Source organism: Enterococcus sp. ZQ21, assembly GCF_030053755.1.
In the GTDB taxonomy this organism is placed as follows: Bacteria; Bacillota; Bacilli; order Lactobacillales; family Enterococcaceae; genus Enterococcus_B; species Enterococcus_B lactis.
The window spans coordinates 1,449,902-1,507,572 of sequence record NZ_CP125658.1; the positions used below are offsets into that span (position 1 = coordinate 1,449,902).

Here is a 57,671-nt window from a genome sequence, read left to right on the forward strand (position 1 = left end):
TCGATAACGTACCCATTTGCATATCAATTTTGTCGCTTAATCCAAAATGTTTGACGGTTCCTGCACCTTTTCCAGTTACACCTGAGCCGTGCGCATCATCTACATAGGTGATGAGTCCATATTTTTCGGCGATCGGGATGATTTCCGGCAATCGCGCAATGTCTCCATCCATGGAGAAAACCCCATCTGTGATATACATGATTTTTTTATATTTCTTACTTTCTACGGCTTCCTTCGCTTTATTCTCAAGGTCTTCCATATCTTGATGTTTGACTCGGATGATTGTTGCTCCGGATAAACGGTAGCCATCAATGATAGATGCATGGTTTAATTCATCCGATAAGATAGCATCTTCTTTGGTCATTACTGCAGAGATAGCGCCCATATTACAGTTGAATCCAGATTGAAAGGCGATTGCAGCTTCTGTCCCTTTGAATTCTGCGATTTTTTCTTCTAATTGTTGATGGATCTTCAGCGAGCCATTGATTGTTCGGACTGCACCTGCTCCTACGCCATAAGTTTCAGTTGCTTCAATACATGCTTTTTTCAATTCTTTGCGATTGGCAAACCCGAGGTAATTGTTGGATGCCAGATTGATCATCTTTTTTCCGTCTACGATGATACAAGCACCATTTTCACTTTCTAGTATATCGATCGTGTTGTACAATCCCTTTTCTTTCAGTTGCTCCAATTCTTTCTCCAAATACATCGTTAACTCTTTGGAAGACATGGCCTCCACCTCCATATTCATCTGTCTTGCAGAACATACCAAACATATATCGTGTCATTCATCTACGAAGCAAGTATGCCACACGATTGGTAACGCTTACATTAATTATGAGAGTTATTTAACCATATTTTTTATTTACTGCATCTTTTTACTTTCCAAGAACTTGTATAGTATGAAAAGTTAACTTTTATATAATAGTGGTATTTTGATTTACCTAGAAAGAAAACACAACAAAACCATTGATAGAAGCTAGCTAGATAAAGTCTAGTATATTCTGAATTTTTAAACTATTTCTCGCATAGACCAATAAAAAATAAAAAAATAAGCAAAAAGCTTTCATCTTTATTTATCAGCAATTTTTAATCTTATTATCTGATCATTTTTTCACAAAATATTTATATTGAATTTGAAAAAAAGACTGTGATAAATGTCTTATCACAATCCCTTCTTCCGAATAAACGGTGTTCTCCTGCCAACTCCTCGGACACAATCTCCATCATTTTTTGTTATTTTTAATCCAATTATCTGGTGTGAAAGATGGATCGTCAATAGACCACTCTAGAAAAAATTCTTCTAAAAATTCACGCATAAAGCCTTCTCTACGTTTGGCTTCTTTGTATCCGTAATCAGTGTTCATTTTATCAGGCAGCAAGAACAGTTTTTCATAAAAATGATTGATCACTGTCGTGCCTTTTCGGTAATTTTTTTTATCCTTGAATGTTTGTGGATACAGTTCAGAATCAAAAATCGGGTGTCCATGTCCTCCACCGAAATAAGCAGTTCGCAAAATGCCGATTGCTCCTAACGCTTCGATACGATCAGCATCTTGAACGATCTTCCCTTCCAAAGATAGTTCGACTGCTTCAGAGAGATTTTTAGAAAAGGACATATTTTCGATAATGGCAAAAATCATTGAAATCTGTTCCTCTGTGATTGGCAAAGAGCGAAGAAATACACGAAGTTGTTGCTTTGCTTCGTTCTCATCTTTAACGACTTTATCATCAATCGTATCATGCAAGTAAGCTGCTGCAAGCGTCACAAAACGGTCTGCCTGCGGTTCCGTATCCAAAATTCTCTCTGCTAGCTTGACGACTCTTTTGGTATGGTCGCTTCCATGTCCCGTTTGATCATGTGCTAATTGTTCCATGCTATAATCAGCGATTACTTGTAATTTATCCATCCAGTCCACTTCTTTCTTAAGTAAATAGCTGAAAACATCTAATCGATTAGATGAATTCCAGCTATCTTTATAAATAGGTTTTATTTTACCTGATATACATTGAAATATAGCTCTCTCATGTAATCGATCAGATATTGCGGATTAAGTGGTTCATGCGTTGCATCCATAATCAATTGATTTGGCTTTCTAGATGCACCATATTGATGGATATGCTCTGACATCCAATTTTTGATTGGAGAGTAATCATCTGACGCTAGAACATTTTCCACATCTATTTCTTGCTGCAAAGAATGAAGTAATTGTGCCGCATACATGTACCCCAATGCATAAGATGGAAAATAACCAAAGCTTGCACCTGACCAATGAACGTCTTGTAGGATACCTTCCACATCATTTGTTGGTCGTATTCCCAGATACTCTTCATATTTTTGATTCCATATTTCAGGTAATTCAGCAACACCTACGCCTTCATTGAAAATCATTTTTTCGATTTCATAACGAATGATGATATGGAGAGGGTAAGTCAAACTGTCTGCCTCGATACGAACCAAACTTGATTGTGTATGTTTCAATGAACGATAAAACTTGTCAAAAGGAATATCATCGAATGTTCCTTCTGCACATTCCTGGAAGAAAGGATATTGCTTTTTCCAGAAGCTGCGACTACTTCCCACAATGATCTCATTAAACAACGATTGTGATTCATGAATACCCATTGATGTACCTTGATAAATTGGTGTATAAGCATATTTATCATCGATGTCTTGTTCATACATTCCATGACCAGCCTCGTGGATCACTCCAAAAACAGCCATTTTGAAATCTGTTTCGTTCCAGCGTGTCGTGATCCGTGCATCATTTGGATTGATTCCAGTCATAAATGGGTGGACAGTATCATCTAGACGACCACGACTAAAATCATAACCAAGTTGTTCGATCACTTTTACTACAAATCTCTTCTGTTGTTCCTTTGTCATTCTCCGATTTAAGAAGTCTGTTTCAGGTTCCGTCCCTTTTTCTTGGAGCGTACGGCGGATCGTAAGAATTCCTTCTTTGAGTTGATCAAATACCTTATCGAGGATTTCAACAGTCATCCCAGGTTCATATTGGTTCAGCAAAACATCATAATCTGTCTTTTCTTCTTTTTTCCAATAAGGTATCAATTGTTTTGTCAATTCGATATTTTGGTTCAATGCTTCTTGAAAATCAGAAAACTGTTGTGTTTCTCTAGCTTTTTGCCATTGACCATGAGCGGAAGAAACAGCAGCTGTATATTTTCTCATGAGATCTTCCGGTACGCGATGTTCTAAATCATACTCTTCTTTTACTTTGTCAAAAACGGACGTTCCGACTTCCGATAATTCTTCCGGATGTTCAGAAAAATAGCGAATGGCTTCTTTAATTTTTGGACCGATCTTTTTTGAAAAATAAATACTGTAAAGATAGCTATCTACTTCACTCCGGTATGCACTAGCTTTTTCTGGCATACCTGTTTGTGTATCCCAATCGAGGATTCCTAAAGCTTGTTGTAGAAGATTGATTTCTTTTACTTCTTGTAAAAACTCTTTTTCTTTCATTCCCTATTCCTCCAAACATCCAATTGAATGAATCAATTAGTCATATTATTCGTCTTTCTCTTTTTTTCTGGGCGGACGAGTTCCCCAATACTGGAACAGATCCGTACGCAAAGCGCCATTATACAATTTTCTTTTTTTGGTTGCTTTTTGTCCGTAAAATTCCTCAAACGCTAAGTCGCTAGTCAAGATATATTTACTCCATGTTTTTAATGGACGGAATACATCGCCCATTTCTTTATATAATTTTCGAACGGTTTCTTCTTCTCCTAGTCGTTCTCCGTATGGCGGATTAGCAACGATGACCCCATATTCTTTATCTGTCTTGAAGTCTTTAACTGCTTGTTGTTTAAAGACAATCGAAGAGCCTAGTCCGATTTCTTCTGCATTGGCTTTGGCAATTTCAATCATTCGTCCATTGATATCTGAACCAGTAATATCTAATTCAATATCATAATCTGCTTTTTCTTCTGCTGCTGATCGAACCTCTTCCATGATTTCCTGACTGAACCAGTCCCAAGATTCGCAAGCAAACTCGCGATTGAATCCTGGTGCGATATTATGGCCTATTAAGGCTGCTTCAATACAAAGCGTACCTGAACCACATACAGGATCATAAAATGGACGATCTTTCCGCCAATTTGTCAGCATCACAAGCGCGGCCGCCATGTTTTCTTTCAATGGTGCACCACCTTTTTCTAAGCGATAACCGCGTTTGAATAAACTTGGTCCTGTCGTATCCAAAGTTACCATCACATGGTCTTTCAGCAAAGCTACTTCCAATTGGAAATGTGCGCCTGTTTCCGTCAATGGAACAGAAGCTGGACGATGGTAATACGTACGAAGACGTTCAACGATTGCTTTTTTTGTGATCGCCTGACAATCAGGTGTACTATACAGTTTCGACTTGATCGATTTTCCAGCTACAGGGAAAGCTGCATCTAGTGGAAGAAAATCTTCCCAAGGCAATGCTTTTACGTTTTCAAACAATTCATCAAACGTATACGCATCGAATTCCCCAACCACGATTTTCACTCGATCTGCTGTACGTAACCATAAATTAGCTGTAGCGATCGTTTCCATTGTTCCTTCAAATCGTGCACGTCCGTTCTCAACTTGGCATTCGATTCCAAGATCTCTTAATTCTTTACCAACCAGCGCTTCGAGACCGCTTGCCGCAGTTGCGACGAGGTTGAACTTCCTGTTTTTTTCCATACATAATCTCCTTATTTATAAAAAAAGGGGGGTGGGACATCAGTCAGTCCTACCCCACGCTTTTACTCAAACTCCGAATAACCGGTGACACAAAAGCCTGTTTTGCAATAAGAACAACATACTTTTGTCACGACCTTATTCCCTGATGTTTGCGGTTTTCTATAAGCCATGTTCTGTACTTTGCTTTTCCAGGGAGAAAAAGCAAAGCGGTAACCATCTATCTGCAGTTGTACTGCCTTTTTGTCTTGTTCTTCTTCCAGACAAAAAGCGCCCCTACCATTGTTTGGGTTGCTCGCTCGAGGGGTTTACCGCGTTCCACCGGATGGGTTTCCCCAGCCGCTTCGTCACTGTGGCACTTTCAAGGATACTTAAGCATAGCCGAAGCCTTAGCTTGTTTTCCTGCCGTTACTCCAAAGAGTACCTTAGCTTATGGTTTCGCTAAGCACGAACACTACAGGCATCACAGCCTGTGCGAGCATGGACTTTCCTCAGCCTGATCAAGTCAGACCGCGATTACCCGAAAACCGCAAATTCATTAGTCAAAAATTAAAATTGACGTGTTTTTTCATTATCATCTAAGCTTGTATCTGCATTTGTGTAGTTATTTGGATTAGGTTGTGCTGGTTTGACTGCACTTGCTTGTTGATCAAGCTTTTTACCGAATACTTCACGTTCAAGGTTTGACAAGCGTTTTAAGATATCGAAATTGGTTACTGCTGCGCTCTTCGGTGCTTCTGTTTGCTGCACACGTGTTTGAGCTGCTCCTTGAGTTTTAGATAATTGAGCTACTTTTGCACTCAATCGATCGTTTTCTTCTTGTAAAGCAAGGAGTTCTTTGCTGTAAGTTTCATAATCTTTGATGATATTGTCTAAGAATTCATCAACTTCAACGGGATCATAGCCGCGCATTTTTGTTTTGAATTCTTGTTGTAAAATGTCTTTAGGACTATAAACCAAATTCGCCATATTTACACCTCTAGTTTTCATTTACGTAATAACATTTCTACCTTTTTCATTGTATAGGAAAAAAGTTGATAAATCAAACACAATATCGATTATTCACTAAAATTTTGAAGATCGTCCATACTGATCAGCCGAATTTCGTAGGGATGATCTGCTTGGTAATTCTGTGCATCTTCAAAAAAATACTTCGTTTTCCCAGAGAATTCTTCATCATAGATCAGCAGACAGCCTACTGTATGTTCAAGTATAAAACGAGTATGATTCTTTAGCTGGCTAGGTGATTGGTAGGGTTGATGGCTAACAGCTTCGACATAATCTGCTAATTGTTCTGCTAATTGTTTCTTCTCTTGGTTCCCTTCATTCCAGTTATTACCAAAATCAGCAAAAGGATACAAAATACCAAGGGAAAGTTCCGGATATTCTTCTTTCAATTCCGCTACTGTTTGCACGGTCCATAGTTCAACGCCCAAATTCCCACTGACAAGTATCCATTCCACCCCTTCTTCTGCTAATTGACGGAGTTCCCTTTTTAAAACATTTTTAACAACTTGTATTTTAGGGTCATTTTCTTTAAAAACACCGAGTTCGAAACTTCGATACCCAGACACATAGATTACTTTTGACTTATCCATCTCAGATTCCTTTTCTTTCTATCTGCTTTTTTGCTATAATGTGGCCTAGGAGTGTGATTAAAGATGGTATTGCGCTATCCAAACGGCCAACCTTATTATAAGAATGCCTCTCCCGTCGAAAAAATTCAAGAAAAAAGAAAACAAATCACCGAATTCGGCAATCGGGGGATGCGCTTTGAAGAAGCAATCAATGAAAGTAATGAGTATTATCTTTCCCGCGGGTTGGCAGTTATCCATAAAAAGCCTACCCCTATCCAAATCGTGAAAGTAGACTATCCTAAGAGAAGCGCTGCTGTAATCAAAGAAGCCTACTTTACCCAAGCCTCAACCACAGACTATAATGGCGTCTATCGAGGCTTTTACTTGGACTTTGAAGCAAAAGAAACCAAGAACAAAACATCGTTTCCCTTTAAAAACTTCCATGCCCATCAAATCGAACACATGAAAGCATGCCTCGAACAAAAAGGAGTCTGCTTTGTCTTATTATGGTTTTCGACATTGAAACGCTGTTTTTATTTGAATAGTGTTAATTTGATTGCTTACTGGGATGCCCAAAAGGAAAAAGGACGCAAATCACTGCCTTTATCATTGATCGAAGAACTAGGAATAGAGATCAAAACTGGTATTTCTCCGCGGATTCCTTATTTGGACGCGGTTGATTTCTATTTATCAACATTATCTATTGAAGGAGAAAGCAAGAATGGCAAATGAACAAACTAGAAGCTCTAGACGACAGAAACAGCCTACTCCTAAAAAGAGTGTGAAGAAGAATTCTGGCAAAGGTTCTGGGAAGACTTCTGGACCACATAAAAAAGGATTGTTTATCAAGATTCTTTTAGGCATCCTCTCGTTTTTCTGTATCCTCTTTTTAGCAGGTGTAGGACTGTTCTGGTATTACGCAAAAGATGCGCCCGAATTGACAGATAAAAAATTGGACGCTACCGTATCTTCCAAATTATATACACAAGATGGCGAATTATTCGAAGATCTAGGTGCGGAAAAGCGAGAAAAGATTTCTGCAAATGAATTACCGAAAACATTGGAAGATGCGATCGTGTCAGTAGAGGATCGGCGTTTTTATAAACATATCGGGGTTGACCCTATTCGGATCATCGGTTCTGCCCTTTCTAATTTCACCTCTGGCGGTCTACAAGGCGGAAGTACTTTGACACAACAATTGATCAAACTGTCCTTCTTCTCTACCAGCGCCGAGGATCAGACTCTGAAACGGAAGGCTCAAGAAGCGTGGATGGCTGTAAGATTGGAACAGAAAAAATCGAAACAAGAAATTTTGACCTACTACGTAAATAAAGTGTACATGTCAAATGGTTTGTACGGGATGGAGACAGCTTCTGAGATGTACTTTGGTAAGAAACTATCAGAACTTTCTTTACCACAAACAGCATTGCTTGCTGGAATGCCTCAAGCCCCTTCTGCCTATGATCCTTATGTTTATCCAGATCAGGCGAAGAAAAGACGAGATACTGTTTTGTATACGATGCTTCAAAACGAAAAAATCTCTCAAACAGAATATGATCAAGCTGTCAATGTACCGGTAACGGATGGTTTGCAAGAGCTGACTCAATCTGATGACAACACTAAGATCGTCGATAATTATGTCAAAGAAGTCATCAATGAAGTACAAGAAAAAACAGATAAGAATGTCTACACAGACGGTTTAGAGATCTATACGAATTTGGATCTGGATGCTCAAAAGAAACTATATGATATCGTCAATACGGATCAGTATGTCTCTTATCCAGACGACGAGATGCAAGTTGCCTCCACGCTTATCGACACAAATACCGGGAAAGTCAAAGCCCAGATTGGCGGGCGTCACATCGCAGAAGACGTGACTTTAGGCAACAACTTAGCAGTGAATACTTCCCGTGATTTTGGTTCTACGATGAAACCTGTCACAGATTACGGACCAGCTTTTGAATATTTGAAATATTCTACTGGAAAAACTATCACTGACGCACCGTATAACTATGAAGGCACTTCTACTCCTGTAGGAAACTGGGATAATCAATATATGGGCACCATTACTTTACGCCAAGCACTTTACTTATCCCGTAATGTTCCAGCAGTCAAATTATTCAATGAAGTCGGTTCAGATAAAGTGGCTTCTTTCTTAAAAAATCTTGGGATCGAATACAGTACGATCCATCAATCGAATGCGATCTCTAGTAATACGGAAGAACAAGATGGGACAAAATACGGAGCTTCTTCCTTAAAAATGGCAGCAGCCTATGCGGCTTTCGCCAATGGAGGAACCTATTACAAACCTCAATATGTTAATAAAATCGTCTTCCAAGACGGTACAGAAGAAACTTATGAACCTGATGGAAAAACAGCCATGTCTCCAGAAACAGCTTATATGATCACAGACATTTTAAAAGATACAATCACTGAAGGTACTGGTACGAATGCGCAAATCGCTGGGTTATATCAAGCCGGTAAGACCGGAACATCAAATTATACAGATGACGAGTATGCGAAACTTGGTATTTCTTCTGGTGTATATCCAGATATCCTATTTGCGGGCTATACACCAAATTATTCGATTTCCGTGTGGACAGGTTACAACAATAAAATGACACCTGTCACTTCAGAATCGTCACACGTGGCCTCTGATGTTTATCGCGAGCTTATGCAGTATGTTTCAGCTAACGTGACAAATACAGACTGGGAGATGCCAAGTGGCTTGATTCGTGTGGGCGGTGAACTGTACTATAAGGATCAATATACAGTGAGATCAAATACAGTTGCGCCATCAACAACTATTCCTTCTTCCAGCTATGTCCAGACTCCTGGAAGTTCAACAACAGAGACGACGACTCAAACTAGCTCTACTAGTCAAAGTGAATCAACCGCTGAGTCCTCAACAGAAAGCACGACAGCAGAGACAAGTGAGCCAGCGTCATCAACGACGGTTCCTACTTCTTCATCTGAAGAAAGCTCGACGCCGTCTTCATCTGCTCCTCCTGCTTCTTCCAGTGAACCAGCAACTAGCGAAGCGGATGCTGCAAATGACCATACACCATCCAGTAGCACCTCAGCTTCTGGAAACAGATAGAAAAAAGAAACCACGTCTACAGGCGTGGTTTCTTTTTTAGCGTCTTTTCTTTTAGGCGCATCCGATTTTTCCCATCTTGACATATTGATAGCAAAGGACACACCTCACACTTAGGATTTCTTGCTGTACAATGATATCTACCGAAAAAAATCAGTGTATGATGTGTCTTTACCCATAATTCTTGTGGCACTTTCCGCATCAGTGTTTCTTCTACTTCCATGACCGAGGCATCTAGTTTGCAGATCCTCAGTCGTTTTGAAACACGCTCAACATGGGTATCTACTGCGATTGCTGGTATCCCGAATGCATCTCCTAATACGACATTTGCCGTTTTTCTGCCCACGCCAGGAAGAGACATCAATTCTTCTCTTGTCGTTGGTACTTGTCCGTCGAAACGTTCAATCAGCTGCTGTGCACACGATTTGATATTTTTTGCTTTGTTACGATACAAACCAATCGTTTTTATTTTGAGGATGATTTCATCGATTGAAGCATCTGCTAATGCATCAGGTGTTGGGAAGGAGGCAAACAAATCTGGCGTTGCTTTATTTACTGATACATCTGTCGCTTGGGCACTTAAGATCACTGCAATCAATAACTCAAATGGATTATTGTGTTTCAGTTCTCCGTGTGCTTCTGGGAACATTTCATACATCGTTTCTAGAGCTTCCATTGTCTTTTGTTTGCTTAACATATCCTGCTACTCCTCCAACCAATTTCTCAGCGAAACTTTTGGCAATTCTTCTTGTTGAGTCGGCTGCTCTACTTCTCTTTGAAGAAGTTGCTGTTTCCTTCGTTTTTGGTCTTCTTCTACTTGCTGTTTTGTACGTAGATTTTTTCTTTCCCACGATAGCAAAATGCGGTCAACATAATTAAAACTATAAGCCTGATTCAATACGGCTTCCCGTAGTGCTAGCTTCAAAATTTCCGGCTGATAATGGTCTTCTTCTAGCCATTGACCAATCCGCTGGAACTCGATCGAAGAAAGCGGGCGTCCAAATTCTTGTTCAAATAATTGATACACTGACTGGATTTCTTTTTCTTGTGTTTTTTCTTCGTATTTTTTTTCTTGTGTTTTTAAATACTCACCTAATTGATTATAAATAGGGTAAAGATTATATCGATCTGCTTTTTTACCGTTGACAATCGTCGTTTCTATCTTGATAAATCCATTTGTTACGAGACGATCCAGTATTTGAAAAATCTGATCTTGTTTGATTCCCATATCCATAGCAATCATCTGCAAATCAGGGAAAGTATCTCCTTCAAGCTGTGCCATGTGCAACTGTAGAACAAATAAAAATTCTTCAGATTGCAGACCGATCCTATGATAATTTTTAAGTAAAAGATTAGATATGACTGTTTGTCCAGCGCTTAAGTAATTTTCTAAATTCAACATGATTTCTCCTCCGCTCAATCACAGTATACGTAAAAAAAACATGGGAAGCAAGAACAGGTTTCTTTTCTATTGCTTCACTGATCGGTCAGATTTATAGTGTCGTCTACTTGATTTTTGTTTGTTTATGTTTTTGATGCGCATCTTCACTTTTCGGAATAAATAAATTAAGTAGATTTTGCTATTTCTTATAATGTTGACAAGGAAACAAAATTGCTATACACTATTTTTGTTTCCAAGTTAACATTATTTCATAAAGGAGTTTTTTAAATGTTCAGTTTCACAAATAAACATTCTAAAGTTTTTGGATATATTTCTGTCTTATTCACTGGATTAGGATTTACTATCGTCAGTCCTGTACTTCCTTTTTTAGCGCTGCCTTATTCCCACTCCGCACATCAGCAAGCTTTCTATATCACTTTGCTCATGTCTGTTTATGCTCTAGCTGCCTTCTTATCTGCCCCCATTCTCGGTAGCTTAAGTGATCATTTTGGGCGTCGTCCGATCCTTATTATCAGTTTATTAGGATCAAGTATTGGATATTTGATTTTTGGTTTAGGAAATTCGATATGGATGTTGTTCCTTGGTCGTATCATTGAAGGATTGACAGCAGGAGAAATCTCCACCTTATACGCTTACTTTGCCGACATCACGGAACCTAATGAAAGAACCAAAGTTTTTGGATGGATGGGTGCTTTAGTCGGTATAGGAACAACGCTTGGTCCTATTATAGGTGGTCTATTAGCTGAGTTGGGGAATTCTGTTCCTATATTTATTGGAGCACTCTTTACTTTCTTAAATGCCGTTTATGGCTACACATTTATGCAAGAAAGCCTTCCAATGAAAAAACGTTCAGTAGATTTAAGTTTCTCCCATGTAAGACCTTTTCACCAATTAAAACAATTATTCAAGATTTCATCCGTTATTCCTTTATTGACAGCCGGTTTTGCTGTTTGGTTAGCGGCTGGCTCTCTTCAATCTATCTTTTCTCAATTTTCGATTGACACCTTTCAGTGGAAAGCGGGGTTGGTTGGTTTAAGCTTCTCTTTGATTAGAATCTTGGATATTGTCTCGCAATTGTTCATTATGCCTCGATTGCTCAAAAAAATTTCAGAACAGCAGATCACAAGAATAGGAATGTACAGTGAAATCCTCGCCTATTTATTCATCACATTATCTGGAATTCTTCTACTGCCGATTTTGTTTTTATTTGGGATTATCTGTTATGGTTTTGGCGATTCTATTTTTACTCCTGTATTCAATGGCCAACTATCCAATTCTGTCTCAGAAAACCAGCAAGGTCTTGTAATGGGCGGTACCCAAAGCATACAATCTTTATCGCGCGTCATCGGCCCGCTAATCGCAGGACAGCTTTATCCCGTAGCACCATTTCTTCCGACGATATTCGGGTTTTTGCTTATGATTTTTGCCTATTATTATTACAATATAAAACATTAGTTTCATTTGCTACTTCGTATAAATTCTCTGTATCGACCGATAAAACGAAATACTGTGTCAAATTCTTCTTTTGACATATTTTCAAATACAGCAGCATCTCGCTGGACCCATTTTTGATGGAGCTGCTCGTGTCTATTCCTTATTTTTTGTCCGATTGGCGTCAATTGAAAATAGATTTCTTTTTTATTCTCTTCGCTTTGATAAGTGTTTATGATCCCTCTGGCTATCAGCTTTTTTGTTAACTTACTGATGGCTCCTCTAGTCATATAACTAGCATTCGCTAATTTTGTCACGTTAGGATCAGGGATTTTCCCGATATGTTCAATCACTTCTAGTTCATTTAGCGTAAATCCTGCAAATTCTTTTTCCATTTCTGGTTTATTACGATGAATAATCTCATTAGCTAAATCCAGATATTCTTCTATTAGCAGCTGTCTTTTATCCATTTCTACACCTTCTTTTTCTTTCATTATATTATTTTTTTGTTTCCTAAACAACAAAGTTAAAAGGATTTTGTAGTAAAAAAGAGAATGAAATCAAGAAAAAAGGGGTTTGACAAAAATGTCATAACCCTTTTTTCCGAATAAACGGTGTTTAAACATCATCTTCTGTTTCTAGTTCATACGGCTGTCCTTCATATGTGTACTCCGTATTCAATGTGCCGTCATTTTCATCTGAGTAGATGCGCCGACTGAAAGGAAAACGATGAGAAGCATTATCTTTCGCATCTTCTGCTGGCATCGTATAATATTCCTCTTGTGTTTCATTCAATTGAGAGAGCACTTGCTCCGCCAACTCATCTATATTGATCGTCGACTCTTTCGCAACATTTTTATAATCTTCTAAAAATGCATCTTGTTGGACAAAATATTCTTTATTCATCTTCTTTCTCACCTTTCTTTTCAAGTTCAAGTAAAACTGCTTGTTCTTTTATGTAACAGCTTTATCTTTGTTGCTTATTGTGACAAAAAATGCGAAGAAAGACAACTAATTGTACTTTCACAAAAAGACAGAGGGTCGTGACAAAAAATGCGTCACAACCCTTTTTCCAAAATAAACGGTAATCAGTCAAAACTAAACAGCTCTTTCATAACCGCTCCCGTCTGTCTTTCTTTATTGTGCTGTTTCGATTTCGCCTAGCGCTGCTTGTGCAAGTAGGTTCAAGTAATTCCAAGGACGGTCAAAATGTGGTTGGAAGAAGAAGTCTGAAAGAGCAAGATCTTCTACAGTCATTTTATTTTGAACAGCTAAAGACATAGTATTTGCTGATTGCGTAATGTCGTATTTAGACATGAACTGAGCACCAACGATACGATTTGTGCCTTTTTCATAAACTAACTCCATCATTACTTTTTCGGTAGTCGGCATGAACTCTGGACGATAATTATCTTCAAATACCGTTGCTTGGACTTCTAAATCGTTCAATGTTGCGCTTTCTTTAGTTACTCCTGTCGAGCCAATCGTCCAGCCAAATAGATAAAGTCCTGAAGTTCCTTGAGTCCCACGATACGCCATTTTATGCTCTGTCAAGTTATTTCCTACAAGCAAGCCTTGGCGCACGGCATTTGTTGCCAGAGGAATATAGTTTTGTGTACCACTTGGATTGTAGTTGACTACTGCTGAATCTCCAGCGGCAAAAATGTCTGGATCACTTGTTTGCATGTATTCATTTACTTTGATTGCCCCATTCGGCAGTGTCTCTACTTTTCCTTCGATCAGTTTTGTATTTGGACGGAAGCCCACACATAAAATGACCATATCTGTATCAAATGTATCTGTTGGTGTAGCTACTTGTTTCACTTTTCCTTCTTCATCTGTGATGAATTCAGTGACATTTTCACCTAGTGCAAGAGTGACACCGCGGTCTGTCAATTCTTTTTCTAGGATATCTGTGAATGGTTTATCTAGATATTTATTCAAGATGCGGTCTAACCCATCAATCAATGTTACTTGTTTTCCAGATTCGACAAAAGCTTCGACTAATTCAATACCGATATACCCACCACCAACGATTACTACACGTTTCGCTTCTTTCGCTTGTGCAATGATTTCATTTGCTTGGTTGTAGTTTTTGCATAGGAGTACATTTTTTGCATCAATTCCACTAATCGGTGGGATGATAGGCCATGAACCAGTTGTCATTACTAATTTATCATAAGAAACCGTTTCTGTTTCTCCTGTTTTCAGATCTTTTGCCGTCACTGTTTTGTTTTCTGTATCGACGTCTGTTACATCGTGTTCCATTTTAACTGTTGCTCCTAATGAAGATAATTCTTCAGGGTTTGAGTAGAACAAGCCTGCTGGGTCTTTTACTACTCCGCCGACATAAAGTGCGATACCGCAAGATAAGAAAGAAATATTGTCATTTCTTTCATATACTGTCACTTCTGCTTCTGGATGATTTTTTAAAATACTTTTTACAGCTGCAGTACCTGCATGAGTACAGCCAATTACTACTACTTTCATTTATGGTCCCTCCGATTAACATTTTGTCCTTCGACAAAATTACTATAACAGAAATAAAACGGATACAACAGTTTAATGCTTGTGAATTCACAAAGGTTTATTTGTAGTTTTACTCATTTACAATCATAGAAATCCATTGTTAGCAAGATTCTTATTGTGATAATATTCACTTTAACATTTTTCCTTGTGAATAAAAGACAAAAAAATAAAAAAAAGCTAGCGTTTTTTTACGCAGCCAGCTTTTTTAGGTGTAACACTTGTAGAAACTGTTTTTACATTTGTGCCTTTTTTGCTGATTCTTTACAGTCTGGACAAAGTCCATACAATTCCAGCCGATGTTCGTTAATCTCAAAATCAGTCAGCCTACTCGCAGCCATTTCTATATCTTCTAACCCTGGGTAATGAAAATCAACGATCTTACCACAGTTTTCGCAAATCACATGATAGTGACGCTTTGAGCTGAAATCAAAACGGCTAGAAGCATCGCCGTACTTCATTTCTTGAACAAATCCAATCGAAGTAAACAGACGAAGATTGTTGTAAACGGTCGCAACACTCATGTTTGGGAAACGATGTTCAAGTGCTTTATAAATCTCATCAGCTGTTGGATGGGAATGATGTTCAATCAAATATTCTAAAACCGCGTACCGTTGAGGTGTGATTCGAATGTTCTCTTTTTTTAACTTTTCGATAACCTCTTCGACTAACTTATTTTCCATGTAAACACCCCACGTTGTTATTCTCGTCTTATCATACTATTTTTACATTTTAAAATCCACTTAGCATGAAAAGAAAATTCAATTTTATTGTATTTTAATGAAAAAAAGACGTAAAACAGTCATGTTCACCATTCTACGTCTCTATTCAACTAACTCTTTTCTTATCATAGATTTTTGTGTTTTCTTTTCATCTGTAAAAGCCTTCCACATAAACCTATTTATAGAGAAACAAGTTTACTTACATTTCTTGGTAAAGGGCTGTAGATAAATAACGTTCACCATTGTCGGGAACGACTGCTAATACCTTTTTGCCTTTCCCTAGTTCTTTTGCGACTTTTAATGCGGCAGCAATTGCAGCGCCAGATGAGATACCAACTAAAATTCCTTCTTTTCGTCCGACTTCTCTAGCTGTTTCCATCGCTTCGTCTCCAGTCACGGAAAGGACTTTATTATATACAGAGGTATCCAATGTTTTAGGAACAAAGCCTGTACCGATCCCTTGGATTTTGTGAGGACCTGCTTCTTTTCCTTCTAAAATGGCAGATTCTGCCGGTTCTACCCCTACTAATTCGATCTTTGGATACACACGTTTTAATTCTCGGCCAGCGCCAGTGATTGTCCCGCCTGTCCCGATACCTGCGACAAAAGCGTCCAATCCATTTACTCCAAAGGCTTGATGAATCTCTGGACCAGTCGTTTTTTCATGTACAAGAGGATTTGCTTCATTTTCAAATTGTAATGGTAAAAAGTAGCCATTTTCTTTTGCCAAACGTTCTGCTTCTCTAATGGATCCAGAAATACCATCCACACCAGGCGTCAGAATCAACTCTGCGCCGTATCCTTTCATCAATAAACGTCTTTCGATACTCATCGTCTCAGGCATCACGATAATGACTTTATATCCTTTCGCGACTCCTACCATCGACAATCCGATTCCTGTATTTCCGGAGGTAGGTTCAATGATGGTATCTCCTGGTTTCAGTAATCCATCATGTTCCGCTTTTTCTATCATACTTAGAGCAATCCGGTCCTTTACACTTCCTCCTGGATTAAAAAACTCAAGTTTCACAAATACATCTGCTGAATCTTCTGGTACGATTTTATTTAATTTGACGATTGGCGTTTTACCAATCAATTCGGTGACTGAGTTATAGATAGCTGTCATCTTCAATTCCTCCTTGTCTTTGCTCTTCCCTACTTATCATAATACAATTTGTTCATTTCTGGCGAGTGATTCGTCTTTGACTAGCAAAAAAAAGACAAAGATATACCAGATATGGTAGTTTCTTTGCCTTTTTATCTAAATCACACGTTTAGTTCTTGTCCGACTAATAAAGAATAACTGGACATGGACATGCCGTTTTTCGCCATTAGATCATCAACAGACATGCCAAATTTTTGTGCAATATCCCATAGCGTATCTCCTGATACAACTGTATATGTTTGACTACTATTTGTATCCGCACCTGTTGCCGAAGATGATGATGACGTTGAAGTCGTCGTAGTAGTAGTTGTTGTTGTACTTGTAGTTGTTGTGGTCGCCGAACCAGTTGATGGTGTATCAAAACGGGTTAAATTATAAGTATTAATCAATGAGTTCAATTTGGTTCCATAATCTGGATCGGTAGCGTAACGACCTGTCAAGTACGCTGTTGCATCATAAAAACTTGTTGTATTGCTTTTCCATACACCAGCATAATGATAATCGCCTGTTGAAAAACTGGTTGAACGAAGAACATTTGCATGGTCTTGGAAGGATTCCCAATAAGAAGAATATTTTCGGAATGGTTCATTCATCGTTACCCATTGTCCGTTTACATATTCTTTGGTTGCCATATAAACGACCTGTCCGTTATAGCTTCCTTTTACACCGAACAAATTATAATTGGGCGCACTAGCTAATCCGGAAGTACCATATGCACTTTCCAACAACGCTTGAGCGATCATGACTGAAGCATACAAGTCATTACTTGCAGCAACTTCTGATGCAGACCAGCCGATTTGATCGATAAACGCTTGAGGATCAGCGACTGTTTGAGATCCTTGTTCATCTGCATGAACACTTTGCGGTACCGCTGTAACCATCATCGGCCCAACTAAAAGACTCGTTCCAATTAAAGGAGCAATCGCTTTTTTATTGATCACCATGTTTCTTTTAGGTCTATGGTGTCGGGCACTGCGGGTCTTCAGCTCTTGCATTCAAATTCCTCCTCAAAATAAAAAAACTTAATAAAAAGTTCTCTTCTTAAAACAAACTTAATTAATTAAATTATACTTTTAATTCTCAAGAAACACAAACTAATCCGAAGAATTCTTTGTTTTGTCATTTAAATGTAATATAACAGAAAACGAAAAGTAACATTGATTTATTCTTACCACCACATAAAAAACAGCTGCCTCCAACTTGCAGACAGCTGTCTTTATCATTCAAACAATGATTGGTGTCTATGATAATTGATTGTACGTATTCACAACATTTTCTACTGTAAATCCAAACTCTTCTAAAATTTTAGCACCAGGAGCAGATGCACCGAAATGATCGATGGTAATCGTTGTTCCTTCTGTACCCACATAGCGTTCCCATCCGAATGATGCAGCAGCTTCGATCGCCACGCGTTTCTTCACTGCTTTAGGAAGTACGCTTTCTTTGTATTCAGAAGATTGTTTTTCAAACAGGTCGAAGCTTGGCATAGAGACAACAGAAACATCTTTCCCGTTTTCTGCCAATTCTTTTTGAGCTTTCACAGCTAAATCAACTTCAGAACCAGTTGCAATCAAAATACCTTCTGGTGTTTCTCCTTTAGCTGGAGAAAGAACGTACGCGCCTTTTTTGACCATTTCATCTGCTACTTCTTTTGTAGAAGGCAATACAGGAAGGTTTTGGCGGCTCAATACAAGGATAGTAGGCGCATCAGTAGTCTCCATCGCCACTTTCCAAGCAGCACGTGTTTCATTTCCGTCTGCTGGACGAATCACTTGGACACCAGGCATGCAACGAACAGAAGCTAATTGTTCAATCGGTTCGTGTGTTGGTCCGTCTTCTCCGACAGCAACGGAGTCATGTGTCAAAACGTAAACAACAGGCGTATGTTGAATCGCTGCTAAACGAACAGCTGGTCTTAGGTAATCGACAAAGACAAAGAATGTTCCGCCATAGATACGAGTTCCGCCATGAAGTTGGATACCATTCATAGCCGAAGCCATCGCAAATTCGCGAACGCCAAACCAGATGTTACGTCCTTCATAATGTTCGGGAGTAAAATCTTTATCAGCAGCTACCATTGTATTATTGGAACCTGATAAATCTGCTGAACCACCCCAGAAACTTGGTATAGCTTTCGATAATTCTTGGATGACTTCTTTACTTGAAACACGGCTTGCTTGACTGCTTCCTACTTCATAAGTTGGCAATTCTGCATCCCAGTTTTCTGGCAGTTTGCCATCAAAGGCATCTTCAAATTGTTGTGCCAATTCAGGATAAGCTTTTTTATAATTGGCAAACATTTCATTCCATGCATCTTCAGCTTTTTGTCCTTCTTCTATCATTGTTTGATGGAAGCGGGCAGCTACTTCTTCAGGAACAGTGAAGTCTGGATAATCCCATCCGTAAACTTCTTTAGCCATCTTGATACCCTCTTCGCCAAGAGGAGCACCATGAACAGCAGATGTTCCTTCTTTAGGAGCACCGTAGCCGATGACTGTTTTTACTTCGATCAACGTGGGTTTATCTGTTTCAGCTTTTGCTTGTTCAATCGCTTTAGAGATTGCTTCTAAGTCATTTCCGTCTTTCACTAAGATATGTTGCCAGCCATATGCTTCATAACGAGCACCAACATTTTCTGTGAACGCTTTTGAAGTTGGACCATCTAATGAAATATCGTTTGAATCATATAAAACGATTAATTTACCTAACTTCATATGACCTGCCATCGAACTTGCTTCTTGAGAGACTCCTTCCATCAAGTCTCCATCCCCACAAATTGCATACGTATAATGATCCATTATGTTGAAGTTTTCTTTGTTATAAGTTGCTGCAAGGTGTGCTTCTGCCATCGCCATACCAACAGCCATTGCAATCCCTTGGCCTAATGGGCCTGTAGTAGCTTCTACACCATCTGTATGATGGACTTCAGGATGTCCTGGTGTCTTAGAATCCCATTGACGGAATTGTTTCAAATCATCAATTGTCACTTGATAGCCAGCTAAATGAAGTAAACTATATAACATTGCTGACCCATGTCCTGCTGAAAGAATGAAACGGTCGCGATCAGCCCAATTTTTGGATGTCGTTGGATTTACTTTCAGGTGTTTTGTCCATAACGCATATGCCATAGGTGCTGCGCCCATCGGCAATCCAGGATGTCCTGAGTTTGCTTTTTGGACTGCTTCAATACTTAATGTACGAATTGTGTTAACGCCAAGTTGGTCAATTTTGTCAAACAAAATAACCCCTCCTATTAATTTAGGTTTTTTTTACCTTTATTTCTTACACTCTCATTCTATAAGATGTCACACGAAAAAGCAATCATTTTCAGTATTTTTTACTAAAAGTTGTCATTTCGGTTGTGTAAGCCTTTTTTCTTTTGGATTTCTTTTAATTTTTCCGGGGTCACGTCATTGCCCTCAGGATCGACGATTTTCATTCCTTCGATATGATGACGCATACCGGAACGAAAAGCTTCCAAATACTCTTTGCGCAAGTTGATTTGTTCTTGTTCTTCGGCTTTCGAGAGACCATTTTCCTTCTTTTTACGTGCGAGTTCATTGATCCGCTCTATTTTTTCAGGTGACAGCATGCTCAGTCCTCCTTTTACTCTCCTTCATATTATATAAAAACTGAAAAAAAAACAACTAGATAAACTAAATAAAATACGAACATTCGTTTGATTTAGCGCTTTTTATATGGTACTATTTATTTATCAAGTGAAAGAAGGTGTACCTTGTGGCCCGACAAACTGAATCAAGACAAATTGAAGTCTTACGTTATATCCATGAACAAGTAACCCAAAAAGGATACCCGCCAACTGTCCGTGAAATCGGGGAAGCTGTTCAGCTTTCTTCTACTTCTACTGTTCACGGTCATCTTGCACGGCTTGAAAAAAAAGGGTTTATCCAAAGAGATCCGACGAAACCTCGTGCAATCGAGTTGACAAAACAAGGTTTAGAAAAGATTGGGATTCGTCCAACAACTATTCCAGTACTTGGCGTAGTAACAGCTGGAGAACCAATTTTAGCAGTAGAGGATGCTTCGGACTTCTTTCCGATCCCTCCTAATCTTTCTTCTGAAGAAGGCAGTCTCTTTATGCTGACGATTCGTGGAGATAGTATGATCAATGCTGGAATTTTGGATGGCGATAACGTGATCGTTCGGAAGCAGGAAACGGCACAAAATGGTGATATCGTCATTGCAATGACTGCAGAGGATGAAGCGACTTGCAAACGATTCTATAAAGAAAAAAACTATTTCCGTCTTCAACCTGAAAACGACTTACTCGAACCAATCATTTTAGATCAAGTATCTATATTAGGACGAGTAGTAGGGCTCTATCGTAGTCATATCTATTAATTAGTACTAAAAAAGAAAATTGTTTAAAACCGAGTTTGAGACCATTGTCTCAAACTCTTTTTTCGCCCAAGTTCTTCTTCTTTCAAATTTTTATCACTTCCCTCTTTACAAACCGAACAAATATTCGTATACTAAATATACGAACAATTGTTCGTATAAATTAACGAGGTGAGAATTCATGAAATCAATGAGACGTCTTGGCTTAGTATTAACTGTTTTGTTTTTAGGTATTATTATTGGTAATTTCGGCATACGTCCAGCTTTACTTGTGTTTGTTCCGTTATTTACTTTGTGGTTCATGTTGTGGGATGAAAAGAAGTACCGTCAATCTGAGCGGCGCAGAATTCATGAAGATCATTTCTATCATGAACCCTACTACAGATCCAGGCAATCATAATGAGGATTGACTGCTAATTGTTCAAAAGACAAAAAGTTAAACTTTTACGAGGGTGTGACAAAAATCGGTCACATCCTTTTTTTCGAACCTTTACTGGACTTTGACTGGTTCCATTTATAAAAAAACAGCGACCCTCAAGCGTCAGAGTGCCTATCTGACTTTTGAGGGTCGCTTTAAAATCGCTTTTTCTGCTTAATATTCCATTAATGTAATAATGTCGTATCCTTTGATTTTGTCGCGTCCATGGAGATCCATCAATTCGATCAAAAATGCGCAGCCTACGACTACACCACCTAATTGTTCGATCAGTTCGATTGTCGCTTTGATCGTTCCACCGGTAGCCAGCAAATCGTCACAAATCAGCACACGCTGACCTGGTTTAATGGCATCCTTATGCAATGTCAATGTATCTGTTCCATATTCTAATCCATAAGTCACTTCGATGGTTTCTCGAGGTAATTTTCCTTTTTTGCGGACTGGTGCAAAACCGACTCCTAACTCATAAGCAACAGGACATCCTACGATGAACCCACGTGCTTCTGGTCCAACTACCATATCAATTCGTTTTTCTTTTGCATAATTTACGATTTGCTTCGTAGCTTCCCGATAAGCGTCACCATCTGCCATCAGCGGGGAAATATCTCGGAACACAATTCCTTTTGACGGATAGTCGGGAATACTGGCAATATAATCTTTTAAATCCACTCTTTGTTTCCTCCTAGGTTGTTAACCATTTCTTTATGGTAGGAATATCGCTCAAAAGCAAAAATTCCTCAACTTTGATTTTATTTAGCCGCCGCTGGTATAATTTGCTCTCAGTCAAAGGATGACTTTCTGGGCTGGCGACTTTTTGTAAAACACCGTTCTCTATTGTAACAAATTTCAATTCAAAAAACACCTGTATCATAAAAATTAATAATTTTTCAGGGATACGCAAATATTGAGCTACTGCTTTTATTTTATGACGTATATCTATTCGTTCTTGAGAATGGATCAATTTAAACAATTTTGCGTACTGTTCTCTTGTGCCTACCCCATTCAAATAAGCCTCATCAGGTGAAATCCCCATCAGATAAACACGATTGAATGAATAAGACCCAAAGACTTCTTTCAGCTTTGCTAAATCCTCTGGACAATCCATAATAACCAGAGATTTCGGTTTTCTTTTTTCAATTACTGCGTGTATAGAATCCATTCCTTCGAAAACAATCGCCGTTTCCTGGATGCGCTCCGGCACGAATTTCAACGTAGAAGAATCAAAAGCTAAATAAAGACTGTCTTCAGATGTTCGGCTCTCTTCACGGAAACGTTTTGCCCGCCAATCAAATACCTGCAGACTACCTACTGCAAAGTCAGATACCATCAGTTGCGGTTTCTTACGTCCATTCCATTCATTGATCGAAAGCTTTCCTACTACATCTACTAGATTATTCAGCAGTTCTTCTTCTTGAGTTCCAAAACCAAAAGCGACCGCATCAAGCTGACTAGATTCATCGGAAAGGACAAATTTCAGATGCTGTTGGTTTGCTCCGATTCTTTTGACATTCGCTGCTTGGACTTGCCGAAATAAAAATTGAGGTAAAGGATTATCTGTACCAAATGGCGCTAATAATTTTAGTTCATCAATACGCTCTACTGTTACTTCATTCGGAAGTAGCACTTCATCAATTCTTAATTCAGGTCCTCTTGTCAAATCGATTTGACGATCGACTATATATTGGTTCATCTTCTCCTGTAGTATTGTGACATTTTCACTTGGCATCGTTAACCCGACTGCTGCATGATGTCCTCCAAAATAAGTAAATAAATCCCGCATCTGGTCAAGCATTTCAAAAAGGTTCAAGGCTTCAATACTACGTCCAGAACCTTTAGCTGATCCGTCTTCTTTTAAAGTAAGAACAAGCGTTGGTTTACCAGTTTCGTTCATTATTTTTCCTGCAACAATACCTAAAACACCTTCATGCCATCCTCGGTTTACCAATAGATGGATATGATTCTCCTTATTGACCATTGCTAATGCTTCTTCTGTTATCTGCTCTACGATTGCTTTTCTTTCTTCATTGATTTCATTCAATTTTTTTGCTTGAATGGATGCCTCTTCTTCGTCAAACGTTGCAAGCAATGAAACGGCAGGTCGCGGGTCACCCATCCGACCAATAGCATTTAGTCTGGGCGCAATCGAAAAGCCGATCGTTGTTTCGTCTGCATCTCTCATTTTTACGCCACTTTCTTCAAACAGCGCCTGAAGTCCTATCCGTTCTGAATGATGGATGGCATCGATGCCTAATGCAACAAGGATTCGATTCTCATCAGTCAATGAAACTAAATCGGCGATCGTTCCTATCGCTACTAAATCCAAAAATTCTGCAGGTGGTTCTTCCAACAATGCAGAAGCTACTTTGAATGCTACTCCGACTCCTGCCAGATCTGGAAATGGATATTGCCCCGCTGGATGACGAGGATGAACAATCGCATAGGCGTCTGGTAATTTCTCAGGTAGCTCGTGATGGTCTGTAATGATCACGTCTACACCAGCTTGCTGAGCATATGCTACCGCATCATTTCCTGCTACCCCGTTATCAACAGTGATGATCAGCTGGATGCCTTCTTGGATCTTTTCTTGGTATACCGATTGGTTCGGTCCATACCCATGCACAAATCGATTTGGCAAAAATACTTCTACTTCTGCGCCAAGTAATTCCAGTGTTTCTTTCATTACCGTTGCACTGGTGATTCCGTCTGCATCATAATCACCGTAAACGAGGATTTTTTCTCCACTGATTACAGCTTCTTGTATTCGACTGATTGCTTTATCCATATCGTGCATCAGATACGGATCATGTAGTTCTTGTTCTTTTGGATGTAAAAATCGGTTGATATCCTCTTCCTCATGGTAACCTCTTTGCCACAGTAACTTACCGACAAATGGAGATAATTTCAGTTCACGAATCATTTGGAGAAAGGATTCAGAAGGCTCTGTCTCGCTTAACTTCCAATCAAAATTTGCTTGTCTCACTTTCTCACTCCTAACTTAGTTATTATAGCAAAGGAAATCAGCAAAAAAAAGCAGAAAGAAAGAATAAAAATAGATCAGATCCGCTAGACTGATGTTCAGCAGGACCCGATCTTTTATACGACCATTTATGAAATATCCCTATTAGTCAAAATAATTGAAGCTTTGTTTTGGCGCTTGCGTTTTTTGTTCTTCCGGTGCTTTCAATTGACTGATTTGTGCTGTTTTCGCTTGTAATTCCGCCTGATAAGCAGCTTCTAACTCTGCGCGTTCGTTTCTAAACTCGCGTTGTTGTTCTTCTTTTGCTTCTTCAATTTTCTTTTGCAGATCTGTTTGGTATTCTGATATTTCCTGAGTCAGCTGCTTGATTTGCTTTTTTTGCTGCCATAGTGTTGCCGAAGCAGTCAAGAATACAATCAGTGCACCAATCAGCGCAGAACCGATAATCACTAAGATCAACGGTGCAGAAAAGGAAGTGAAGCCAAAACTTACAGGGACATTTTTATTGTTCAATACAGCAAAAAGAACAATAATCAAAACTAAGATAAATCCAAGAATCACATTGCTTTGCTTTTTCAATTCCTCCACCTACTTTTTGTTAAAAATTCCGCTGGCTAAATAATCACCAATCGTTGGAAACAGCGTATAAAATTTTGATGCAACTTCTAAAATAAACGGTTGATTGATTTCTCGTTTTGGATGTCTCATATTGCGGACGATCATTTTTGCCAACTTAGTAGGTTCTAAAACGATTTGCCCGACTTTTTCCAAATAGCTTCCGCTTGGATCAGCCTTGTCAAAGAAATCTGTCTCGATTGGACCAGGATTTACTGTCGTAACAGCTACACCAAGTGGTTTCAATTCTAATCGCAAGGCGTTGGAAAAGCCAAGGACTGCAAATTTCGTGGCAGAATAAACCGTTGATTTTGCAGTTGCCATTTTCCCAGCCATTGAGGCGATATTAATAATATGTCCTTGTCTTCTTTCTGCCATATCGATCGCAAATTTTTGTGTCAAAACCATCATTCCTAAGATATTGACTTCAAACATATCGTACGCTTTTCCAAGATCGAATGTAAGGAAGTCCTCGAAAATACCAAATCCAGCATTGTTTACCAGAATATCGACACGTCCAACTTCTTCCATTACTTTTTCATATAGTTCATCCACACTATAAGGATCGCTGACGTCTACTTTGAAAGCATAAGCCTCTTTGCCGCTCAAGCGTCTGCACTCATCTCTGACACCTTCTACAAATGCCATTCTTCGTGCGCAACTTATAACGATTGCTCCTTGCTTTGCTGCTTCATAACAGATTTGCGCGCCTAGACCACCTGAACTACCTGTTACTAAAACAACTTTATCTTCTAAATTCATGCCTCATCCTCCTCACGAAATGGTATCTCAATGCTATCAAAATCTTTCATGATCGTCGTGTTTTCAAACACTTCTTTTGCTTCTTTTTCAAGCTCTAGAGCTGCTTTTCCTAAATATCTTGCACTGATATGAGTAAGCAACAGCCGTTTTGCCTGCGCTTCTTTTGCAACTTCAGCAGCTTGATGAGTCGTAGAATGGAAATAGTTATGCGCCATTCTTGCTTCATCTTTATTAAATGTGCTTTCATGTACCAAAATATCACTGTTTTCCGCAAGCACAACAGAATTATGTGTTTTTCTCGTGTCGCCTAAAATAGTCACGATCCGCCCTTTTTTATTTGGGCCTACGAAATCTTTTCCATTGATCGTCCGACCATCTTCTAGTTGGATCGTTTCCCCTTGCTTCAGCTTGCCGTACAGTGGTCCAGCCGGAATGCCTAATTCTTTCAGACGATCCACCTGCAATTCTCCTTTATGATCATGTTCAACCACACGATAACCGAAACTGTCGATTCCATGATTTAGTTTTTTTGCATAAACAGAAAATTGCTGATCAGTAAAAATCGGGTCTGTTTCATTTAACTCGATGAATTTCAGCGGATAACTTAACCGTGTTTGCGAAATGCCTAAAGAGACTTTTATGTATTCCTCTATCCCTTTTGGCCCGTAAATCTCTAATGGCGTATCCCCACCTTGAAATGAACGGCTGCTGATGAGTCCGGGAAGCCCAAAAATATGATCGCCGTGTAAATGTGTAATGAAAATTTTTCCGATTTTTCTCGGACGGATAGTCGTTCGCAAAATCTGCATTTGCGTGCCTTCACCACAGTCGAATAACCAAACTTCATTACGTTCGTCTAAAAGTTTCAATGCTATACTTGTCACATTTCTATGTTTTGCAGGAACACCTGCGCCTGTTCCTAAAAATTGTAATTCCATAATCTACCTGACTTTCTTTAAGTTCCTCTTTAATTTTAGGGGAAAAAGATAGGATAATCAACCGTAAGTCGAGAAAGGCTTCAAATAAAAACGATGTTCCTCTGTGATAACGTTTTCTTTAAACTCCATTGTAAAAACAGCAGCGAACCCTTTTGAGATTCTCTGCTGTTTTTATTAATTTGAAGATTCGGAACTCTCATTGTCATCGGAAGATTGCGGATGTTTGTCCTCCCAAGTCTTTTGGGCAGCTTCTTTCGCCTGCTTTTCGGCTTCCTTCGCATCATGCACATCTTTTTCGACATCTTCATAATCCAAACGGGTAATTTCTCCGCCTAATTCCATCATCACTAATTGATTCAATGGACGATTGTCTTCTTCATCCGCAATCAAAATCAGTCCTGTAGCTCCTTCACCGATTTTATTTCCTACAAAGTCGAACACAGTCTGAGCATCTTTTATTTCTTTTGCATCTTGTGTCGCACCGATCATCCCTCCAGCAAACCATCCTAATAAAATCCCCAGCGGCCCACCTAATACACCAACCAACATACCAATCAACCCACCAGTAGAAGATTTGTTATTCCCAGTAAAGTCGATAAAATCTTCTATTTTGAATTGATGGGTTCCATTGGGATCATGGCTGACAACGGCCATCTGTTCTCCTTTGATCGAACGAACAGCATGTAGTTTTTTGATTTCCGAAAATGCCTGATATGCTTGGCTTTCTACTTGAAAATTTAAAATGATTACTCGCTTGCTCATTGAAAACGCCCCTTTCATACCTTCTTGTTATTTATTTTACCTTTAATTGTAAAATAAGAAAAGAAAAGCACTCTTTCCTACCCAATAAAAAAGGAGAATGGCCTCAGCCATACTCCCCTTAGATTTGAAACTATATTTTTTGGTATTTGTTTTTATTTGTTTGCCTATTCGACAAATTCAAATTCAAATTCACCGATACGGACAAGGTCGCCATCTTTCGCCCCACGTGCCCGAAGTGCCTCATCCACACCCATACCACGTAATTGACGAGCAAAACGCATTACCGTTTCATCATGATCGAAATTCGTCATTTGGAATAATTTTTCGATCTTCTCACCGGATAAGATCCACGTTGCATCTGAATCACGATCGATTTGGAACTCAGGACCTTCTGGATTGAATCCATAGTGTACAGTTTCTTCTTCCAGTTCTTCCTCGTACAATGGGAATTCTGGCGTTACTTCTAACAAGTCTGCTGTAGCATTCAATAACGCATCCAATCCTTGTCGAGTCACTCCAGAAATTGGAAATACTGGGATATCATCAGCGAATTCGTCTTCTTTTTCCTTGTTCAGCTGTTCTTTGAATTTCACTAGGTTTTCCTGTGCATCCGGCATATCCATTTTGTTAGCCACGATGATTTGCGGACGCTCTAACAAGCGTAAGTTGTAAGTAGATAATTCTTTGTTGATGGCAAGATAGTCTTCGTAAGGATCTCGTCCTTCCATCCCACTCATATCGATCACATGTAAAATAACTCGCGTTCTTTCGATATGACGAAGGAATTGTGTACCTAGTCCAACACCTTGCGAAGCTCCTTCAATCAACCCTGGCAAGTCTGCTGCGGCAAAACTTCTGCCATCACTTGTAGTAACCATTCCCAAGTTAGGGACGAGTGTCGTGAAATGATAAGCGCCGATCTTTGGACGAGCAGATGAAATCACAGATAGCAAAGTCGATTTTCCAACAGATGGAAAGCCTACAAGCCCAACGTCTGCCAATACTTTCAATTCCAGTTCGATTTTTCGTTCTTGTCCTGGTTCCCCGTTTTCAGCAATTTCCGGTGCAGGGTTCCGAGGAGAGGCAAACCGGATATTTCCTCGTCCGCCACGTCCCCCTTTCGCCACAACTAGTGTTTGACCATTTTCAATCAAATCTCCTAAAAGAGCACCAGTCTCTGCATCTCGGACAGTGGTTCCTTGCGGTACTTTCACATAGGTATCTTCTGAACCACGGCCGTGCATCCCTTTACTCATTCCATTTTCACCTGGCTGCGCTTTGAAATGGCGATTAAAACGAAAGTCCATCAATGTACGCAAACCTTCATCGACGATCAAGATGACATCACCGCCACGACCACCGTCTCCACCAGCCGGTCCGCCGTCAGGAACGTATTTTTCGCGACGAAATGCAACCATTCCGTCTCCGCCCTTGCCAGCTTTCACATCGATCGTTACTTGATCTAAAAACATGGACATAATTAAGTCCTCCTATTATTCAATTTATTTATTTGACTGCCTGAATTTCCACAATAAACAAAAGTCTTCCTTATTTTATCGGTGAAATCTGTTTTTGTCTATCATTTCAGCAAAAAGATTGATTGCCTTCTTCTTTTTTTATTATTTGGTAAGGTTTCCAACCATTTTTCTGCTATCGAGTATAATTTTTTGACAAAATATGCTTTGCGTAGCAGAATAACAGTGTATTAATTGTATTAATTGAGGATGCCGTTTCATAGCACCCCTAATAAAGGAGGAACTTTTGATATGACAGTAAAAGTAGGTATTAACGGATTTGGGCGTATCGGCCGTCTGGCTTTCCGCCGCATCAAAGAAGTATCAGATGATATTGAAGTAGTAGCAATCAACGACTTAACAAGTCCAACTATGTTAGCACAATTATTGCAATTTGACTCTACTCACGGTACTTATCCTGGCACAGTTACTGCAACAGAAGACTCAATCGTAGTGGATGGCGAAGCAACACGTGTTTATGCAGAACCCGACGCAAGCAAAATCCCTTGGGTAAAAGAAAACGGTGTAGATATCGTACTAGAATGTACTGGTTTTTATACATCTGAAGAAAAAGCGAAAGCGCATTTAGATGCTGGTGTCAAACGAGTAGTTATTTCTGCCCCAGCTGGTGCAATGAAAACTATCGTCTATAACGTCAATGATGATACATTAGATGAAAACGACCGAATCATCTCAGCAGGTTCATGTACAACAAACTGTTTAGCACCTATGGCTTATTTCTTGAATAATGAATTTGGGATCGAAGTTGGTACAATGACAACAGTCCATGCCTACACTTCAACCCAAATGCTGTTAGATGGACCAGTAAGAGGCGGTAATTTACGTGCTGCTCGTTCAGCTGCTGACAACACTATTCCACATTCTACTGGTGCTGCAAAAGCAATCGGCTTAGTTATCCCTGAGTTACAAGGAAAATTACAAGGACATGCGCAACGTGTTCCAGTCGTTGATGGTTCATTAACTGAATTAGTTTCAGTATTGAAAACCAAAGTAACTGCTGATCAAGTAAATGAAGCAATCAAAAAACACACAGTTGACAATCCTTCATTTGGGTATGATGATCGTCAAATCGTTTCTAGCGATGTCATTGGCACAACTCAAGGTTCAATCTTTGATCCAACCCAAACAGAAGTAACAACTGCTGGCGATTTCCAACTTGTCAAAACTGTTGCATGGTATGACAATGAGTACGGATTCACTTGCCAAATGATTCGCTTACTAGAAAAATTCGCTAACTTGTAATTTAATAAATCAAACAATAAAACAAGCCATTGACTGGATCCAGTCAATGGCTTGTTTCTTTTTACCCTCTTGCTTTTAAACTAGTTCAATGAACATATTGGCTTAAAAATTGTTGGACTACTTGCTGATACTTTTTAGGATCTGTCTTGTATGCTTCCGCATGCTCGGCTCCTTTTACAACATACTTTTCTTTTGGCCCCTTCGTTGCACGATAAACCTTATCCAACATTTCAAATGGTACAAATGTGTCTGCGTCTCCATGTATAAATAGCATCGGACGCTGGTTTTTCTTCAATTGATCCACTGCACTTGCCTCACCGAAAAAGTAGCCGGCACGGACTTTTGTCACTAGACTCGTTACTTGCATAAGCGGAAACGCTGGAAGACTAAACATATCGTCTAGCTGATACGCAAGCTCATCATGGACAGAAGAATAACCGCAATCTTCAATAATTGCTTTTACGTTATTTGGTAATTTTTCTCCGCTAGTCATCATGACAGTTGCTGCCCCCATGCTGACACCATATAGAACGATTTCTTGCGAGTTTCCATTTTCTTCTAACACTTTGTTGATCCACTGCACATAGTCTTTGCGCTCTGGCCATCCAAATCCAATATAATCCCCTTCGCTTTTTCCATGCCCTCTTGCATCTGGAACAAGGACATTGTAGCCCATATCATGGAACATCTTTGCATAATTGGTCATCGTTTCAGCATCTCCCATGTAGCCATGAGCAACTAGAGCTGTTTTTTCACTTTTCGTTTCAGCAGGAAGATAAATCGCTGATAATTTCAGACCGTCTTTCGAAGTGATTGTCCAATTGCTTCGGTTCTCTTTTGAACTAAACCACTTATGTGCATCCGTTTCTTTGGATGTCTGTGTTGTACCTGGTGTATCTTCATCTAAAAAGTCTTTCTCAGACGGCACGACAGCATAATTATAAAAATAATTCCCTACAAACAATAGCGCAACGATTAGAACTAGGGCAACACCTAGAAGGATTTTCATCCAAAGTTTCATAAATTATCCATCTCATTTCTCTTTTTTCATCTAACCTTGAATTAGTATAATCAAAGAATCTCTACTATGCAATGTTCATTTTTATAACCTATAAAAAAACAAAATAAAAAAGCAGAAATAACTGGCTATTTCTAGCGGATTATTTCTGCAGCAACTCATTATCTATTTTTTATTTTCAATTAATTTGAAGCTTGACCAAGGTTTCAAAAAATCAAGGAGGAACAGTTCGTCATCAGAAATTCTTCCTACGACATTGACCCGTCCGTCATTTTTCATGTCCTTCAAGGCGATTTGTGTTTCTCCCTTATATTGACCATACCCTTCATTATCAATCAGCACATCACCATGATGCATATCTCGCGTATTGTGAGGTGGAAAATCTTTTTCTTTATAATATACACGAGTCATCGTCGAACGAAGGATATACTCTGAGCGATCTCCTCGATAACTGTGGAGATTGTCAAACAAGCAGATTCGTTCGTTTTCTGTAATCCCTTCTTCCGTATCTACTTTCAATGTTGGATAATCTGCATTAAATGCTGCTGCCATTTCTTTCAATTCTTCTTCGCTTGCATACGCATTTCCAATAGAAATATCATCAATCAGCCCTGTAAGGATCAAATGCTTCACTTGTGTAGCAATCTCAAGGTCTCGGTGATCTTCTAGTGTGCACAAGCCATCTTGTGTAGGCCAAGGGCCAAACTCAGCGGATTGCGAATTGACGAACGCCATCGTATTCAAATTATATTTTCTAAATTTTTCTGAACAAAAAACAAAATGGTCGTAGCCTAAACCAGAATATCGATGAGGATAAAAATTATGAGAACCTAATAAATTATCCGTGTTTGGCGAATAACTCATGATGTTGTCAACATAATTCGTGCCCGAACTCATATTGATCTCGATTTTGATACCGAAAGGATTACGCGTCATTTTTGCTTCTTCTGCTCCGGTGAACCCGATATCCAAGCGAACTCCATAGGCACCCATCTTATGGAAAAAGGATAAGTCATCGTAAGAAATCTCCAACTGTTCAAATAACGCTGGATTGATATCTACCATTACTTCCATGCCTAGGCTATTCGCATAATCAACTACTTCTTTAAATTCTGAAAGAACTTTTTCTTTGTCGTCGTTGATCTGCAGTAAACTGGTAAAAACCCGTTTATACCCATACTTATGAGCTAAATCCAAGTACGCTTTGTCCTTTTCAAATGTTGATCGTTCTGGATAAATCGAGATTCCTAATTTTCCCATATTACCATTTCCTCCTGCATCTTTTCGTTTTTGTATCCACTTACATTATAGCAAAGACAAAATAAATGGTCTACACCTTTTCTTTTTCTTTTAAAATAAATGATAAATTCCAATAATTTAAGTAGGTATTTCTCCTCTATTTTGTTATCATTAAAGATAACAAAACAGTAAATTGGAAAGGAATAGTTATGAAGAAAAATAAAGTTATTTTAAGTATTAGTTTAGCTGCAGCATTATTGTTTGCTGCTGGTTGTTCCGCAAACAGTACGACTTCTCCTAGTTCATCGGCTGAAAGTTCAAAGAGTACATCCACTGCGGAAAGTACAACTGCCAGTAGTGTCGATTTGAATGCATTGGAATTGTCACAATTGACGAAAGATGTAGCTGAAAATGAGGATTTGGTCGAAATGGTGACAAATAAAGGCACAATCAAAATCAAATTATTCCCTGAATATGCACCTAAAGCAGTTGAAAACTTTATGAGACACGCAAAAGATGGTTACTATAATGGCCTGACTTTTCACCGCGTCATCAAAGATTTCATGATCCAAGGCGGTGATCCTAAAGGCGATGGCACTGGAGGCGAAAGTATTTGGGGAGAAGGATTTGAGACAGAGATCAACAACCACCTTTACAACATAAGAGGTGCGTTATCTATGGCTCGCTCACAAGATCCTAACAGTAACGGCAGCCAGTTCTTTATCGTTCAAAATTCAGATGATATGCATGATGGTCTTTTAAAAGATGATTACCCTCAAGCGATTATCGATGCTTATAAAAACGGCGGTTATCCTTCCCTGGATGGTCAGTACACTGTCTTCGGTCAAGTGATTGAAGGAATGGATGTCGTGGATGCTATTGCAAATGTCGAAACAGATAGTTCAGACAAACCAAAAGAAGAAGTAAAAATTGATAAAATCAATATACTGCAAGAAGCAAAATAAACAGAACATAAAAATGACGTCTGAATCTAGCAAATATGACAAAATGTGCTAGATTCAGACGTCTTCTTTTTACATAAGAAAGCAAGTAAACATCCTTCTATTTTTCTATAACAACTTTTTTATGATCAAGCATTTTGGTTGACGATGAACGTGAACTCACACTCACAGACTTTTTTATCATCTACATATGCTGCAGATAACGCTGTACCGACTGACCCCTTCATTTTGGTGATTTCAAAATGACATTTCAGTACATCTCCTGGAACAACTTTTTGACGGAATTTGGCCTTATTGATTCCACCGATATAAGCTCGTTTTCCTAGGAACTCTTCTGATTTTAGGATAAGGATCGAACCTGCTTGTGCCAGTGTTTCTAGGATCAACGCACCCGGCATCACTGGATTGTCAGGAAAGTGACCTTGGAAAAAATCTTCATTGATCGTTACATTTTTTGTCGCAACAATCTTTTTTCCTGGTTCTAATGTATCTACATAATCAATATAACAAATAGGATAACGATTAGGGATCAAGTCCATTACTTCAGTAGCAGATAATACATAAGACATAATTAAACTCCTTCTTTCAGGCGATTGCCATTTTCATTACTTTGACTATCAAAGTATCATATTCCTAAATATTTAGCAATCTTTTTTTAATTTAAGAAAAAATAGTTTGACAATCAAAACATTTTGACTAATAATTAAGAAATCAAGAAGTTATTTTAGCTATTATTTTCTATTTTTTACGACTATCAAATTTTTATCAGAAACAAAGGAGAGTCATTATGTCATTTCTAGAAGGAAAAAAAATCGTCATCATGGGCGTCGCTAACAAAAAAAGCATTGCTTGGGGGTGCGCTGAAGCAATGTTGAAACAAGGGGCAGAGATTATCTATACTTACCAAAATGAACGAATGAAAAAATCATTAGTCAAATTGGTCGGCGAAGAAGCATTCACTGTAGAATGTGATGTTTCTAGCGACGAAAGCATCGAAAAAGCAATGAATGCCATCGGTGAATATGCTGGAGAGATCCACGGCCTTGTCCATGCAGTTGCTTACGCCAACAAAGAAGAATTGTCTGGAAATGTGTCTGATATTTCCAGAGACGGCTATCAATTAGCTCAAGATATCAGTAGCTACTCTTTGATTGCTGTATCAAAATACGCACAACCGTTTCTTGCACCAAATAGCGGAATCGTTAGCATGACTTATCTAGGTTCAGAGCGCGCAATCCCGAATTATAACATGATGGGTATCGCGAAAGCTTCTCTTGAAGCAGCTATCCGTTATTTGGCAGCTGAGTTCTCACCTAAAGGCATCCGAGTCAATGGTATTTCAGCTGGAGCAATCAAAACATTAGCTGTTACAGGGGTTAAGGACTATCAAAAACTGATCCAGTTATCTGAATCTCGTACGCCTGATCAGCAAGGTGTAACGATCGAAGAAGTCGGTAATGCTTGTGCTTTCTTGATCAGTCCTCTTTCCAGCGGGATCATCGGTGATATTATCTACGTTGACAAAGGTGTCCATCTTTCATAATCCTTTTGTTACATTCTTTAAAGTAAAACATATAAAAATCAGGAAAAAACTTTTTAAAGTCTCTTCCTGATTTTTTCTTTTTTTACGTTTTTTCAACTTATTACTTTGAAATTACTCCACGACTTCAATCCAGCCTTCTGGTGCTTCTATGTCCCCGAATTGAATACCTGTCAATTCATCATACAACCGCTTTGTTACTGGTCCTACTTCCGTTTCGCTATAAAATACATGCAGATTATTATTGTGGTAGATCCCACCAATCGGAGAAATAACAGCCGCTGTACCACATGCACCAGCTTCTGCAAATTGATCTAGATCATCAATGAAAATATCTCCTTCTATTGCTTGAAGTCCTAGTCGTTCTTCAGCTAATTGCAGCAAAGAGTATTTCGTGATACTTGGTAAGATAGATGGCGATTGTGGAGTGATGAATTTTCCATCTTTCGTAATCCCAAAGAAATTTGCTGCCCCTACTTCTTCGATTTTCGTGTGTGTGGCTGGATCAAGATAAACACAATCTGAGTAATCCAGTTCTTTTGCTTCTGTTCCTGGAAGTAAACTTGCTGCGTAATTTCCGCCGACTTTTGCTGCGCCTGTTCCCTTAGGAGCAGCACGATCATAATCAGATACAATAAAGTTCGTTGGTTTTAGCCCACCTTTGAAATACGCTCCTACTGGCGTACAGAAGACGACAAATAAGTATTCTGGAGCAGGATGGACACCGATGTTTTCACCGACCCCAATCAGTAAAGGACGCAAGTATAATGTAGCGCCTGTTCCATAGGGAGGCACGAAAGCTTCATTTGCTTTTACCACTTGCTTAACAGCATCAACGAACATTTTTTCAGGGACCATCGGCATCAGCAAGCGTCTAGCACTTTGATTCATCCGCCGACTATTTTGTTCAGGTCGAAAGAGATTGACCTTCCCGTCTTTTCGACGATAAGCTTTTAGACCTTCAAAACATTGCTGACCATAATGAAGCGCTGGAGATCCTTCATGAATCGTCAGGTAATTATCTTCTGTCAATTCCCCTTCTTCCCATTGTCCGTCTTTCCATTTGGCAATGAAACGCCAAGGAGTTTTGATATAAGAAAATCCTAAATTGTTCCAATCGATTTGCATATACTTACCACCTTCGTTATTTTCTCCACATTTTATCATTATCCATATTATTTGTCATTTTATTTTCAGCTTTTTTCCTTCATTATAGTTATTTTTGCTATTTCCTTTTTTGAAAACTTCTTGGTACAATACAGAAAGAATCAAATTTTAGAAAAGAGGATTTTATGTTTTCATTATTAGCAACTGCCGGTACGACAGACTCTTCTGGCGAGACATTGACAGATCAAGCTGTCAGCAAAGTAAATGCGTTTCAGCGGTTTTGGGACGGGATTGATTGGGACGCCATTTTGGCTGCCTTTATCCAAAAAAGTTTATATCTGATTTTTTTGATCGTCCTTTTTTGGATTCTTCACCGTGTGGGAAAATATCTGATTGATAAGTCTTTTAATCAGTATTCTAAAAAAGCCATTCTAAACGAGAGCCGCTTAAAGACTTTACATAGTCTTTTAAATACTATTTTTCATTATACCCTTGGTTTCTTCTTTATCTATGCAATTTTATCTGCTATCGGTGTACCGATCGGTTCACTTTTGGCTGGTGCCGGAATTGCAGGTGTGGCGATCGGCCTTGGTGCACAAGGGTTCATGAGTGATGTTATTACCGGATTTTTTATTATCATGGAACAACAGATGGATGTTGGAGACTACATCAAGTTAGCAAACTTAACGATTGAAGGAACCGTCGTATCTGTTGGTATCCGTACCCTTCAGCTGAAAGCAACGGATGGTACTGTCCATTTCATCCCGAATCGAAACATCACCACGATCAGCAATCTCTCTCGTGCAAATATGCAAGTACTTTTAGATATCCGGATCGTTCCTGAAGAAGGATATGACAAAATCTATGAGATCATTGATCGAGTAAATCAGACATTAGCTGAAAAATACCAAGAAGAGCTTCAAACTGAACCTTCCATCTTTGGTTTAGTGGATCTTGGTAATAGTAATTTTGCTATTCGAACGGTCTGCTACGCATTGAACGGAAAACAATATGCCTTAAAAGAAGAGTTCTTGAGCTCCTATGTCAAAGAATTGACAGCTTCTGGTTTCACGATCCCGAACAGTCCGATTGCTGTCGGAAAATAATTTGGTCAAACGATGCAACGAATCTCACTAAAAAGAGCGTGGGACAAAAGTAAAGAACACTTTTGTCCCACGCTCTAAACACGTATAAACAGCGGAAGCAGAAGCAACTCCTTCGGAAATAAGCTGAAATTCACAAAAATTCGAAAAGCAATTTTCGTGAATTCCTTCTTATTTCTTGGAGTTAAACGCTTCTGTCCCAGCCTCTTTCCTACGATTAGTCAAGTAAAAGGTGTAAGAAAAATAGCTCATAAACGAAAGCGACAAAATCAAGGCACACCAAATAAAGCCTCGTTCGTAAAAAATTTTCGATCTGGGCAAAGAAGTGGTATACTGTAAGTGGTTTAGTTAATGGTCCACTGAGACCGCGTACGCATAGTCGTACTCTGTATGTGCCCTAACCATAGCGTGCATACATTTCAGAAGCTTGTTCATACAAGCAACTGTGGCAACCTTATCTTTCTTAGGGATAGGTTGCTTTTTTAATTTGTAGTAATAATCGACAATATGATTAGGAGCTGCGCGTTGCTGGCGAATCATATTTCGAATGGTGAAGAAAATAATTTTCCGTGCTTTGGGATTACCACGCTTATTGATGCGGTCTTGGCCAGTATACTTACCTGATTGATACCGTCGGATGTCAATTCCGACAAAGGCATTCAATTGTTTATGGGTTTTAAATCGTGTGATATCTCCTAATTCACCGAGCAATAAAGCGGCTGTGAGTGCGCCGATCCCAGGGAACGTTTGGTACAACAAAAAGCAAGGAGAGCCTTCGGCTTTTTTGATCATTTGTGTCGCCAGTGCTTCTTTTTGTTCGAGTAAATCTTGGAGAAGTTCGGCGTAATAAATCGTTTTTTGACAGTGGATACTGTCTTTTTCAACAGCTGGGTAGGCACACTGTGCATAGTGGATGATTTGATCTGCCTTTTGCTCGGCACGATTCGCGGAGATTTTTTTCCGTGTTTCGTTGATTAGTTTATTTTTTATTTTTGTCCGAGTAGATGCCAATACAAAATCTGGATGGGGAAAAAGACGGATCAATGTCAATGCGTAAGGGGTCAGCCTGTTTGAAAAGAACTGTTCAAGCTCTGGAAAAGTCAACTGAAGGCAGTTGTGTAAATCCATGCGCAGACGAGTGATTTTCTTCTCAATCTCTTGATAAAAACGGGCTAAATCGCGCATCTCTAAGTAAAAATTGCTTTGTACTTCTTTTGGCTGACGTTGATTTTTAAGATGAGTCTGTGCGAGCCGGTGGGCATCCGATTTATCTGTTTTCCAACTGCGTAAGGTGCTTTCTTCCATCTGTTTTTTCGCTTCTAACGGGTTTAACAAACAGTAAGAAAAGTGATGATCTTGAAAGAACTTTTCGACTGGTCTGGAATAAATCCCCGTTGCTTCAAAAACAATCAATGGACGTTCAGGCAAGTGCTGGATCTCTTCGAGTAATGCATGAAATCCTCTTTGAGTGTGTTCGATCTCGTCTTCAAATAAGCAGGTGTCGTCTTTGTATAGGACACTGTAGCTGTGTCCCATTGAAACATCTAATGCAAGAATGTAAGGCATTTGTATTCCTCCTTTTTAAGTTTTGAAAGAACTTTACTGCTTCATTTCGATTCCAATTTCCTATACACGGGCTCATGGCCCCAACATACGTAAACCTGATTCTAAAATGACAGTAAAGAAGTTCGGTTTTTGATAGGGACTCGTAGTCCTCAAGGCTTTGTTCGAACTTTCTTTCACTCTTCACTATAATCTAAAAATAGAAAATAGAGGAGAACATCATTCGTCAATGATGTTCCCCTCTAATCTTAGTATGTTTTTCAAGATAAAGTCAAAACTGGTACGCTTTTGTTTCTACTTATTTTTTGATTATCTTTCAGTTTCTCGTTCTTTAGCTCACAATATCGATTTGTTCTTTTAATTCTTCGATTTTCGGAGACAATATATTGCGACGTTCTAATTCATGCACCATGAAGTTTACGGCTTTAAGCAGCTCTTTCCTTGTGATGATTCCTTTGAAAGCCCGTTCTTCTGTGACAACCGGTAAAAAAGGCGAATCAACTAACAAATGGAGTACTTCTTCTAGTTCCCAATTTTCATCAATCGTCGGAACATCCGTTTCTGTTACATCAGCAACTGTTAGTCCTTCTAACGGATCCATGCTGATTGTTTGCAAGTCAATCATTTTATTGACCACATCTGATAAACTTACTAGTCCTACAAAGTGATCATCTTTTCCTAATACAGGAATCTTGGAATAACCGACCTTCGATAAGACAAGTAAACCATGGGATAATGGATGATGATACATAACATTTGCCACATTTTCTGCAGGAATCAAAAACGTTTCCTGATTTTCCAGCAGCATTTCTCTTACTATAGGTCCAATCATCTGATGGCCTCCATTTCTATTTCATTCAACACTACTATTTTACCGAAACCGGATGCAAAATTCACAAAATAAAGCTTATTTTTATTAAAAATTAGAGTTTTTTTATTCAGCGCTCTCTCGAAAAAGAAAAGGCCAACTCTTCAACTGCCTGATGGGCACGGTTATAGTATTGAACAGAAATTTGGTCCTCTAAACTTTCAATAAGAGCATATGATGGGATTTGGATCGGGCCTCTAGGTTGAGAAATGCTTCCAGGATTCAAAAACAGGATTTTCTGATCCATCTCACAGCCTATTTGATGGGTATGACCAAAAAACACCATATCGGCATTTGCAGCTCGAGCTTCGATTGCTAACTGTGTCAAACCAAATCGAACATTCGATAAATGGCCATGAGTCATGAATACTGTATCCTGACCAGTTTGGATCACTTTTTTCTGTTCGAATCCTGGTCCATAATCACAATTACCTTGAACCACTTGGAATGTATCCCATAATGGGTCAGAAGCTTCTAATTCCGAATCACCACAATGGAAAAAGATGTCCACTTCAGAACGATAACGATCTACTAAGTCAACGAGGATATCTCTATCTCCATGATTATCACTTACTACTAAATACCGCATCTATCTCTCTCCTTCCAGCCATTGTTTCCACTCGGCACTCAATTTTTTCATTGCTTGAGCCCGATGACTGATCTTGTTTTTTTCTTCGCTCGATAATTCTGCTGCTGTTTGTTTCTTACCTTCTGGGATAAATAAAGGATCATACCCAAAGCCATTTTCGCCAGATGGTATACGGGCTACTCGACCGGGCCATTCCGCTTCTACTACGAGGCTGTCTTTTTTGGGTGCCGCGAATACTAATGTACAATGGAATTGTGCTGTTCTTTTTTCATCCGGCACATCTGTCAATTCATATAATAATTTGGCGTTATTCCCCGCATCACTTTTTTGTTCCCCTGCAAAACGTGCAGAATAGATTCCTGGCATACTGCCTAACGCATCCACTTTCAAACCTGAATCATCTGCTAAGACTGGTTGATCAAGCACTTGTGCAATCGTTTCTGCTTTTAATCGGGCATTTTCTTCAAATGTGCTGCCAGTTTCTTCCACATCTGGCAATTCAGGATAGTCAAGTAATGTTTTTACATGATATCCCGCTTCTTTGAACATATTTCGAAACTCTTCTGCTTTTCCTGGATTTCTTGTCGCAATGATAATTGTTTTTGTTTCTTCTATCCGCTCATTATCTTGAGCAAATTCTGTTAGCAAAGCATGTTTTTGCTCTTTGATCAAATCTTCAATCGCGTTTTTTCCAAAAAAGAGCATTTCATTCAACTGTTCTCCATCAAACGTTGCTTCTTCTCCAGTTCCTTGAATCTCCACGAATTTTCCTGATTCTGTCATCACGAGATTCATATCTACAAGCGCTGCGGAATCTTCTTGATAGTCCAAATCTGTCACGCAAGTCCCATCCGGCAAGATCCCTACGCTAACTGCAGCAAGATGCTCTTTGATTGGATCTTCTGACAATTCCTTTTCTCTTAAAAGCTTTTCAATTGCTAGTCTCAACGCGACGAATGCCCCAGTGATGCTAGCTGTTCTAGTTCCGCCATCCGCTTGGATCACATCGCAGTCTATGATGATACTACGCTCTCCCAGCTTTTCCAAGTCTATTACTGCACGCAAGGAGCGACCAATAAGACGCTGGATTTCCATTGTTCTACCAGAAAGTTTTCCTTTGTTGCTTTCTCTACGATTTCTCGTACTCGTTGCTCGAGGTAGCATACTGTATTCAGCTGTTACCCACCCTGTTCCTGTTTCTCTCAAAAAGGGAGGTACAGAATCCTCTACTGTTGCAGAACAAATAACTGTTGTATCACCAAAACGGATCACAACCGATCCCTCTGGATATTTGAAAACATTTGTTTGAAGCTCCAGTTTACGAAGCTCTTGGGCTTTTCTCCCGTCATGACGCATCCTTATTTTCCTCCCAATTCAATATGGTCTACATTTAGGTGTCCGATTCCAAGCCAGTCTTCGGCTATTTCTTGGAAAAGTTTAGCAGATCCTGTTGTATAAAACTGACATAATGTCCGTCCATTTTGCGGTGAATTGCTCAAATGGAAATAATCGAGTAGCATAGATACTTCACCTACTGTTTCTGCTCCAGAATCGATCAGTTGAACATTTTCACCCACTACATTTTGAATGATAGGGCGTAATAATGGATAATGGGTGCATCCCAAAATCAATGTATCGATTTTTTTAGTCGTTAACGGAGCTAATGTTTCTGCCACGATTTTTTTTGCCACAGATGAATGGTATTCATTACTTTCGACAACTGAAACAAATTTGGGACAAGCAAGACTTGTCACAGTCAATTCTGGCACTTTCTCTTTCAGTGCTTTTTCATAAGCTTGACTTTTTACCGTACCAATCGTACCGATAATGCCAACTTGTTTATTTTGTGTTTTTTTTACTGCTGCTCTTGTACCGGGAAGGATCACACCGATGACTGGAATAGAAAGAGCAGCTTTGATTTCTTCTAAAGCAACCGCAGTTGCGGTATTGCAGGCAATCACCAGCATCTTGATTCCTTGCTCCACCAGATAATCCGTCATTTCCCAAGTATACTGGATTACCTGTTCCGCAGGTCTAGGACCATACGGGCAGCGTGCTGTGTCTCCTACAAATAAAATATTTTCATTCGGTAATTGTTTCAGGGCTTCTTTTACTACAGTTAAGCCGCCAACACCTGAATCAATAAATCCGATAGGGCGATTATCTGTCAATCGTATCATCCTTTTTTTCAATAAATTCTATCTTCCCTATTGTGTACTTTTTAGCGTGAATTTTCAAGTGCTCTCACTTGCTTAAAACAATCAAAATCTCTTTTTTTCGAATGGAAAGAGGAAAAGCGGTTGTGACTTAGTTTGCCACAACCGCTAAAAGAATCATCTATTAATAACTGTACCGTCTCTTTTCCAAGTAACCGGAAAGCAGAGAAAGCGCGTAACACACCACGAAGTACATAAGTGTCATGATGATGAACATTGGAAGCACATAATTGGTATTCTGTCCATAAATAATACGTGCCTGATGAGAAAGTTCAGGTAAAGAAATGATTACTGCTAATGATGTATCTTTGATCAGTGAAATCAATTGGCTCACAATTGCCGGGATCATCGATTTGAATGCTTGCGGCAAAACGATCGTCCGCATCGTTTCTACATAAGTCAGTCCCGTTGACAATCCTGCCTCCATCTGCCCTTTCGGAACAGCATTAAGTCCAGCTCGGAAAATTTCCGACAGCATAGCTGATTCAAAGATCGTCAATGCTGCAACAGCAGACCAGAAGATGTTCATCTGGATGCCAATCTGAGGCAAAGCAAAATAAGTGAAGAAAATGATCAATAATAATGGAAGATTTCGTATGATATCGATCACAATACCAAGGATTTTGGACAAGAAAGGGATATTCGCAAAACGAATCACACCTGTCAGACCACCAATCAAGAAACTGAAAATGATCGAAAACAATGAAACTTCAACAGTAACCTTTAATCCTTCCAATAAAAAACGGACATTCATCCATGAAAAAGCGCCGCTAAAATCCATGTATTTCCCCTCCTTCTATGAACGAACCGCCCATTTTTTCTCAAGATAAACCATTAAGTAAGATAACGGCAGCGTGATAACTAAGTAAAATAACCCAACGATGATATACGTATCGAAGGTATTGAATGTTTCACTGGCAATCAAATCTCCTTGATACATCAAATCCAAACCAGCTACGATTGCTAAAATAGACGAGTTTTTCACAAGATTAATAAATTGGTTGCCTAATGGCGGAATAACGATTTTGAATGCTTGGGGCAAAACAATATAACGCATAATTTCTGAATAGGTAAATCCAGAAGACAATCCTGCTTCTGTTTGGCCTTTTGGTACAGTTTGAATCCCTGAACGTACTGTTTCAGCAATAAAAGCGGATGTATAGATAGTCAAGCCAATCGTCCCTGCTTGGAATCCGTCTAGATTAAACCAATAAATAGGTACGACAACATAAAAAAACATCACGATGATCAATAATGGAATGTTTCTAAAAAATTCTACATATGCCTTTGCTAAGGCACTTACTACTTTATTCTTTGATAATTGGAAGATTGCCATCAACGTTCCGATAATCAAACTAAACACAAGTGCTAAGACACTCGAAAACAATGTGATCTTGAACCCGTCGACAAAGATTGGTCCATAAGTCTGTATCAATTCGCTCATTGCCTCTCCCCCCTTACTCTACTTTTCCTTCAGTTTCGTTTGGAAACCATTTTTGATAGATTTTATCGTATGTGCCATCTGCATGCATTTCCTCTAGCGCTTGGTTAACAGCTTTCAAGAAGTTTTCTTGTCCTTTGTTGATCGCAATTCCATAAGGTTCATTAGTAAACGTTCCGCCGACTAACTCGTACTCTGGATTTTCATCTGCAATCCCTAACAAGATCGCATTATCCGTAGTCATCGCGTCTCCCTGGCCAGATTGTAACGCAGTAAATGCTTCTGCATAATTTTCCAATTCCAGAATGTTTGCATCTGGTGCATGCTGTCGGATATTCGCAGCCGACGTAGAACCTTTGACTGCTAGAACTGTTGTAGAAGCATTCAAATCATCTACACTTTTGATTTGGCTTCCCTTCTTTACCAACAAAGCTTGGCCAGCATCGAAATAGACATCTGAAAAATCGACTTGTTTTTTTCGTTCATCTGTGATCGTCATCGTCGCAATAATCGCATCGATGTTTCCGTTTTTCAATAACGGGATCCGCGTTTTAGAAGTGACTTCAACAAATTCCGCTTTTCCATTCTCACCAAGGATCTTTTCAGTGATTGCTTTTGCAATATCTACATCAAATCCTTGTACGGTTCTGCTCTCAATATCCATCATTCCAAATAATCGAGTATCATATTTGACACCCCAGCTGATTTCATTGGTAGATTTGCTTCGCTCTAAAATATCTTCATTTGCCAACCCATTTCCTTTACATCCGGCTAGTGCAAGAAAAGCAATGCCTAAAAGGAAAATCAGGCGTATTTTTTTAAACCTGCGCATCTTTTTCCTCCTATCAATGATTGATAACTTTACTGATAAATTGCTGTGCTCGGACTTCATTTGGATTTTCGAAAAAGTCTCTCACATTTCTGCTATCTTCCAATACTTCTCCGTCAGCCATGAAGATGACACGATCCGCAACTTCTTTGGCAAAGCCCATTTCATGCGTCACGACAATCATTGACATGCCGTCATGCGCCAATTTTTTCATGACGTCCAATACATCACCAATCATTTCCGGATCCAAAGCAGAAGTAGGTTCATCAAACAGCAGCATCTCAGGATTCATCGCTAAACCTCTGGCGATTGCCACCCGTTGCTGTTGTCCACCGGATAACATGGAAGGATAAGAATCTTTCTTATCTAACATATTGACAGTTTTCAGAAATTTCTCCGCGTTTTTGACTGCAGTTGCCTGGTCTTGCTTTAACACTTTGATTGGTGCTAATGTAATATTTTCCAGAACGGTTTTATTAGGATACAAATTGAAATGCTGGAAAACCATGCCGATATTCTTTCGGACTTCTGTCAACTTTGTCTTTTTATCATGCAAGTCAGTATCATTAATTAGTAGCTTACCTGAAGAAATCGTCTCTAATCCATTGATACAGCGAAGCATCGTGCTCTTTCCTGAACCAGAAGGACCAATGACAACGACAACTTCTCCTTTCTCGAATTCGAGATTGATATTTTTTAATGCGTGGAACTTGCCATAATATTTATCCACGTGATCAAATTTAATCATTGCCATAGAATTACACTCCCATTATTATTTAGTAAGATTTCTTTTAAAGATGTATAATAAAATACATTATATCTGATAGTTTAGTAATTTGTAAAGTTTCTTAGAACGTTTATTCTCCCATAAATATTTCTTTCATTTCTAATCTATTAGTTATTTTATCCTCTTTCCTTGTTTTTTCCTTAGGAACTGTTGTTTCTTGTCAGGAAAAACGGTAAGATATTAAGTGCTCAGACTTACAAATCGTAAAGAGGTGTCTTTTTTGAAAAATATTATTTTAACGGGAGATCGACCAACTGGGAAGCTGCATTTAGGGCATTACGTCGGTTCTCTAAAAACCCGAGTGGCTATGCAAGCAGACGAAGACAACCAACTGTTTGTCATGATTGCTGACATGCAAGCACTGACCGATAATGCTAAAAATCCTGAGAAGGTTTCATCAAATGTCTTGCAAGTTGCTTTAGACTATTTAGCCGTGGGATTAGATCCTGCAAAATCTACTTTATTTATCCAATCACAAATTCCGGAATTAGCTGAGTTAACCATGTATTATTTGAACTTAGTCAGCGTAGGACGCGTTCGGCGCAATCCGACTGTCAAAACAGAAATCGAACAAAAGAAATTCGGTGAAAGCGTGCCTACAGGATTCTTTATCTATCCTGTTTCTCAAGCAGCTGATATCACTGCATTCAAAGCGAATCTCGTACCTGTTGGCGAGGATCAAAAACCAATGTTAGAGCAGACACAGGAAATCGTACAAAGCTTCAATCATACATATGGTGAAGTCTTGGTGGAACCGAAAGGCGTATTCCCACCAAAAGGAATGGGTAGGTTACCTGGAATCGATGGAAATGGCAAAATGAGTAAATCGTTAGGAAACGGTATTTATATCTCCGATCCTGCCGATGTCTTACAGAAAAAAGTTATGAGTATGTATACTGATCCAAACCACATCCATGTACAAGATCCTGGACAAGTAGAAGGGAATATGGTCTTCACCTACTTGGATGTATTCGGAACAGATAAAGAAGCAATTGAAGAAATGAAAGCTCATTACCGCCGCGGCGGACTTGGTGATGTAAAGATCAAACGATACCTCATTGATGTATTGGAAGCTGAATTTGCACCGATCCGCGCACGCCGAGAAGAATTGGAAAAAGATCCTTCAGCTGTTATGGAAATCTTGCGTAAAGGTAGTGAAGAAGCTGCTAAAGTAGCTGCACAAACACTTTCTGAAGTAAAATCAGCAATGGGAATCAATTACTTCCATTAATACATCGGTGAATCCATCTTAGTGACATCATTACCAAACACAAAAAACCGAACAATAGTTGAGTAGCTGCTTACTTGCATGCGTACGCTCTCTATCGTTCGGTTTTTTGATGTTCAAAAGCAGAATCAGAGACTTTCACTTTAGTTGAAATAATTGGCCAGTTCTTAGTCCGTGACGACTTGTTTGTCGATCACTTGATTGGTTTCTTCAAGAAGTGTCGTATACTGCTTTTCATAGTTGGTCAGTTTTTTCAATGCATCTTCGTATTCATTGATTGGCTGAGTGGCGACCACAGCTTCAGTGACATTCCCTTTTTCAAGTGCGGATATTTTGTTCAGCTATCGTCAAAGAAGGGCCAAAAGCTGTGTCCCCCTCATTTTTAGTGGTAGTTTTTTTATAGATTTTCTAATATTCCTTTTCTTACTAAATAGTTCCTTTATTCTCCATATTTAATGAAGTGTTTAAGATATTTATATAAGGTAAACAAAGAATATACTATCGCTATTACAATTACTGGAATGATTAAAAATCTAGTTTGAATATCAAAAAAACACTAAAATATAAACGATTAGTAAAAAGCCTCCTACAAAAAAAGCAATAGATGAAGCTCCTAATGCACCTTTTTTTGAACTTCAATCGGTTTATCTTTAAAAGTATTCCCAGCAACTATTCCATACCATTTGCCTCTTCTAAGTTGAATACCAACGATTATTAATAAAAGACCAAGAACAACTAACATGAACACCACTACCACCTCCTTTAATCTCTGAAGTAGCCACGTGCAAAACGTCTGAAATTCAATTAATGATACACTAAGAAAAAATGGTTGGGATTACCACCTCGGCCATTTTTCCATATTCAGCAGATTAAATGTCATGAATTCTTATCCAATAAACCTCTTATTAGTATATAGCCAAAACTGTTCTTTGAAAATTAGCGATAAAAATAATGATTTTCCTGTTCATTTAAAATCTAATTACTTGTGTAATAAAACTCTCCCTTTTCAATTTCATCTTCTCTTTTTTATCATACTTACATAGCAGTGTTATTGATAGTCTTTCACTGTGAATACGACGGCTCGATACCTACCTATTTTTCTGATTTTAGAAATTTATGGAATCTACCTGAAAAATAAAAAAGAGCAGAACCGAAGATGGATCTGCTCAAGTATCTATTCTATATATATAAGTGTTTTAAAAAAATTTTTTAAAAGCATGGACGACTGATAACTATTTTGCTTCTAACTTTTAACGAATACTTGCTCCAAGTGTTTCTGTCAAAGCTTTTGTTACCTTATCCATTGCTTTATTGATTTCTTCATCTGTCAATGTTGCTTCAGGATTGACGAATGTCAGGCTATAAGCCATGGATTTATGTCCTTTTTCGATGTTTTCTCCTTGATAGACATCAAATAATTGGATATCTGTTAAAAATCTTCCGGCAGCAGAATGGATCACTTCTGTTAATTCCTGATTTGTCACAGTTTCTTTTACAAGCAAAGCGATATCTCGGCTGACTGCTGGGAATTTTGTCACTGCTTCAAAAACGATTTCTTTTTGGGCAGCTTCCACTACAGCAGATAAATCAAACTCAGCAACATATGTTTCTGGAATATCATAACTTTTGGCAATTGTCGGATGCACTTGACCGACAAAACCGATGAATTGTTCGCCAAGGTAAATCGCAGCTGTTCTTCCAGGATGCATTTCTTTTATTTCTGTCACCGTTTGATAATGGATATCTTCATGGATACCTAGTTGTTCAAATAAGTTTTCTAAAAGACCTTTGATGGTGAAAAAGTCTACGTTTTGTGCTTTCGTCTGCCAATCTTTTTCTTCCCAAATACCAGAAATAGCGATGGCTGCATGTTTTATTTCTTGTGGCAGATGTGTGCGCGGATCATTTTCTTGGAAGAATACCCGACCAATTTCATATAAAGCAATCTCTGTATTTTTTCGAGCAGTGTTATAACTGATATCATCTAATAGTCCGCTGATCAAATTCATTCGTAATACAGAACGTTCTTCGCTCATTGGCCAGTCCAAACGTGTAATATTACTTTCTTTTATAACAAACTGTCTTGATTTTTCTTCTGTTGTCAATGCATAACTGATGGCTTCGCTCAATCCGCTTCCTTCAAAGATTGTACGAATTTTACGAGTAGTTTCTTGTTCTTTTGACAAGCTTCCAGCAACCGTTTCTCCACTTGGAAGAGTAGATGGCAACTGATCGTATCCATAAATACGAGCAACTTCTTCGATAATGTCTGCTTCGATTTGGATATCCCATCGTCTTGGTGGTACGACTACGGAATAAACATGATCCTTTTCTTCATAGCTAAATCCAAGTGCTTCAAAAATCTCATTTACTTCTTTAACGACAAGAGATGTTCCTAAATATTGATTGATGCGTTCAAGTGAAATCTTCACTGATACGTCTTCTGCTTTGATCTCTGAACCTTTGACCGCACCTTGTAGAACTTCCCCACCTGCAAGAGAAACGATCATTGCTGCAGCAACCTCACTGGCTTCTCCAACAGTTGCATGGTTGATCCCTTTTTCAAAGCGTGCAGAAGATTCGCTACGCAAATTAAATTGTTTTGCTGTACGACGGATCGAAATTGGATCAAACAAAGCAGATTCCAGTGCCACTGTTGTTGTTTCATTCGTAATCTCTGAATCTAATCCACCCATGACACCAGCCAAAGCAACTGGTTCTTTGCCATTAGTGATGACAAGATTGTCAGTTGTCAATTCCCGAGATTCTCCATCTAACGTGACTAATGTCTCATTTTCTTTTGCATGACGGACAAGGATCTCATTTGATTTCAATTTGTCGTAGTCAAATGCATGTAGTGGTTGTCCGAATAAAAGCACAATATAGTTCGTCACATCTACTACATTGTTGATTGGGCGGATGCCTTCATTCATCAAAAGATTTTGCAGCCATTGAGGACTTGGTTGGATGTTTACTCCTTCAATGATGCGGATTTGATAGGCAGGAACGACTTCTTTATCTTCAACTGTCACTTTGATTCTATCGCTAGCAAGTTGTGATGATTCTACTAATTTCTCGTCATCAAATGTAGGCGTCTGACGATAGATTGCCCCAACTTCATAAGCTACGCCACGCATTGACAATGCATCTGCACGATTTGGTGTGATAGACAATTCAATGATCGAATCATCCATATCTAAATAAGAAAAAACTGGATCGCCATTTACAGCTTCTTGTGGCATATAATAGATACCTTCAGCGTATTCTTTCGGTATAACACTGTCTGAATAGCCAATTTCTTGTAACGAGCAAATCATGCCATTTGATACTTGACCACGCATTTTCCCTTTTTTGATCTTCACATTTCCAGCAATCCGTGAGTTAGGAAGCGCAACGATTACTTTGATTCCGACCTTCACATTAGGCGCTCCGCAAACGATTTGAGACAGTTCGTCTTCACCAATATCGACTTGACAAATAGAAAGGTGATCAGAATCTGGATGTGGTACACATTCCTTGACTTCACCGACAACGATTTTTTTCAAGCCTTCTTCTGGAACCGTGATTCCCTCGACTTCGATTCCTGTTACAGACATTTTATCCGCTAATTCTTTTGGTGTTACATTCGATAAATCCACATAACGATTAAGCCATTTATATGAAACTAACATCTTCTTACTCCCCCTTGAACTGACTTAAGAAACGTAAGTCATTTTGATAGAAATTACGGATATCATTCACTCCATACCGCAACATAGCTACGCGGTCTGGTCCAAGGCCGAAAGCAAAGCCTGAATATTCTTCTGGATCGATTCCTGACATCTTCAACACATTCGGGTGCACCATGCCAGCTCCTAAAATCTCGATCCATCCAGTGTATTTACATACGTTACAACCGGCACCACCACATTTGAAACAGCTGACATCTACTTCTACTGATGGCTCCGTAAATGGGAAATAACTTGGACGCAAACGGATTTCACGATCTTCCCCAAACATTTTTTTCATTACGACTTCTAATGTTCCTTTAAGGTCGCCCATCGTGATGTTTTTATCAACAACTAGCCCTTCAATTTGATGGAACTGATGGCTGTGGGTCGCATCATCTGTATCTCTGCGGAAAACTTTTCCTGGCGAAATCATTCGTAGAGCACCCTTAGAGAAATCATGCTTTTCCATTGTCCGCGCTTGGACTGGTGAAGTATGTGTCCGAATCAATATCTCGTCTGAAATATAGAAAGTATCTTGCATGTCCCTTGCCGGATGGTCTTTTGGCAGGTTCATCCGTTCGAAATTGTAATGGTCAGACTCTACTTCGTAACCTTCTACGATCTGATACCCCATACCTACAAAAATATCTTCAATTTCTTCCATGATTTGCGTCACGATATGACGTGTACCATGCTTTACTTTTCTACCAGGCAATGTCACGTCTACTGTTTCTTTTGCCAAAGCTGCATTTAACGCTTCTTCTTCTAATACTTGTTTTTTTCGCTCTATTTCTTCTGTCAAAAGGTCTCGGATCTCATTTGCGAAACTTCCGACTTTTGGACGTTCTTCTGGACTTAGGTCTTTCATCCCACGCAATACTTCTGTGATCGGTCCTTTTTTTCCTAACGTTTCAACACGTATTTGATTTAATTCTTTTAAATCTTGTGCCGCCGTGATTTTGACGATTGTTTCTTCTTTCAAGCTCTCTAATTGTGCTTGTAAAGACATGTGCTTGTTCCTCCTTTAAATTCCAAATACAAAACAAAAAGACCTCATTCCTGTTAAGGAACGAGGTCTTCGCGTTACCATCCTAATTTGCGGATAAATAAACTTACACCGCACTCTTACTTCGTTAACGACAGTTGCCGGTCTGATAATGATCAGACGAACTCGGAAAGTGAACTTCATTTTTCAAACACAGGATCTGTTTTCAGTCTGTGACAGATCTCCCTGAACTGGTTTAGCCAAACTACTCTTTTTCGTCATCGTTCTTTTACTTATTCGTATGGACTATAGTTTACAAGATTTTTTTTACAAAATCAACCGCATTCTTCCTCTGTGACCCATTTTTCGCTCCAAACTTGTATTTGACGCATTGCTTTTTGCAAGTCTGCTCCTTTTTCAGTCAAGAGATATTCTGAACGGCTTTTTTCACTACAGGCAATGTTTCGAGTGACTATTCCTTCTTTTTCTAATTCCTTCAAGCGTTCGACCAATACCCGATCACTAACCATCGGGATTTTTGCCGCAAGCTCGACAAAGCGTTGCGGACCATTTTCGAGTAGTACATCGATAATCAATCCGTTCCATTTTTTTCCTAAAATAGAGAACGTTTTTTCAAATTTAGGACACAAAACGAATTCTGTCTGTGTTAGCTCCATCATACTCACCTCTTCCCAGAGTATAGCATAATCCTTACAAAACATAAGTCAAGTTTGCTCAATTATAATTATTTATTAATGTTTATGATTCGTTTCACCCGAAGTAAAATTAGGAAAACATTTTCTACAGGTTTATTCAGTGCTTCTGTCATTGCTTGTTGGTAAAGTCTTAGCTGTCCTTGATATTTTTGGACGATCGCGTCTATTTCTGCTGGATCATCCGGATGTAAAATGAAATCTGTTTTAAAATCATAGATATGGAGATGATCTTTTTCTTCTAAGTATCCATCGACGATTCCGTGGATCAATAGCTCATCTTCCTGATTTGGATAGTCTTGAAATACTTCATCAGCAGAAAGCAGCATGGAAAAAGGTTGTTCCCGTTTTACGTTTTCTTTGTTGGCAATCAATTGTTGCCCAAGTTCTGTTTGAAAGAACCATATAATAGAAGAAACATCTACTTTTTTTGCGACCTTTTCGTCTATTAACCGTTTCTTTACTAATTCCTGCAACTTTTGATTGATGCTCTCTGTAGTTGGCATTTCTAATGGCAGCAATTGCAGTAAAGCATGGGTAGCTGTTCCAACAGCAGCTGCCGACACTTGCCGATCTTTTTGTAAAAATTTTGGTTCTGCTAGTTGTTCTTGCGTATAACGGAATTGACGAGATGCTGCCTTTGTCTGACTGCTTTCCAGAGTCAAACGTGATTCTTGTGTATCATCTGGATCTTCGAATAATCGTTTGATCTCAGATACAGATTGATAACTTGTGGTTTGCGAAGAAGCCTGATAAGGATATTCATAGGCTAGACGTTTTTGTAACGAATCTGCTAATACAGTTTCCTTTTCTTTCATCTGCTCATCTAAGTTAACCAGTTCTTTTTCAGCAAGCAACTGTCTTTGTTCAATGATTGTCTGCTGATTCATCCATGAAATAGAAAACTGTGCATTTGAATCTTGAAGGAGAGAAGTCGAAACTTCTTCCTCTAAGTATTTCTGCATTTCAGGATGACGGATCAATCCGTAACCAATCCAATTCATCAAGCTGCTTCTGCCCTTCAAACGTAGCGCAGGATCAAAAACCAACTCCTCATGATCAGCTGCTTCAGACCACGTTTGGATCATTTGCTCTTTATTTTTATAGGAACCGACAATGAAAAGCTTTTGTTCTGCCCGAGTCAATCCTACATACAATTTACGCATTTCTTCCGACAACAATTTGTTTTGCTTTGCCAATTTGATGGCTTGAAACGGTAACGTATCATATAACACCCGTGTTTCAGGATCCATATAGCGAATACCTGCTCCAAGTTTTTCTTCAAAAGCATACCGATTGCGCAAGTCTTGTAAGTTGAATTCTTTCGTCATATCTAACAAAAATACAACTGGAAATTCCAAGCCTTTACTTGCATGGATTGTCATTACGCGAACAGCATTATCTTCTATTGAAATGACTGGTTCTGCTAAGTCTTTATCTTTTTCTTGCATTTTTTCAATGAAACGCACGAACTGATATAATCCTCTGAAAGAACTTTGCTCGTATGCTTTGGCACGATCGACCAATGCATAAAGATTGGCTTGTCTCTGTGCTCCTGCTGGCAAACCGACCACATACTCTAGATATCCCGTCTCATAATAGATATCCCATAGCAAGTCAGTGATCGAAGAACGGCGAGCAAGTTCTCGCCAATGATCTAGTTGTTTGCCAAAATGTTCCAACTTAGCCGCTAATTCATCTTCGTTTGATGCTTGATAAGCAAACACAGCATCATAGTAAGTATGTGCACGGTCGGCTAATCGGATGCTGGCTAATTCTGGTTCTATCAAACCCACGACTGGCGAACGCAATACAGCCGCAAGCGGAATATCTTGATAGGGATTGTCAATTAATTGCAGCAGCGAGATCATCGTGCGAATTTCTGTCGCTTGAAAATAATTTTGAGCATCATTCATCTCCAAAGGAATATCCAATGTTTTGAAAATCTCTAAGATTGTTAAGTTGTTCTTCTTTGTAGGTGTCAAGAGAACAATGTCTTTGTACTCTATCGGACGACTTTTCTTTGATTTTTTATCATAAATCATAAAGGAGGAATCAATTAATTGACGAATTTTTAGTCCTGTCATAAAAAGTTCGCCTTCTGTTTTGTCTTCCAGTATATCGTCCGTCGGAATCTCGATCTCTGATTCTTCCTGTTCTTTTTCATAGATCATGATTTCTGGCTCAAACTGTTCATTCTCCGGAAAGTCTGAAAATCCCTGTATCAGTTTGGCTGCTTCGTCATAATTGATTTGACCCACTGCTGGATCCATTAGTTGTTCAAAAATAAGATTCGTAAAAGAAAGGACTTCTTTTCTAGAGCGGAAGTTCTCAGCCAAAACGATCCGACGTCCGCCTTCTTTCTTTGAAAAATTCTCGTATTTCCCGATAAATAAACTAGGATCTGCTAAACGGAAAGAATAAATGGATTGTTTGACATCCCCAACCATAAACATATTTCCTTTTGTATCGTCAGGTTCTCTTAGCCAGTATAAAATGGCTTCTTGTAATTGGTTCACGTCTTGATATTCATCTACCATTACTTCTTTGAATTTTTTTCGATAATGTTTTGAAGCTTCACTTGGCAGCCATGCATCTTTCGTTTTTTCTGTGAGAATCTGCAACGCTAGATGTTCCAGATCATTGAAATCCAACACACCTTTTTCCCGTTTACGCATACTGAAACCGTCCATAAAGCTTTGCGTGACTTTTGTCATTTCTTCGACTAACGGTAGTGCTTTTTCCGTTAATTCTTCTATTTGGCTTGGTGAAACAGGAAAGTAACTTTTACTTATCTGCTGAATCAATTTTTTTGCTTTATCCCTCATGCCCTTGACTTCATTAGAGATTTCTTTCAATTCTGCTTTACGACTGCTCTTAAAAGTTGAAAAAGTCAGTTGTTCCAAACTAGCATAAGCTTCTTCTAACCGATCTTGCGAGAAAGCTTCATAGATATTTTTGATCTGCAGTTGTTCTCCAGCCACTTGCTCATGCATTTTTTCTAATCCTTCACCTTGTGCTAACTGAGTCATCTGTTCATATAATTGTACACATTGGTATATATCTGCCAAAACTAAAGGACGGATTTGTTCTTGATATAATCGAGATTTCGCTAGCCCCTCAGTCAAACGATAATTATCGCTTAACTGTTCTAGCCATTTTTGGGGGTCAGGGTTGGCACGGGCAAACTCATAAAGAGAAAACACCAGATTCGTCAAGCCGTCATCTGAACGATCATTAGAAAAGTTCATTGTTAATTGAAAAAATCGTTCATCATTTTCTGCATAAAGTGCTTCTCTCAGCTCGTCCCACACATCCTCCTTCATCAAGATCGTTTCTGTTTCATCTGTTAACATGCGAAAGACCGGATCAATATCAATTAAGTAATAATAACGTCGAATAACTGTTAGACAAAAAGCATGTAAGGTTGAGATATTCGCTGTGGGCAATAAAACTAACTGCTTAGTAAAATGCTGTCTTCGTACAGGGTCGCTTTCGCTGTTGACCGCTTCTTGTAATGCCTCTTGAATTCTTTCTTTCATTTCTCTTGCAGCTGCTTCAGTAAATGTCACAATCAGTAATTCATCGATATCAAAACCCATTTTTAATTTTTCAATCACTCTTCGAACAAGCACTGTAGTTTTACCTGATCCGGCAGACGCAGAGACTAACAAATTATCTCCTTGATCGAAAATCGCCTGCCACTGATCATCTGTAAATCGTTCGTTTTGCGGTTTTAAAGGAATTTGATTCACTCTTCTTCACTCCTTTTCAATATTCTGCGCAGTGCTTCTTCCTTATCTATTTTCTCCAGACGGTGGTAATTATTTTCTTTCAGCATCACATCAAACGTACAGATGCTTCTGAATGGACAAAATTCACAGGCAATTCGCTGTTTATCTTTATAAGCTGGGTTCAGTTTGATTTCTCCGGAAGTGATTGCATCTCCAGCTAACCGCATATTTTCCCGATTATGCGCCATGAACAGTTGCAGTTCTTCTTCCGTGAAAAATTTATCTTTGCTGAAACTACCTTTTTGGTATTCATCTTTCGCATTTTTTTTCACTGGATAGATCAGTGATTGTTCTTTTGCTTCCAGTGAATGATCTAGTACTTCTAAAAGAGCGGGATCATCGACAAAAACGCCATCATAACTAAATTTTTTCAATGTATTCTTCTCTACATCATCTGTCTCTGTCAATACAGGATTATGAACATGTAAATAATATGAACCTGCTGGTTTAACAGCCGCCTTTCCAGTCAAACGTACCGCATCCATCAATGCTACGTCTAGATACGTCAATAATTGCATAGCCATGCCATAATAAGCTTCTGTGACATCGAATGAACGTCCACTAGATTTGTAATCAACGACGCTTAACCAAGTGTCTTCTTGTTCAGAAGCTACATCAATCCGATCGATTTTTCCTCGAACGTGGAGTTTACCACCATTACTCAACGGTAATTCCAGACCCGTGATACCTTTTGCTCCAGCAATCTGACCAAATAAAATCTCCGTCTGAAGAGGATGCATGCCCGTATTTTTGCTCTGTTTGTGCAAAGCCCATGCCACTTTTTGAATCGTCTGTCCTAATTGATAGCGGATATAGTTCATTCTTGCAGAACTATCCAATATCTCAAACCGAAGTTCTCCGAACACTTCTTGCAGCACTTTTTCAGTAAAGTCTTTACGCTGCGCATCGGTCATATTCACTAAGGATAATTGGTTTGAAAACAGTAGCTTGAAGAAACGATCCAATGATTCATGATAAAAATCACCTGTTGCTGCTGGAGTCAGACCATAAACAGTTCGTTCTTTCAATTTCAAACCAAATTGCATGAAGTATTTGTATTCACAATTATAAAAATTCTCCATACGTGAAATCGAAGTATAAATTTCTTTTCCATAAAGCTCTTCCGCCATTTTTTCTGGCATCGAAACAGGCACATTCAAATGTTCCTGACTTTCAAAGATTTGTAAAGCAAAATTGCGCCATGAGGAATTCAGTACTAATTCTTTGAGCTTTTGCCAGTGTTTTGGTACAGGTTTCTTTTCATCTAAAGCTAATCGATAAATCCTATTGACTGTATTGATTCCGCTTCTGTAAGTTCCTACATAACAATCAGGATCGCTTTCGATCGTCAAATGCTCTTTTCTCTCGACGGGAACTGATAAATATTCTGTGATTCTGCGCAAATAAGGAGACATCTTCAGTGAACCATCTGTGTCATAGCTTTGTGCATAGCTAAGATATAATCGATCCGTTCCGGAAATAAAAACAAGGTAGGCTTGGAAAGGCTCAAAAGAGATACTTTCTTTTGATGGGTCGAATAAAAACTGTCCATCTGGCAAAGCTTGATTTAATACTTCTCGTTCTTCACTGGACAACAATCCTTTTGTTTCTTTACGGTCTGGAAACACTTGATCATTCAAACCTAATGCAAAAGTGACGGCAGCTTGATTCGGTCGAACTAATTCCAAACGGTTGATTCGCACTTGGTCGATTGCGGTAGGGATTTTACCATAACTT

At 38.9% G+C, this 57,671-nt stretch carries 53 protein-coding genes, 1 other RNA gene and 1 other annotated feature (2 of these 55 running past the window's edge); of the genes, 10 read left to right on the forward strand and 44 right to left on the reverse strand.

What is annotated here, in order from left to right:
• The 7 genes from QK255_RS07000 to QK255_RS07030 form a co-directional block, all read right to left on the reverse strand.
• On the reverse strand, positions 1-730 hold the 5' portion of the coding sequence (locus tag QK255_RS07000) for a glycine C-acetyltransferase (protein WP_002335684.1). It extends 461 nt beyond the left edge of the window; 730 of the gene's 1,191 nt are visible here — the first part of the coding sequence; its start codon is at positions 728-730; its stop codon lies off the left edge, out of view.
• Between the two features lie 496 nt (positions 731-1,226).
• On the reverse strand, positions 1,227-1,910 hold the full coding sequence (locus QK255_RS07005; RefSeq protein WP_002329171.1) for an HD domain-containing protein: 684 nt from the start codon (positions 1,908-1,910) through the stop codon (positions 1,227-1,229).
• Positions 1,911-1,990: 80 nt separating this feature from the next.
• Positions 1,991-3,487 (reverse strand): carboxypeptidase M32, encoded by a 1,497-nt coding sequence (locus QK255_RS07010; protein WP_002342221.1) that lies wholly within the window; start codon positions 3,485-3,487, stop codon positions 1,991-1,993.
• Positions 3,488-3,532: 45 nt separating this feature from the next.
• Positions 3,533-4,699: a THUMP domain-containing class I SAM-dependent RNA methyltransferase gene (locus tag QK255_RS07015; protein WP_002329169.1), complete on the reverse strand. Its 1,167-nt coding sequence runs from the start codon at positions 4,697-4,699 to the stop codon at positions 3,533-3,535.
• A gap of 157 nt (positions 4,700-4,856) precedes the next feature.
• Positions 4,857-5,224, reverse strand: an RNA gene (gene rnpB, locus QK255_RS07020) — RNase P RNA component class B.
• A gap of 21 nt (positions 5,225-5,245) precedes the next feature.
• The gene (gpsB, locus tag QK255_RS07025; RefSeq protein ID WP_002295835.1) at positions 5,246-5,665 is read right to left on the reverse strand and encodes a cell division regulator GpsB; all 420 of its coding nucleotides are present in this window, start codon (positions 5,663-5,665) and stop codon (positions 5,246-5,248) included.
• An 89-nt stretch (positions 5,666-5,754) separates the two neighbouring features.
• Positions 5,755-6,294 (reverse strand): SLOG family protein, encoded by a 540-nt coding sequence (locus tag QK255_RS07030; protein ID WP_002329168.1) that lies wholly within the window; start codon positions 6,292-6,294, stop codon positions 5,755-5,757.
• A gap of 63 nt (positions 6,295-6,357) precedes the next feature.
• Here QK255_RS07030 and recU point away from each other — a divergent pair, with 63 nt between their 5' ends.
• A complete protein-coding gene (gene recU, locus QK255_RS07035; protein WP_002329167.1) occupies positions 6,358-7,005 on the forward strand; it encodes a Holliday junction resolvase RecU in 648 nt (215 codons plus the stop codon).
• Positions 6,995-9,373 (forward strand): PBP1A family penicillin-binding protein, encoded by a 2,379-nt coding sequence (locus QK255_RS07040; RefSeq protein WP_002329166.1) that lies wholly within the window; start codon positions 6,995-6,997, stop codon positions 9,371-9,373. Before recU ends, QK255_RS07040 begins: the two co-directional genes overlap by 11 nt.
• Before the next feature lie 16 nt (positions 9,374-9,389).
• Here the strand turns inward: QK255_RS07040 and nth are convergent, their stop codons facing one another.
• Together nth and QK255_RS07050 are read right to left on the reverse strand one after the other, a co-directional pair.
• Positions 9,390-10,067 (reverse strand): endonuclease III, encoded by a 678-nt coding sequence (nth, locus tag QK255_RS07045; protein WP_002329165.1) that lies wholly within the window; start codon positions 10,065-10,067, stop codon positions 9,390-9,392.
• A 6-nt stretch (positions 10,068-10,073) separates the two neighbouring features.
• Positions 10,074-10,772, reverse strand: a complete 699-nt coding sequence (locus QK255_RS07050) for a DnaD domain-containing protein (RefSeq protein ID WP_002329164.1) — start codon at positions 10,770-10,772, stop codon at positions 10,074-10,076.
• Positions 10,773-11,039: 267 nt separating this feature from the next.
• Between QK255_RS07050 and QK255_RS07055 the strand changes: the two genes are divergently transcribed.
• Positions 11,040-12,227, forward strand: coding sequence for a tetracycline resistance MFS efflux pump (locus QK255_RS07055; RefSeq protein WP_002329163.1), 1,188 nt, complete (start codon positions 11,040-11,042; stop codon positions 12,225-12,227).
• 2 nt (positions 12,228-12,229) lie between these two features.
• Here QK255_RS07055 and QK255_RS07060 read toward each other — a convergent pair whose 3' ends face one another.
• From QK255_RS07060 to QK255_RS07095, 8 genes are all read right to left on the reverse strand, one after another.
• Positions 12,230-12,673 carry a MarR family winged helix-turn-helix transcriptional regulator gene (locus QK255_RS07060; RefSeq protein ID WP_002329162.1) on the reverse strand — a complete coding sequence of 148 codons (444 nt, stop codon included), beginning with the start codon at positions 12,671-12,673 and terminating at the stop codon, positions 12,230-12,232.
• Between the two features lie 148 nt (positions 12,674-12,821).
• Positions 12,822-13,109: a DUF5960 family protein gene (locus QK255_RS07065; protein ID WP_002309371.1), complete on the reverse strand. Its 288-nt coding sequence runs from the start codon at positions 13,107-13,109 to the stop codon at positions 12,822-12,824.
• Between the two features lie 231 nt (positions 13,110-13,340).
• A complete protein-coding gene (locus QK255_RS07070; protein ID WP_002309372.1) occupies positions 13,341-14,693 on the reverse strand; it encodes an NADH oxidase in 1,353 nt (450 codons plus the stop codon).
• A gap of 272 nt (positions 14,694-14,965) precedes the next feature.
• Positions 14,966-15,412, reverse strand: a complete 447-nt coding sequence (locus tag QK255_RS07075; RefSeq protein WP_002289542.1) for a Fur family transcriptional regulator — start codon at positions 15,410-15,412, stop codon at positions 14,966-14,968.
• Positions 15,413-15,650: 238 nt separating this feature from the next.
• On the reverse strand, positions 15,651-16,577 hold the full coding sequence (gene cysK / locus QK255_RS07080; protein WP_002329159.1) for a cysteine synthase A: 927 nt from the start codon (positions 16,575-16,577) through the stop codon (positions 15,651-15,653).
• 140 nt (positions 16,578-16,717) lie between these two features.
• Positions 16,718-17,611 (reverse strand): glucosaminidase domain-containing protein, encoded by an 894-nt coding sequence (locus QK255_RS07085; RefSeq protein ID WP_002329158.1) that lies wholly within the window; start codon positions 17,609-17,611, stop codon positions 16,718-16,720.
• Between the two features lie 246 nt (positions 17,612-17,857).
• A complete protein-coding gene (gene tkt / locus QK255_RS07090) occupies positions 17,858-19,855 on the reverse strand; it encodes a transketolase (protein ID WP_002329157.1) in 1,998 nt (665 codons plus the stop codon).
• 101 nt (positions 19,856-19,956) lie between these two features.
• A complete protein-coding gene (locus QK255_RS07095; protein ID WP_002309377.1) occupies positions 19,957-20,208 on the reverse strand; it encodes a DUF896 family protein in 252 nt (83 codons plus the stop codon).
• A 146-nt stretch (positions 20,209-20,354) separates the two neighbouring features.
• On the opposite strand from QK255_RS07095, the gene lexA reads away from it, so the two are divergent.
• Positions 20,355-20,978: a transcriptional repressor LexA gene (lexA, locus tag QK255_RS07100; RefSeq protein WP_002309378.1), complete on the forward strand. Its 624-nt coding sequence runs from the start codon at positions 20,355-20,357 to the stop codon at positions 20,976-20,978.
• A gap of 178 nt (positions 20,979-21,156) precedes the next feature.
• A complete protein-coding gene (locus tag QK255_RS07105) occupies positions 21,157-21,375 on the forward strand; it encodes a hypothetical protein (RefSeq protein WP_002297436.1) in 219 nt (72 codons plus the stop codon).
• Positions 21,376-21,567: 192 nt separating this feature from the next.
• On the opposite strand, the gene QK255_RS07110 is transcribed toward QK255_RS07105, so the two are convergent.
• From QK255_RS07110 to obgE, 7 genes are all read right to left on the reverse strand, one after another.
• The gene (locus QK255_RS07110) at positions 21,568-22,080 is read right to left on the reverse strand and encodes an adenine phosphoribosyltransferase (RefSeq protein WP_002295813.1); all 513 of its coding nucleotides are present in this window, start codon (positions 22,078-22,080) and stop codon (positions 21,568-21,570) included.
• 13 nt (positions 22,081-22,093) lie between these two features.
• Complete coding sequence (recJ, locus tag QK255_RS07115; RefSeq protein WP_002342222.1) at positions 22,094-24,391, reverse strand: single-stranded-DNA-specific exonuclease RecJ; 2,298 nt, start codon at positions 24,389-24,391, stop codon at positions 22,094-22,096.
• Between the two features lie 141 nt (positions 24,392-24,532).
• Complete coding sequence (locus QK255_RS07120) at positions 24,533-24,976, reverse strand: LapA family protein (RefSeq protein WP_002390566.1); 444 nt, start codon at positions 24,974-24,976, stop codon at positions 24,533-24,535.
• Complete coding sequence (locus QK255_RS07125; RefSeq protein WP_002329154.1) at positions 24,977-25,765, reverse strand: SDR family NAD(P)-dependent oxidoreductase; 789 nt, start codon at positions 25,763-25,765, stop codon at positions 24,977-24,979. It abuts the gene before it with no gap.
• Entirely contained in the window at positions 25,762-26,703 is a 942-nt protein-coding gene (gene rnz, locus QK255_RS07130; RefSeq protein ID WP_002313806.1) for a ribonuclease Z, read from the reverse strand. The genes QK255_RS07125 and rnz overlap by 4 nt, the downstream gene beginning before the upstream one ends.
• 174 nt (positions 26,704-26,877) lie before the next feature.
• Positions 26,878-27,465 (reverse strand): hypothetical protein, encoded by a 588-nt coding sequence (locus tag QK255_RS07135; protein WP_002309384.1) that lies wholly within the window; start codon positions 27,463-27,465, stop codon positions 26,878-26,880.
• Between the two features lie 164 nt (positions 27,466-27,629).
• Positions 27,630-28,943 carry a GTPase ObgE gene (obgE, locus tag QK255_RS07140; RefSeq protein ID WP_002295805.1) on the reverse strand — a complete coding sequence of 438 codons (1,314 nt, stop codon included), beginning with the start codon at positions 28,941-28,943 and terminating at the stop codon, positions 27,630-27,632.
• Positions 28,944-29,231: 288 nt separating this feature from the next.
• Between obgE and gap the strand changes: the two genes are divergently transcribed.
• A complete protein-coding gene (gene gap, locus QK255_RS07145; RefSeq protein ID WP_002309387.1) occupies positions 29,232-30,242 on the forward strand; it encodes a type I glyceraldehyde-3-phosphate dehydrogenase in 1,011 nt (336 codons plus the stop codon).
• A gap of 85 nt (positions 30,243-30,327) precedes the next feature.
• Here the strand turns inward: gap and QK255_RS07150 are convergent, their stop codons facing one another.
• Positions 30,328-31,263, reverse strand: coding sequence for an alpha/beta hydrolase (locus tag QK255_RS07150; RefSeq protein WP_002329153.1), 936 nt, complete (start codon positions 31,261-31,263; stop codon positions 30,328-30,330).
• A 162-nt stretch (positions 31,264-31,425) separates the two neighbouring features.
• On the reverse strand, positions 31,426-32,520 hold the full coding sequence (locus QK255_RS07155) for a DUF871 domain-containing protein (protein ID WP_002315099.1): 1,095 nt from the start codon (positions 32,518-32,520) through the stop codon (positions 31,426-31,428).
• Positions 32,521-32,708: 188 nt separating this feature from the next.
• Between QK255_RS07155 and QK255_RS07160 the strand changes: the two genes are divergently transcribed.
• Positions 32,709-33,464, forward strand: a complete 756-nt coding sequence (locus QK255_RS07160; RefSeq protein ID WP_002329151.1) for a peptidylprolyl isomerase — start codon at positions 32,709-32,711, stop codon at positions 33,462-33,464.
• A 125-nt stretch (positions 33,465-33,589) separates the two neighbouring features.
• Here the strand turns inward: QK255_RS07160 and fabZ are convergent, their stop codons facing one another.
• Positions 33,590-34,030, reverse strand: a complete 441-nt coding sequence (gene fabZ / locus QK255_RS07165; protein WP_002309395.1) for a 3-hydroxyacyl-ACP dehydratase FabZ — start codon at positions 34,028-34,030, stop codon at positions 33,590-33,592.
• Between the two features lie 218 nt (positions 34,031-34,248).
• Between fabZ and fabI the strand changes: the two genes are divergently transcribed.
• Positions 34,249-35,004, forward strand: coding sequence for an enoyl-ACP reductase FabI (gene fabI, locus QK255_RS07170; protein WP_002295795.1), 756 nt, complete (start codon positions 34,249-34,251; stop codon positions 35,002-35,004).
• Between the two features lie 111 nt (positions 35,005-35,115).
• Here the strand turns inward: fabI and QK255_RS07175 are convergent, their stop codons facing one another.
• Positions 35,116-36,168, reverse strand: coding sequence for a branched-chain amino acid aminotransferase (locus QK255_RS07175; protein ID WP_002316226.1), 1,053 nt, complete (start codon positions 36,166-36,168; stop codon positions 35,116-35,118).
• Between the two features lie 125 nt (positions 36,169-36,293).
• Between QK255_RS07175 and QK255_RS07180 the strand changes: the two genes are divergently transcribed.
• Positions 36,294-37,214 carry a mechanosensitive ion channel family protein gene (locus tag QK255_RS07180; RefSeq protein ID WP_002329150.1) on the forward strand — a complete coding sequence of 307 codons (921 nt, stop codon included), beginning with the start codon at positions 36,294-36,296 and terminating at the stop codon, positions 37,212-37,214.
• 345 nt (positions 37,215-37,559) lie between these two features.
• On the opposite strand, the gene QK255_RS07185 is transcribed toward QK255_RS07180, so the two are convergent.
• The 9 genes from QK255_RS07185 to QK255_RS07225 form a co-directional block, all read right to left on the reverse strand.
• The gene (locus tag QK255_RS07185; RefSeq protein WP_002329089.1) at positions 37,560-38,777 is read right to left on the reverse strand and encodes an IS110 family RNA-guided transposase; all 1,218 of its coding nucleotides are present in this window, start codon (positions 38,775-38,777) and stop codon (positions 37,560-37,562) included.
• A 328-nt stretch (positions 38,778-39,105) separates the two neighbouring features.
• On the reverse strand, positions 39,106-39,606 hold the full coding sequence (cbpB, locus tag QK255_RS07190; RefSeq protein WP_002292972.1) for a cyclic-di-AMP-binding protein CbpB: 501 nt from the start codon (positions 39,604-39,606) through the stop codon (positions 39,106-39,108).
• A 106-nt stretch (positions 39,607-39,712) separates the two neighbouring features.
• Entirely contained in the window at positions 39,713-40,231 is a 519-nt protein-coding gene (locus QK255_RS07195; RefSeq protein WP_002292970.1) for a metallophosphoesterase, read from the reverse strand.
• On the reverse strand, positions 40,232-41,587 hold the full coding sequence (rph, locus tag QK255_RS07200; RefSeq protein ID WP_283341517.1) for a ribonuclease PH: 1,356 nt from the start codon (positions 41,585-41,587) through the stop codon (positions 40,232-40,234).
• 2 nt (positions 41,588-41,589) lie between these two features.
• Positions 41,590-42,411 carry a glutamate racemase gene (gene racE, locus QK255_RS07205; protein ID WP_016629245.1) on the reverse strand — a complete coding sequence of 274 codons (822 nt, stop codon included), beginning with the start codon at positions 42,409-42,411 and terminating at the stop codon, positions 41,590-41,592.
• A gap of 160 nt (positions 42,412-42,571) precedes the next feature.
• On the reverse strand, positions 42,572-43,228 hold the full coding sequence (locus QK255_RS07210) for an amino acid ABC transporter permease (protein ID WP_002292958.1): 657 nt from the start codon (positions 43,226-43,228) through the stop codon (positions 42,572-42,574).
• A 15-nt stretch (positions 43,229-43,243) separates the two neighbouring features.
• Positions 43,244-43,891, reverse strand: coding sequence for an amino acid ABC transporter permease (locus QK255_RS07215; RefSeq protein WP_002288038.1), 648 nt, complete (start codon positions 43,889-43,891; stop codon positions 43,244-43,246).
• Between the two features lie 13 nt (positions 43,892-43,904).
• Complete coding sequence (locus QK255_RS07220; RefSeq protein WP_002292956.1) at positions 43,905-44,720, reverse strand: transporter substrate-binding domain-containing protein; 816 nt, start codon at positions 44,718-44,720, stop codon at positions 43,905-43,907.
• 13 nt (positions 44,721-44,733) lie between these two features.
• Positions 44,734-45,471, reverse strand: coding sequence for an amino acid ABC transporter ATP-binding protein (locus QK255_RS07225; RefSeq protein WP_002288042.1), 738 nt, complete (start codon positions 45,469-45,471; stop codon positions 44,734-44,736).
• A 253-nt stretch (positions 45,472-45,724) separates the two neighbouring features.
• Between QK255_RS07225 and trpS the strand changes: the two genes are divergently transcribed.
• Positions 45,725-46,735 (forward strand): tryptophan--tRNA ligase, encoded by a 1,011-nt coding sequence (gene trpS / locus QK255_RS07230; RefSeq protein ID WP_002288045.1) that lies wholly within the window; start codon positions 45,725-45,727, stop codon positions 46,733-46,735.
• A 164-nt stretch (positions 46,736-46,899) separates the two neighbouring features.
• Here the strand turns inward: trpS and QK255_RS07235 are convergent, their stop codons facing one another.
• The 7 genes from QK255_RS07235 to QK255_RS07265 form a co-directional block, all read right to left on the reverse strand.
• Positions 46,900-47,028 carry a hypothetical protein gene (locus QK255_RS07235; RefSeq protein ID WP_002292953.1) on the reverse strand — a complete coding sequence of 43 codons (129 nt, stop codon included), beginning with the start codon at positions 47,026-47,028 and terminating at the stop codon, positions 46,900-46,902.
• Between the two features lie 317 nt (positions 47,029-47,345).
• The gene (locus tag QK255_RS07240) at positions 47,346-47,474 is read right to left on the reverse strand and encodes a hypothetical protein (protein ID WP_002316223.1); all 129 of its coding nucleotides are present in this window, start codon (positions 47,472-47,474) and stop codon (positions 47,346-47,348) included.
• Positions 47,475-47,982: 508 nt separating this feature from the next.
• Positions 47,983-50,403, reverse strand: a complete 2,421-nt coding sequence (gene pheT / locus QK255_RS07245; protein WP_235043132.1) for a phenylalanine--tRNA ligase subunit beta — start codon at positions 50,401-50,403, stop codon at positions 47,983-47,985.
• A gap of 4 nt (positions 50,404-50,407) precedes the next feature.
• Complete coding sequence (gene pheS / locus QK255_RS07250; protein WP_002292949.1) at positions 50,408-51,451, reverse strand: phenylalanine--tRNA ligase subunit alpha; 1,044 nt, start codon at positions 51,449-51,451, stop codon at positions 50,408-50,410.
• 53 nt (positions 51,452-51,504) lie between these two features.
• Positions 51,505-51,718 (reverse strand) — a binding site (T-box leader).
• Between the two features lie 44 nt (positions 51,719-51,762).
• Entirely contained in the window at positions 51,763-52,104 is a 342-nt protein-coding gene (locus tag QK255_RS07255) for a winged helix-turn-helix transcriptional regulator (protein ID WP_002292948.1), read from the reverse strand.
• Between the two features lie 68 nt (positions 52,105-52,172).
• Positions 52,173-55,895 carry a helicase-exonuclease AddAB subunit AddA gene (gene addA / locus QK255_RS07260; RefSeq protein ID WP_002292947.1) on the reverse strand — a complete coding sequence of 1,241 codons (3,723 nt, stop codon included), beginning with the start codon at positions 55,893-55,895 and terminating at the stop codon, positions 52,173-52,175.
• On the reverse strand, positions 55,892-57,671 hold the 3' portion of the coding sequence (locus QK255_RS07265; RefSeq protein WP_002292945.1) for a PD-(D/E)XK nuclease family protein. Its footprint extends 1,748 nt past the window's final position; the window shows 1,780 of its 3,528 coding nt (coding positions 1,749-3,528); the start codon falls outside the window, past its right edge; its stop codon occupies positions 55,892-55,894. The genes addA and QK255_RS07265 overlap by 4 nt, the downstream gene beginning before the upstream one ends.

Excerpts from the sequence above, each read along its gene's own strand:
- QK255_RS07005 (WP_002329171.1), bottom strand. The coding sequence starts at position 1,910 with ATGGATAAATTACAAGTAATCGCTGATTATAGCATGGAACAATTAGCA.
- QK255_RS07010 (WP_002342221.1), bottom strand. The coding sequence starts at position 3,487 with ATGAAAGAAAAAGAGTTTTTACAAGAAGTAAAAGAAATCAATCTTCTA.
- QK255_RS07015 (WP_002329169.1), bottom strand. The coding sequence starts at position 4,699 with ATGGAAAAAAACAGGAAGTTCAACCTCGTCGCAACTGCGGCAAGCGGT.
- gpsB (WP_002295835.1), bottom strand. The coding sequence starts at position 5,665 with ATGGCGAATTTGGTTTATAGTCCTAAAGACATTTTACAACAAGAATTC.
- QK255_RS07030 (WP_002329168.1), bottom strand. The coding sequence starts at position 6,294 with ATGGATAAGTCAAAAGTAATCTATGTGTCTGGGTATCGAAGTTTCGAA.
- recU (WP_002329167.1), top strand. The coding sequence starts at position 6,358 with ATGGTATTGCGCTATCCAAACGGCCAACCTTATTATAAGAATGCCTCT.
- QK255_RS07040 (WP_002329166.1), top strand. The coding sequence starts at position 6,995 with ATGGCAAATGAACAAACTAGAAGCTCTAGACGACAGAAACAGCCTACT.
- nth (WP_002329165.1), bottom strand. The coding sequence starts at position 10,067 with ATGTTAAGCAAACAAAAGACAATGGAAGCTCTAGAAACGATGTATGAA.
- QK255_RS07050 (WP_002329164.1), bottom strand. The coding sequence starts at position 10,772 with ATGTTGAATTTAGAAAATTACTTAAGCGCTGGACAAACAGTCATATCT.
- QK255_RS07055 (WP_002329163.1), top strand. The coding sequence starts at position 11,040 with ATGTTCAGTTTCACAAATAAACATTCTAAAGTTTTTGGATATATTTCT.
- QK255_RS07060 (WP_002329162.1), bottom strand. The coding sequence starts at position 12,673 with ATGGATAAAAGACAGCTGCTAATAGAAGAATATCTGGATTTAGCTAAT.
- QK255_RS07065 (WP_002309371.1), bottom strand. The coding sequence starts at position 13,109 with ATGAATAAAGAATATTTTGTCCAACAAGATGCATTTTTAGAAGATTAT.
- QK255_RS07070 (WP_002309372.1), bottom strand. The coding sequence starts at position 14,693 with ATGAAAGTAGTAGTAATTGGCTGTACTCATGCAGGTACTGCAGCTGTA.
- QK255_RS07075 (WP_002289542.1), bottom strand. The coding sequence starts at position 15,412 with ATGGAAAATAAGTTAGTCGAAGAGGTTATCGAAAAGTTAAAAAAAGAG.
- cysK (WP_002329159.1), bottom strand. The coding sequence starts at position 16,577 with ATGACAGCTATCTATAACTCAGTCACCGAATTGATTGGTAAAACGCCA.
- QK255_RS07085 (WP_002329158.1), bottom strand. The coding sequence starts at position 17,611 with ATGCAAGAGCTGAAGACCCGCAGTGCCCGACACCATAGACCTAAAAGA.
- QK255_RS07095 (WP_002309377.1), bottom strand. The coding sequence starts at position 20,208 with ATGCTGTCACCTGAAAAAATAGAGCGGATCAATGAACTCGCACGTAAA.
- QK255_RS07105 (WP_002297436.1), top strand. The coding sequence starts at position 21,157 with ATGAAATCAATGAGACGTCTTGGCTTAGTATTAACTGTTTTGTTTTTA.
- QK255_RS07125 (WP_002329154.1), bottom strand. The coding sequence starts at position 25,765 with ATGAATTTAGAAGATAAAGTTGTTTTAGTAACAGGTAGTTCAGGTGGT.
- rnz (WP_002313806.1), bottom strand. The coding sequence starts at position 26,703 with ATGGAATTACAATTTTTAGGAACAGGCGCAGGTGTTCCTGCAAAACAT.
- QK255_RS07135 (WP_002309384.1), bottom strand. The coding sequence starts at position 27,465 with ATGAGCAAGCGAGTAATCATTTTAAATTTTCAAGTAGAAAGCCAAGCA.
- obgE (WP_002295805.1), bottom strand. The coding sequence starts at position 28,943 with ATGTCCATGTTTTTAGATCAAGTAACGATCGATGTGAAAGCTGGCAAG.
- gap (WP_002309387.1), top strand. The coding sequence starts at position 29,232 with ATGACAGTAAAAGTAGGTATTAACGGATTTGGGCGTATCGGCCGTCTG.
- QK255_RS07150 (WP_002329153.1), bottom strand. The coding sequence starts at position 31,263 with ATGAAACTTTGGATGAAAATCCTTCTAGGTGTTGCCCTAGTTCTAATC.
- QK255_RS07155 (WP_002315099.1), bottom strand. The coding sequence starts at position 32,520 with ATGGGAAAATTAGGAATCTCGATTTATCCAGAACGATCAACATTTGAA.
- QK255_RS07160 (WP_002329151.1), top strand. The coding sequence starts at position 32,709 with ATGAAGAAAAATAAAGTTATTTTAAGTATTAGTTTAGCTGCAGCATTA.
- fabZ (WP_002309395.1), bottom strand. The coding sequence starts at position 34,030 with ATGTCTTATGTATTATCTGCTACTGAAGTAATGGACTTGATCCCTAAT.
- fabI (WP_002295795.1), top strand. The coding sequence starts at position 34,249 with ATGTCATTTCTAGAAGGAAAAAAAATCGTCATCATGGGCGTCGCTAAC.
- QK255_RS07175 (WP_002316226.1), bottom strand. The coding sequence starts at position 36,168 with ATGATAAAATGTGGAGAAAATAACGAAGGTGGTAAGTATATGCAAATC.
- QK255_RS07180 (WP_002329150.1), top strand. The coding sequence starts at position 36,294 with ATGTTTTCATTATTAGCAACTGCCGGTACGACAGACTCTTCTGGCGAG.
- QK255_RS07185 (WP_002329089.1), bottom strand. The coding sequence starts at position 38,777 with ATGCCTTACATTCTTGCATTAGATGTTTCAATGGGACACAGCTACAGT.
- cbpB (WP_002292972.1), bottom strand. The coding sequence starts at position 39,606 with ATGATTGGACCTATAGTAAGAGAAATGCTGCTGGAAAATCAGGAAACG.
- QK255_RS07195 (WP_002292970.1), bottom strand. The coding sequence starts at position 40,231 with ATGCGGTATTTAGTAGTAAGTGATAATCATGGAGATAGAGATATCCTC.
- rph (WP_283341517.1), bottom strand. The coding sequence starts at position 41,587 with ATGCGTCATGACGGGAGAAAAGCCCAAGAGCTTCGTAAACTGGAGCTT.
- racE (WP_016629245.1), bottom strand. The coding sequence starts at position 42,411 with ATGATACGATTGACAGATAATCGCCCTATCGGATTTATTGATTCAGGT.
- QK255_RS07210 (WP_002292958.1), bottom strand. The coding sequence starts at position 43,228 with ATGGATTTTAGCGGCGCTTTTTCATGGATGAATGTCCGTTTTTTATTG.
- QK255_RS07215 (WP_002288038.1), bottom strand. The coding sequence starts at position 43,891 with ATGAGCGAATTGATACAGACTTATGGACCAATCTTTGTCGACGGGTTC.
- QK255_RS07220 (WP_002292956.1), bottom strand. The coding sequence starts at position 44,720 with ATGCGCAGGTTTAAAAAAATACGCCTGATTTTCCTTTTAGGCATTGCT.
- QK255_RS07225 (WP_002288042.1), bottom strand. The coding sequence starts at position 45,471 with ATGGCAATGATTAAATTTGATCACGTGGATAAATATTATGGCAAGTTC.
- QK255_RS07240 (WP_002316223.1), bottom strand. The coding sequence starts at position 47,474 with ATGTTAGTTGTTCTTGGTCTTTTATTAATAATCGTTGGTATTCAACTT.
- pheT (WP_235043132.1), bottom strand. The coding sequence starts at position 50,403 with ATGTTAGTTTCATATAAATGGCTTAATCGTTATGTGGATTTATCGAAT.
- pheS (WP_002292949.1), bottom strand. The coding sequence starts at position 51,451 with ATGTCTTTACAAGCACAATTAGAGAGCTTGAAAGAAGAAACAATCGTC.
- QK255_RS07255 (WP_002292948.1), bottom strand. The coding sequence starts at position 52,104 with ATGGAGCTAACACAGACAGAATTCGTTTTGTGTCCTAAATTTGAAAAA.